General features: G+C 72.2%; 50 protein-coding genes, 1 pseudogene and 1 riboswitch (1 of these 52 only partly in view). Of the genes and pseudogenes, 18 read left to right on the top strand and 33 right to left on the bottom strand.

Going from position 1 to position 57,671, the window contains the following annotated elements:
* The 14 genes from RM446_RS11330 to RM446_RS11395 form a co-directional block, all read right to left on the bottom strand.
* Nucleotides 1-2,493, bottom strand: the 5' portion of a protein-coding gene (locus tag RM446_RS11330; protein WP_311545188.1) for a DEAD/DEAH box helicase. 360 nt of this gene lie to the left of the window's left edge; 2,493 of the gene's 2,853 nt are visible here — the first part of the coding sequence; the start codon lies at nt 2,491-2,493; the stop codon falls past the left edge of the window.
* 123 nt (nt 2,494-2,616) lie between these two features.
* Entirely contained in the window at nt 2,617-3,033 is a 417-nt protein-coding gene (locus tag RM446_RS11335) for a DUF397 domain-containing protein (RefSeq protein ID WP_311545189.1), read from the bottom strand.
* Nucleotides 3,034-3,093: 60 nt separating this feature from the next.
* Nucleotides 3,094-3,903 carry a twin-arginine translocase subunit TatC gene (gene tatC / locus RM446_RS11340; RefSeq protein WP_311545190.1) on the bottom strand — a complete coding sequence of 270 codons (810 nt, stop codon included), beginning with the start codon at nt 3,901-3,903 and terminating at the stop codon, nt 3,094-3,096.
* A 161-nt stretch (nt 3,904-4,064) separates the two neighbouring features.
* The gene (gene tatA, locus RM446_RS11345; RefSeq protein WP_311545191.1) at nt 4,065-4,397 is read right to left on the bottom strand and encodes a Sec-independent protein translocase subunit TatA; all 333 of its coding nucleotides are present in this window, start codon (nt 4,395-4,397) and stop codon (nt 4,065-4,067) included.
* A 62-nt stretch (nt 4,398-4,459) separates the two neighbouring features.
* Complete coding sequence (locus RM446_RS11350) at nt 4,460-4,648, bottom strand: hypothetical protein (RefSeq protein ID WP_311545192.1); 189 nt, start codon at nt 4,646-4,648, stop codon at nt 4,460-4,462.
* 229 nt (nt 4,649-4,877) lie between these two features.
* Nucleotides 4,878-6,959 carry a helix-turn-helix transcriptional regulator gene (locus tag RM446_RS11355; RefSeq protein ID WP_311545193.1) on the bottom strand — a complete coding sequence of 694 codons (2,082 nt, stop codon included), beginning with the start codon at nt 6,957-6,959 and terminating at the stop codon, nt 4,878-4,880.
* Nucleotides 6,960-7,169: 210 nt separating this feature from the next.
* Nucleotides 7,170-8,174, bottom strand: a complete 1,005-nt coding sequence (locus RM446_RS11360; protein WP_311545194.1) for an FKBP-type peptidyl-prolyl cis-trans isomerase — start codon at nt 8,172-8,174, stop codon at nt 7,170-7,172.
* A gap of 188 nt (nt 8,175-8,362) precedes the next feature.
* Nucleotides 8,363-9,721: a Pup--protein ligase gene (gene pafA / locus RM446_RS11365; RefSeq protein WP_311545195.1), complete on the bottom strand. Its 1,359-nt coding sequence runs from the start codon at nt 9,719-9,721 to the stop codon at nt 8,363-8,365.
* Nucleotides 9,722-9,903: 182 nt separating this feature from the next.
* Nucleotides 9,904-10,701 (bottom strand): proteasome subunit alpha, encoded by a 798-nt coding sequence (gene prcA / locus RM446_RS11370; RefSeq protein WP_311545196.1) that lies wholly within the window; start codon nt 10,699-10,701, stop codon nt 9,904-9,906.
* A gap of 38 nt (nt 10,702-10,739) precedes the next feature.
* Nucleotides 10,740-11,588 (bottom strand): proteasome subunit beta, encoded by an 849-nt coding sequence (gene prcB / locus RM446_RS11375; protein WP_311545197.1) that lies wholly within the window; start codon nt 11,586-11,588, stop codon nt 10,740-10,742.
* A 248-nt stretch (nt 11,589-11,836) separates the two neighbouring features.
* Complete coding sequence (locus tag RM446_RS11380) at nt 11,837-12,040, bottom strand: ubiquitin-like protein Pup (RefSeq protein ID WP_156004487.1); 204 nt, start codon at nt 12,038-12,040, stop codon at nt 11,837-11,839.
* A 197-nt stretch (nt 12,041-12,237) separates the two neighbouring features.
* Nucleotides 12,238-13,758, bottom strand: a complete 1,521-nt coding sequence (gene dop, locus RM446_RS11385; protein WP_398694969.1) for a depupylase/deamidase Dop — start codon at nt 13,756-13,758, stop codon at nt 12,238-12,240.
* 295 nt (nt 13,759-14,053) lie between these two features.
* Nucleotides 14,054-15,823: a proteasome ATPase gene (gene arc / locus RM446_RS11390; RefSeq protein WP_311545198.1), complete on the bottom strand. Its 1,770-nt coding sequence runs from the start codon at nt 15,821-15,823 to the stop codon at nt 14,054-14,056.
* Between the two features lie 155 nt (nt 15,824-15,978).
* Nucleotides 15,979-16,938, bottom strand: a complete 960-nt coding sequence (locus tag RM446_RS11395; protein ID WP_311545199.1) for a tRNA (adenine-N1)-methyltransferase — start codon at nt 16,936-16,938, stop codon at nt 15,979-15,981.
* 202 nt (nt 16,939-17,140) lie between these two features.
* Between RM446_RS11395 and ppgK the strand changes: the two genes are divergently transcribed.
* The gene (gene ppgK / locus RM446_RS11400) at nt 17,141-17,965 is read left to right on the top strand and encodes a polyphosphate--glucose phosphotransferase (RefSeq protein ID WP_311545200.1); all 825 of its coding nucleotides are present in this window, start codon (nt 17,141-17,143) and stop codon (nt 17,963-17,965) included.
* Nucleotides 17,966-18,030: 65 nt separating this feature from the next.
* Here ppgK and RM446_RS11405 read toward each other — a convergent pair whose 3' ends face one another.
* Entirely contained in the window at nt 18,031-18,417 is a 387-nt protein-coding gene (locus RM446_RS11405) for a hypothetical protein (RefSeq protein WP_311545201.1), read from the bottom strand.
* 163 nt (nt 18,418-18,580) lie between these two features.
* On the opposite strand from RM446_RS11405, the gene RM446_RS11410 reads away from it, so the two are divergent.
* Nucleotides 18,581-19,846, top strand: coding sequence for a helix-turn-helix transcriptional regulator (locus tag RM446_RS11410; protein WP_311545202.1), 1,266 nt, complete (start codon nt 18,581-18,583; stop codon nt 19,844-19,846).
* Nucleotides 19,847-19,912: 66 nt separating this feature from the next.
* Entirely contained in the window at nt 19,913-20,386 is a 474-nt protein-coding gene (locus RM446_RS11415; protein ID WP_311545203.1) for a hypothetical protein, read from the top strand.
* A 52-nt stretch (nt 20,387-20,438) separates the two neighbouring features.
* On the opposite strand, the gene RM446_RS11420 is transcribed toward RM446_RS11415, so the two are convergent.
* Nucleotides 20,439-21,602 carry a site-2 protease family protein gene (locus RM446_RS11420; protein WP_311545204.1) on the bottom strand — a complete coding sequence of 388 codons (1,164 nt, stop codon included), beginning with the start codon at nt 21,600-21,602 and terminating at the stop codon, nt 20,439-20,441.
* Nucleotides 21,603-21,743: 141 nt separating this feature from the next.
* Between RM446_RS11420 and RM446_RS11425 the strand changes: the two genes are divergently transcribed.
* The 6 genes from RM446_RS11425 to RM446_RS11450 all read left to right on the top strand — a co-directional run bounded on the left by RM446_RS11425 (nt 21,744) and on the right by RM446_RS11450 (nt 27,820).
* Nucleotides 21,744-22,568: a RecB family exonuclease gene (locus RM446_RS11425; RefSeq protein WP_311545205.1), complete on the top strand. Its 825-nt coding sequence runs from the start codon at nt 21,744-21,746 to the stop codon at nt 22,566-22,568.
* A 100-nt stretch (nt 22,569-22,668) separates the two neighbouring features.
* Entirely contained in the window at nt 22,669-23,946 is a 1,278-nt protein-coding gene (locus RM446_RS11430; RefSeq protein WP_311545206.1) for a sensor histidine kinase, read from the top strand.
* A gap of 118 nt (nt 23,947-24,064) precedes the next feature.
* Nucleotides 24,065-24,748, top strand: coding sequence for a response regulator transcription factor (locus tag RM446_RS11435; RefSeq protein ID WP_311545207.1), 684 nt, complete (start codon nt 24,065-24,067; stop codon nt 24,746-24,748).
* A gap of 417 nt (nt 24,749-25,165) precedes the next feature.
* On the top strand, nt 25,166-26,590 hold the full coding sequence (locus RM446_RS11440; protein ID WP_311545208.1) for a threonine/serine exporter family protein: 1,425 nt from the start codon (nt 25,166-25,168) through the stop codon (nt 26,588-26,590).
* 58 nt (nt 26,591-26,648) lie between these two features.
* Nucleotides 26,649-27,389: an endonuclease V gene (locus RM446_RS11445; RefSeq protein WP_311545209.1), complete on the top strand. Its 741-nt coding sequence runs from the start codon at nt 26,649-26,651 to the stop codon at nt 27,387-27,389.
* A gap of 233 nt (nt 27,390-27,622) precedes the next feature.
* Nucleotides 27,623-27,820, top strand: coding sequence for a DUF5999 family protein (locus RM446_RS11450; protein WP_311545210.1), 198 nt, complete (start codon nt 27,623-27,625; stop codon nt 27,818-27,820).
* 115 nt (nt 27,821-27,935) lie between these two features.
* Here RM446_RS11450 and RM446_RS11455 read toward each other — a convergent pair whose 3' ends face one another.
* The 4 genes from RM446_RS11455 to RM446_RS11470 form a co-directional block, all read right to left on the bottom strand.
* On the bottom strand, nt 27,936-28,541 hold the full coding sequence (locus RM446_RS11455; RefSeq protein ID WP_311545211.1) for an alpha/beta hydrolase family protein: 606 nt from the start codon (nt 28,539-28,541) through the stop codon (nt 27,936-27,938).
* An 88-nt stretch (nt 28,542-28,629) separates the two neighbouring features.
* Nucleotides 28,630-29,859 carry a hypothetical protein gene (locus RM446_RS11460; RefSeq protein ID WP_311545212.1) on the bottom strand — a complete coding sequence of 410 codons (1,230 nt, stop codon included), beginning with the start codon at nt 29,857-29,859 and terminating at the stop codon, nt 28,630-28,632.
* 334 nt (nt 29,860-30,193) lie between these two features.
* Nucleotides 30,194-33,103 (bottom strand): aminomethyl-transferring glycine dehydrogenase, encoded by a 2,910-nt coding sequence (gcvP, locus tag RM446_RS11465; RefSeq protein ID WP_311545213.1) that lies wholly within the window; start codon nt 33,101-33,103, stop codon nt 30,194-30,196.
* Between the two features lie 120 nt (nt 33,104-33,223).
* A riboswitch (glycine riboswitch) is annotated at nt 33,224-33,313 on the bottom strand.
* Nucleotides 33,314-33,582: 269 nt separating this feature from the next.
* Nucleotides 33,583-34,179: a MerR family transcriptional regulator gene (locus RM446_RS11470; RefSeq protein ID WP_398694978.1), complete on the bottom strand. Its 597-nt coding sequence runs from the start codon at nt 34,177-34,179 to the stop codon at nt 33,583-33,585.
* Between the two features lie 381 nt (nt 34,180-34,560).
* Between RM446_RS11470 and RM446_RS11475 the strand changes: the two genes are divergently transcribed.
* The gene (locus RM446_RS11475) at nt 34,561-34,764 is read left to right on the top strand and encodes a hypothetical protein (protein WP_311545215.1); all 204 of its coding nucleotides are present in this window, start codon (nt 34,561-34,563) and stop codon (nt 34,762-34,764) included.
* A 150-nt stretch (nt 34,765-34,914) separates the two neighbouring features.
* On the top strand, nt 34,915-36,186 hold the full coding sequence (locus RM446_RS11480) for an FAD-binding protein (RefSeq protein ID WP_311545216.1): 1,272 nt from the start codon (nt 34,915-34,917) through the stop codon (nt 36,184-36,186).
* A gap of 15 nt (nt 36,187-36,201) precedes the next feature.
* Here RM446_RS11480 and ligD read toward each other — a convergent pair whose 3' ends face one another.
* Nucleotides 36,202-37,107 carry a non-homologous end-joining DNA ligase gene (gene ligD, locus RM446_RS11485; RefSeq protein ID WP_311545217.1) on the bottom strand — a complete coding sequence of 302 codons (906 nt, stop codon included), beginning with the start codon at nt 37,105-37,107 and terminating at the stop codon, nt 36,202-36,204.
* A 116-nt stretch (nt 37,108-37,223) separates the two neighbouring features.
* On the opposite strand from ligD, the gene ku reads away from it, so the two are divergent.
* The gene (gene ku / locus RM446_RS11490; RefSeq protein ID WP_311545218.1) at nt 37,224-38,333 is read left to right on the top strand and encodes a non-homologous end joining protein Ku; all 1,110 of its coding nucleotides are present in this window, start codon (nt 37,224-37,226) and stop codon (nt 38,331-38,333) included.
* A gap of 118 nt (nt 38,334-38,451) precedes the next feature.
* Here ku and RM446_RS11495 read toward each other — a convergent pair whose 3' ends face one another.
* The 8 genes from RM446_RS11495 to RM446_RS11530 form a co-directional block, all read right to left on the bottom strand.
* On the bottom strand, nt 38,452-39,399 hold the full coding sequence (locus RM446_RS11495) for an ATP-dependent DNA ligase (RefSeq protein ID WP_311545303.1): 948 nt from the start codon (nt 39,397-39,399) through the stop codon (nt 38,452-38,454).
* Nucleotides 39,400-39,528: 129 nt separating this feature from the next.
* A complete protein-coding gene (locus RM446_RS11500; RefSeq protein ID WP_311545219.1) occupies nt 39,529-39,999 on the bottom strand; it encodes a bifunctional nuclease family protein in 471 nt (156 codons plus the stop codon).
* Between the two features lie 279 nt (nt 40,000-40,278).
* Nucleotides 40,279-40,821: an FHA domain-containing protein gene (locus RM446_RS11505; protein ID WP_311545220.1), complete on the bottom strand. Its 543-nt coding sequence runs from the start codon at nt 40,819-40,821 to the stop codon at nt 40,279-40,281.
* Nucleotides 40,822-41,129: 308 nt separating this feature from the next.
* Nucleotides 41,130-43,628, bottom strand: coding sequence for a mannose-1-phosphate guanyltransferase (locus RM446_RS11510; protein WP_311545221.1), 2,499 nt, complete (start codon nt 43,626-43,628; stop codon nt 41,130-41,132).
* Between the two features lie 55 nt (nt 43,629-43,683).
* Complete coding sequence (locus RM446_RS11515; RefSeq protein WP_398695008.1) at nt 43,684-44,391, bottom strand: CDP-alcohol phosphatidyltransferase family protein; 708 nt, start codon at nt 44,389-44,391, stop codon at nt 43,684-43,686.
* Nucleotides 44,392-44,551: 160 nt separating this feature from the next.
* Nucleotides 44,552-45,385 carry an ArsA family ATPase gene (locus RM446_RS11520; protein WP_398695010.1) on the bottom strand — a complete coding sequence of 278 codons (834 nt, stop codon included), beginning with the start codon at nt 45,383-45,385 and terminating at the stop codon, nt 44,552-44,554.
* A gap of 159 nt (nt 45,386-45,544) precedes the next feature.
* A complete protein-coding gene (locus RM446_RS11525) occupies nt 45,545-45,820 on the bottom strand; it encodes a cory-CC-star protein (RefSeq protein ID WP_311545223.1) in 276 nt (91 codons plus the stop codon).
* 1 nt (nt 45,821) lies between these two features.
* Complete coding sequence (locus tag RM446_RS11530) at nt 45,822-47,561, bottom strand: carbon starvation CstA family protein (RefSeq protein ID WP_311545224.1); 1,740 nt, start codon at nt 47,559-47,561, stop codon at nt 45,822-45,824.
* Nucleotides 47,562-47,751: 190 nt separating this feature from the next.
* Here RM446_RS11530 and RM446_RS11535 point away from each other — a divergent pair, with 190 nt between their 5' ends.
* A complete protein-coding gene (locus RM446_RS11535) occupies nt 47,752-48,564 on the top strand; it encodes a hypothetical protein (protein ID WP_398695012.1) in 813 nt (270 codons plus the stop codon).
* 82 nt (nt 48,565-48,646) lie between these two features.
* On the opposite strand, the gene RM446_RS11540 is transcribed toward RM446_RS11535, so the two are convergent.
* Nucleotides 48,647-49,699, bottom strand: a complete 1,053-nt coding sequence (locus tag RM446_RS11540; RefSeq protein WP_311545225.1) for a hypothetical protein — start codon at nt 49,697-49,699, stop codon at nt 48,647-48,649.
* A 175-nt stretch (nt 49,700-49,874) separates the two neighbouring features.
* Nucleotides 49,875-50,267: pseudogene (locus RM446_RS11545) on the bottom strand (DUF5753 domain-containing protein); the annotation flags it as partial.
* Nucleotides 50,268-50,377: 110 nt separating this feature from the next.
* On the opposite strand from RM446_RS11545, the gene RM446_RS11550 reads away from it, so the two are divergent.
* Nucleotides 50,378-51,166: a hypothetical protein gene (locus RM446_RS11550; RefSeq protein WP_311545226.1), complete on the top strand. Its 789-nt coding sequence runs from the start codon at nt 50,378-50,380 to the stop codon at nt 51,164-51,166.
* Here RM446_RS11550 and RM446_RS11555 read toward each other — a convergent pair.
* A complete protein-coding gene (locus tag RM446_RS11555; RefSeq protein WP_311545227.1) occupies nt 51,103-51,492 on the bottom strand; it encodes a hypothetical protein in 390 nt (129 codons plus the stop codon). The genes RM446_RS11550 and RM446_RS11555 overlap by 64 nt on opposite strands.
* A 134-nt stretch (nt 51,493-51,626) precedes the next feature.
* Between RM446_RS11555 and RM446_RS11560 the strand changes: the two genes are divergently transcribed.
* From RM446_RS11560 to RM446_RS11575, 4 genes are all read left to right on the top strand, one after another.
* Complete coding sequence (locus RM446_RS11560; protein WP_311545228.1) at nt 51,627-52,004, top strand: hypothetical protein; 378 nt, start codon at nt 51,627-51,629, stop codon at nt 52,002-52,004.
* A gap of 323 nt (nt 52,005-52,327) precedes the next feature.
* Nucleotides 52,328-54,949 (top strand): hypothetical protein, encoded by a 2,622-nt coding sequence (locus tag RM446_RS11565; RefSeq protein ID WP_311545229.1) that lies wholly within the window; start codon nt 52,328-52,330, stop codon nt 54,947-54,949.
* Nucleotides 54,950-54,954: 5 nt separating this feature from the next.
* Nucleotides 54,955-55,458, top strand: a complete 504-nt coding sequence (locus RM446_RS11570) for a hypothetical protein (RefSeq protein WP_311545230.1) — start codon at nt 54,955-54,957, stop codon at nt 55,456-55,458.
* A gap of 60 nt (nt 55,459-55,518) precedes the next feature.
* Nucleotides 55,519-56,469 (top strand): hypothetical protein, encoded by a 951-nt coding sequence (locus RM446_RS11575; protein WP_311545231.1) that lies wholly within the window; start codon nt 55,519-55,521, stop codon nt 56,467-56,469.
* Nucleotides 56,470-56,848: 379 nt separating this feature from the next.
* Here RM446_RS11575 and thyX read toward each other — a convergent pair whose 3' ends face one another.
* A complete protein-coding gene (thyX, locus tag RM446_RS11580) occupies nt 56,849-57,646 on the bottom strand; it encodes an FAD-dependent thymidylate synthase (RefSeq protein ID WP_311545232.1) in 798 nt (265 codons plus the stop codon).
* Nucleotides 57,647-57,671: the final 25 nt, after the last annotated feature.

A 57,671-nucleotide genomic window follows, 5' to 3' on the forward strand; every position in this document is an offset into this window, starting at 1 on the left:
GCGCCGCGACTCGTAGACCAGCGAGGCGACGCACGTGGCAAGGTCCTGGGGGTCGAGGTCCTCCCACAGCCCTCGGCGCAGGCACTCCGAGACGAGCAGGTCGAGCTCGGAGTAGACCTTGGCCAGGCGGGAGCCCTCGTCGGTGACCGTGTCGCCGTCGAGGTACTCCAGGGTGTCCAGCACGCCGCAGACCCGGTCGAAGGTCCGGGCGATGACGTGCGAGCGCCCCTCGACCCGGCGGCGCAGCGAATCGGTCTCCTTGCGCAGCCGGAAGTACCGCTCGGCCCAGCGGGCGTGGTCCTCGCGGTCGTCGCAGCCGTGGCACGGATGCTGCCGCAGCTCCCGGCGCAGGCGGGTGATCTCGGGGTCCTCGGTGTCGTCGCCGCGGCGCCCCTGCTTGCCGGGGTCGACGCCGCCGGTCTCGTCGAGCTTGTTGCGCAGCGAGGACGCCAGGTCGGTGCGCGACTGCGCCGAGCGGGCCGAGAAGTTCTTGGGGATGCGCAGCCGCCCGGCCGGCTCCACCGGAACCGGGAAGTCCGCGGCGTTGACCCGCTTGACCTGGCGCTTGGTCGTCAGCACCAGGGGCGCGGGCACGTCGCCGCGCAGGCCCGGGTCGAGCACGACCGCGAAGCCCGTGTGGCGCCCCGAGGGGACCCGGATGATGTCGCCGGCGCGCAGCCGCTCCAGACTGCGCACCGCCTCGTCGCGGCGGCGCGCGCTGCGGCTCTTGGCCGCCTGGTTCTCGCGGTCGCTGAGCTCGCGCCGCATCCCCGCGTACTCCATGAAGTCGCCCAGGTGGCACTGTGCCGCCTGCGCGTAGCCCTCAAGTGCCTCCTCCTGCTTGCGCAGCTGCCGGGTCAGGCCCACGACCGCCCGGTCGGCCTGGAACTGGGCGAAGGAGGCCTCCAGCATGGTGCGGCTGCGCTCGCGGCCCACCTGGCCCACGAGGTTGACCGCCATGTTGTAGGACGGCTGGAAGCTGGAGTTCAGCGGGTAGGTGCGGGTGCTGGCCAGGCCGGCGACGGACTCGGGGTCGGTGCCGGGCTGCCAGATGACCACGGCGTGGCCCTCGACGTCGATGCCGCGCCGCCCGGCCCGCCCGGTCAGCTGGGTGTACTCGCCCGCCGTCAGTGGAGCGTGGGTCTCGCCGTTCCACTTGTCCAGCTTCTCGATGACCACGGTGCGCGCCGGCATGTTGATACCCAGCGCCAGGGTCTCGGTCGCGAAGACCGCGCGGATGAGGCCGCGGGAGAACAGCGTCTCCACGACCTCCTTGAAGGTCGGCAGCATGCCCGCGTGGTGGGCGGCCACGCCGTGCTCCAGGGCGCGCAGCCATTCGTCGTATCCCAGCACCCGCAGGTCGGCGGCGGGGATGTCGGCGCACTGGCGCTCAGCGTAGGCGCGGATCTCCGCCGCCTCTTCCTCGGTGGTCAGGGCCAGGCCGGAGTACATGCACTGGCGCACGGCGTCGTCGCAGCCGGCGCGGCTGAAGACGAACACGATCGCGGGCAGCAGGCCCTCGCGGTCGAGCTCGTCGATGATCTGCACCCGGCTCGGCGGCGCGTACTTGGCGCGCGGCCGCGCGGAGGTGCGCGCCCGGGCCTGGGGATGGCGCCGGCGGTGCGCGAGCTGGGTGATGCGGTCCTCCTCCTGGGCGAGGCGGATCAGCCGCGGATTCACCGCCATCCGCTCGCCGTTGACCATGATCTCGGCGGGGCGGGAGTCGGCCTTGCGGTCGCGCTTGCGGGTGCGCTTGCCGCCCCGGCCCGGCCCCTGCCCGTCCTCGCCTCCCTGCCCGTCCGCGGCCTCGTCGACCGGCACGAACAGGTCGTGGATCCGCTTGCCGGCCATGACGTGCTGCCACAGCGGCACCGGGCGCTTCTCGTCGACGATGACGGTGGTCTCGCCGCGCACCTGCTGCATCCACTCGCCGAACTCCTCGGCGTTGCTGACGGTGGCCGACAGCGCCACCACCCGTACCGACTCGGGGAGGTGGATGATGACCTCCTCCCACACGGCGCCGCGGAACCGGTCGGCGAGGTAGTGCACCTCGTCCATGACCACATACGCCAGGCCCCCGAGGGTGTGCGAGCCGGCGTAGAGCATGTTGCGCAGCACCTCGGTGGTCATGACCACGATGGGCGCCTCGCCGTTGACCGTGTTGTCGCCGGTGAGCAGGCCCACGCGTTCCGCCCCGTAGCGGCGCACCAGGTCGGTGTACTTCTGGTTGGACAGCGCCTTGATGGGGGTGGTGTAGAAGCACTTGGCGCCGTCGCGCAGCGCCAGGTGCACGGCGTACTCGCCCACGACGGTCTTGCCCGATCCGGTGGGCGCTGCCACCAGCACCCCGTCCCCCGCCTCCAGCGCCTTGCAGGCGCGGAGCTGGAAGCGGTCGAACTCGAAGCCGTAGAGCCCCTGGAACTCCTCGATGGCGGCGCTGGATTCGGCTTGGCGCCGACGGAAGGCGGCGTACCGCGCGGCGTGGGTACTCATATCCACCAAGCCTATGGCGTTGCGGCGGGTGAGGCGCACGTGGCGCAGCGCGGCGCCGCCGCAGTGGCGAGCGGGATCGGGCGGGCTCGAGCGGACCGGATCCGGCGGCGGAGCGGGTGCGCGTCAGCCCGCCGCGGCACCGCCGTCGCGGTCCTCGCGGCCGCGGTCCTCGCCCTCCGGGGCCTGCTCGGCGCCGGGCGAGCCGGGCGCGACCACAGCGGTCACCGGGACCTCGCCGCGCTGGATGGCGGCCTCCTCAGCGGTGAGGTACTCCTCGGGGATGTCGAACTCGCCGTCCTTGGCGCCCAGCACGAACGCCTCCCACTCGGCGGGGGTGAAGAACAGGGTGCCCTTCTCGGGGTGCTTGCCGTCGCGCACCGCCCGGTAGCCGTCGTCGAACTCGGCGACCTCGACGACGGCCGAGGAGTCCTCGCGCGAGAGGGAGGAGCGTTTCCAGACGGCGTGGGTGGTGTCGTGCCACTTGGAGTTGCCCTTCGCCTCGGGCGGCAGGTCCCGGGGGGTGGGCGTGGCGTCGTCCATCAGACTGCTCCTCGGCCGCGTCGGATGCACCCCGCTGGTCGGGGATCGGCGTATCCGAGACTAGCGCTTCGGTTCGGCGTCGGCCGCGGACTCCGCGTCATCCAGCGGGGAGATCTCGTCGTCGTCGAGCCCCGCCAGGTCGTCGTTCGTACGCCGGCGCCGGTCGTTGACGAAGCAGAACAGCTCGGCGGCCTCGAAGAGCAGGATGAGGGGGATGGCCAGCGCCAGCATCGACAGCGGCTCGGCGGGGGTGACGACCGCGGAGAGCACGAAGATGCCGAAGAGGATCATCCGGCGGGAGCGCGCCAGCGCCTCGTGGGTGACGACGCCCATCAGGTTCAGCAGGGCCACCAGCAGCGGGGTCACGAACCCCAGCCCGAACACCACCATCATCAGGGTCATGTAACCCAGGTAGTTGGTGATGGTGATCATCGGCATCACGTCTTCGGGCGCGAAGCCGAACAGGACGGACATCGCGATGCCGGTGATGTAGTAGGCGAGGGTCGCGCCGGACACGAACAGCACCGCGGCCAGGGGCACGAACACGTAGGTGTAGCGCCTCTCCCGGCCGTTGAGCGCGGGGGCGACGAAGGCCCACAGCTGGTAGAGCCAGAACGGGCAGGAGACCGCCAACCCCACGATCAGCCAGACGCGGAACGCGACGAAGAACGGGTCGAACACGCCGGTGAAGACGAGGTCGCAACCCTGCTCGCCGCCGCGCACCTCGGCCGGCAGGGAGCAGTAGGGCTCGTTGAGCCAGGCCCAGACCGGATCGTGGACCACGTAGCCCACCACGGTGCCCGCGGCGATGAACAGCATCGCCTTGACCAGGCGGTTGCGCAGCTCGCGCAGGTGATCCATCAGCGGCATGCGGCCTTCGGGGTCTCTCTGCCGCCGCCCTGCTCGACCCACCTGCATTGCCCGCTACGCTCCTAGAACCCGACCTGACTCACACTCCGGTCGGCGCACCGTTGCGCCGACCGCGCGGCACCGCCTCCGCCGGCGGAGGCCCCTGGGCGCCGCCCCGAACTCTAGCCGCCGTGGCTGCGGCGGACGGGCTCGCCGTTCTCGTTGACGACCTGCTGGCCCGCCGGAAGCTCCGGGTATCCTGTGCGGCCGTCCTGCTGCGGCTGCTGGCCGTCGGTACCGGCCTGGGCGCGGGAGTCGTCACCCTGGCGGGCCTGGGCCTGCTCGTCCGGCTTCTCCTTGTCGTCGGTCTCCTCGTCGGTGAGGCCCTTGGTCTCGGATTTGAGGATCCGGGCACTGCGGCCGAGGGACCGCGCCAGGTCGGGAAGCCGCCGCGCGCCGAACAGCACCAGCGCGATAAGCAGCAGAATGAGCAAAGTGCGGGCATCGAAACCCATGTCTCAACCTCTTTTCCCGGCGCCGCCTGCGCCATCGATGGTACGCCCCGCCTGTGTCGGGGTCATGGGGCGTCCACCCGCCCGCGCCCGGTGAGGGCGCGCAGCCTCTCGTATGCCGGTTCGACATCGTCGCGGGTCCGCGCGAGCTGTGACCGGAGCCGACGCAGCTGGACGAGCATCCTCAGGGCGAGGACGCCCACCAGGATCAGCCCGACCAGGGTCAGCGCGGCCAGCACGGCGAACACGAACACGGCTCCAGCTTACTGCTTGTACGGCACGATGGGGATGGACGTGCGATGAACCGGACGGAGCGGCGCCCGACCCGCGGCCGGGGGCAGCTTACAGCGCCCGCGGGCCCGGCAGAACGCCGGGAATCCGACCGCTGTCATCCTAGGCTCCCGTCCCGCGGCCCGAAAGCATCCGGGCGCGCCGTCGGACGCGTCCCCCGGCCGGCGGGCCCGCGGGGAGGCCGGCGGCGTGTCACTCGCCCGGACCGTAGGCGGCGAGGGCCCGCCGCGCTTCTTCGCGCACCCGTTCGGCGAGCTCGACGGGGGCCACCACGCGCCCCCGGGGGCCCAGCCGCAGCGCCAGCCGGCACACCCACTCCGGCGCCGGGGTGCGCAGCACCGCCCGCACCCGGCCCCCGTGGAGTTCGTGCACCGACGAGCACAGGTACTCCTCGGTGACCCAGCGCTCCGAGGGCTCCAGCTCAAGCGTGACGCGGGCGTCGTCGGCGGACAGCTGGAGCACGCCCTCGCTGAGGTCGCGGCGCCGCGCCCGCGCAGGCACCCGCGCCCCCTCGGGCAGCACGGTCAGGTCCAGCACGCGGTCCAGGCGGAACAGGCGCACGTCGCCGCGCAGCCGGCACCAGCCCTCGAGGAACGCGTGACCGTCGTGCACCACCAGGCCCATAGGGTCGACGTCGCGCTCGGTCACCTCGTCGGCGTAGCCCGCCAGGTAGCGCAGGTGGACCAGCTGCCCGGCGCGCAGCGCCTCGTCGCAGCGGCGCTGGACCTCGCGCACCTCCTCGCTCAGCTCGATGCGCACGCCCACCGACCCGGCCAGGCGCTCCAGCGAGTCGTGACCGCGGTCGTCGGGAGCGGTACCGGCGGCCCCCGGCGCGTCCGCGGCCCCGCCCGCGCCGGGCGGGCCCGCAGCGGCGGCCCGCAGCTTCTCGCCGACGCGCTTGAGGGCCTCGCTGTCGGCGACGCCGGGCAGCTCGGCCAGCAGGTCGACGCCGATGACCAGGCTGGCGGCCTCGTCGGCGGTCAGCCGCAGCGGCTGGGCCAGGGTGTCGGCGTTGCCGATGATGATCTCGCCGGTGGCCTCGGCGGCCTCAAGGTCGACGTCGATCAGGTCGCCGGGGGTGTAGCCGGGCAGGCCGCACATCCACAGCAGGCTCAGATCCTTGAGCACCTGGCGCTGGCTCAGTCCGAAATGGGCGGCGACCTCGGGCACGCGCACGTCGTGGCTGAGGGCGTAGGGCACGAGCATCAGCAGGCGGCGCAGCTGCTCGGAGGAGGCCGACTGGCGGGGGCCGGCGGCCGCGGGGGCGGGCTCGGCCGCGGACTCGGCCGCCCGGGGGTCGGGGTCGCGGGCAGCGACCTCGGCCAGGTGGGCGGCCATGGCCTCGCGGGCCGCGGCGGGCGACTCGATGACCGCGCGGTCGCCGAACCGGGCCACCGCACCCACGAGGTCGGCGACGTCGGTGTAGGGCAGGTCCAGCAGGTCCCAGCGCCGCTCCCCCGCGGTGTGCTCGCCGGCGACGATGCGCTGGGCGCCGCGCCGCAGCTCGTGGCCGGAGTCGGCGCGCACCCGCACCCGCGCCGCGCCCAGGGCCTCGCCGGGGCGGCCGCGCCGCACCACCGAGCGGACGTCGACGTCGTCGGGCACCTCGACGGGCGGACCGGACGAGGCGATCTCGACGTCGCCGGAGATCCGGCCCAGCCGGAACACCCGGCGGTCGCCGCGGTCGCGGTCGAAGCCGGCGACGTACCAGTGGCCCTGGACGTTGACCACGCCCCAGGGCTCTACCCGGCGCCGCCGGGCGTCTTGATCGCCGGGCTTGCGGTAGTCGAAGGAGACCGGGCGGCGGTCGCGCACCGCCTGCCAGATCGGCAGGAACGCGGGCTCGTCGGTGCCCAGCACCGGCGTCAGGGCGGGCGCGGCGTCGGTGTCGACGGGTACCCCGGCCGCGCGCAGCTTGAGGATCGCGTTGGCGGCGGCATCGCCGAGTGCGGCGTGGCGCCAGGCGCGCGCGGCCAGGCCCAGCACGGCCGCCTCGTCGGCCAGCAGCTCGATCTCGGGGAGCTCGTAGTGGGACCGGAGGATGCGGTAGCCCTCGTCGTCGCTCCACAGGTCGCCGCCACCGGTCTCGACGGGGATGCCGGAGTCGCGCAGCTCGCGCTTGTCGCGCTCGAACATCCGCTTGAAGGCGGCGTCGCTCTCGGCGTCCTCGTAGCCGGCCACCGTGGAGCGGATCTCGCGCGCAGTCAGGAAGCGCCGGGTGGCCAGCAGGCAGATCACCAGGTTGAGCTGCCGTTCGGTCTTCTTCCGCGACATGGACCTCCCCCTACCTTCCGCGCGCCGCAGCCGCGGTCCTGTCAGCCACGACGGTACCGCGCCCGCGGGGTCCGCGGAGCGCCGTGCACAACCCGCCTCACGCCTGCGCTCGGCCGGATGCGCGCCGGGCCGGGCGCAGGCGCGGGGGCGCCCGGCCGATACGGGCCGGGCGCCCCCGAACGCGGTGCTCTGCGGCGTGCGCCGCTCGTGCTAAGAGGACCCGCCGCCGGAGCCGCCGCCCCCGGAACCGCCGCCCGACTGCTGCTCGGGCGGGGCGCTGTTGACCGCGTCGAGGATGTCGACGACGAACACCAGCGTGCCCTCGGGCGCGCCCTGCTGCGCGGCGCTGTCGCCGTAGGCCAGATCCGGCGGTATGACCAGCAGGACGCGGCTGCCGACCTTCCGGCCGACCAGGCCCTTGTCCCAGCCCTTGATGACCTGGCCGTCGCCGATGATGAACGTGGCGGGCACGCCCTCGGCTCCCTGCCGGGTCCAGGTGGCGTCGAAGGTCTCGCCGTTCTTCCATTGCACGCCGGTGTACTGCACGACCAGCTGCTGGCCGGACTCGACCTTCGGGCCCTGGCCCTCGATCAGCTGCTCGGTCTGCAGCTTCCCGGGAGGATCGGTGTCCTCGGGGATCGTGATCTCGGGCTCGTCGTGGCCCGGCTGCTTGACCGTGGGCAGGCCGTCGCCGCCGTCGCTCTTCTGCTCGCCGGAGACCACTTCGGACTCGCCGTAGCGGTCGTGGATGTCCAGGACCGACACCGAGCTGCCGGGCTCGGGGGAAGGCTGCCCCTGCTGCTGGGCCTGGGCCGGGTCCTGGGGCGGGAAGGCGTAGACGACCCGGCTGCCCACCGGCTGGTTGACGAGGCTGCCGGTAAGGTCATCGTTCAGCTGGCCCAGGTTGAGCAGGATCGGGGCGTCGGCCTTGTACGTGGACTGGGTCCGCTTGGCCTTGCCTTCGGCGGTCCACTGGTACTCCACGACGTCGGCCTGGATGATGTCGTTGTCGCGGATCAGCTCGTTCTCGCCGCTGCCCTTCTCGACCACGCCGGAGACCTGCTCCTGCGGCGGGGCCTTGCCGCTGAAGTCGACCTTGGGCTGCTTGCCGAATTCGCCGCTCACCTCGGGCAGCCGGTCGTCGAGCTCCTCCTCGCCCGACTTCAGGAAGGCGGGAGTGCGCCAGTCCTCTGGAATGGCACTGCAGCTCGTCACCGCGAGCAGCACAGCAAAGCAAGGCGCCGCGATGGCGGCGGCACGCAGTCGCATAGGTCACTACCTCAAATATCCGGCTCGGGTCCCCGTCACACTATCGGAACGCCAATAATGCCCCGGCGGGGTGAGAACAGCGTAAGAGCCGGAGTCGCGCGATCGCATACCGATTCCATACCGGCACGGCCCGTCTACATTCCGGCGATGAGCTTCTCGACGCGCTCGTCGACCGCCTTGAACGGGTCCTTGCACAGCACCGTCCGCTGCGCCTGGTCGTTGAGCTTGAGGTGCACCCAGTCGACGGTGAAGTCGCGCCGCTTCTCCTGGGCCCTGCGAATGAACTCGCCGCGCAGCCGAGCCCGCGTGGTCTGCGGCGGCACCGACTTGGCCTCGAAGGTCTGCAGATCGCCGATCACCCGGTCCATCTGGCCCTTGCGCTGCATGAGGTAGAACAGGCCGCGGTCGCGGTAGATGTCGTGGTAGGTGAGGTCGAGCTGGGCCACCCGCGGCGAGGACAGCGACAGGCCGTGCTTGGTGCGGTAGCGCTCCAGCAGCAGGTACTTGGCCACCCAGTCGATCTCGCGCGCGACCAGGTCGAGGTTCTGAGTCTCGACGGCCTCCAAGGTGCGCGCCCACAGCTCCAGTACCCGCTTGCCCGTGGCGTCGGTGCCGTTGCGGTCGACGAAGTTCTGCACCTTCTCCAGGTACTCGCGCTGGATCTCCAGCGCGCTGGCCTCGCGCCCGTTGGCCAGGCGCACCTTGCGCCGCCCGGTCATGTCGTGGCTGACCTCGCGGATGGCGCGGATCGGGTTCTCCAGCGTGAAGTCGCGCATTACCACGCCGTTCTCGACCATGCGCAGCACCAGGTCGGTGGAGGCCAGCTTGAGCAGGGTCGTGACCTCGCTCATGTTGGAGTCGCCCACGATGACGTGCAGGCGGCGGAAGCGCTCGGCGTCGGCGTGCGGCTCGTCGCGGGTGTTGATGATCGGCCGCGATCGGGTGGTGGCCGAGGAGACGCCCTCCCAGATGTGCTCGGCGCGCTGGCTGACGCAGTAGAGCGCGCCCCTGGGAGTCTGCAGCACCTTGCCCGCCCCGCAGATGATCTGGCGGGTGACCAGGAACGGGATCAGGATGTCGGCGAGCCTCCCGAACTCGCCGTGCCGGCCCACCAGATAGTTCTCGTGGCACCCGTAGGAGTTGCCGGCGGAGTCGGTGTTGTTCTTGAACAGGTAGATCTCGCCGGCGATGCCCTCTTCGTGCAGCCGCTGCTCGGCGTCGACCTGCAGCCCCTCCAGGATGCGCTCGCCCGCCTTGTCGTGGGCGACGAGGTCGGCGAGGCTGTCGCACTCGGGGGTGGCGTACTCGGGATGGCTGCCCACGTCGAGGTAGAGCCGGGCGCCGTTGCGCAGGAACACGTTGCTGCTGCGGCCCCAGGAAACCACCCGGCGGAACAGGTAGCGCGCCACCTCGTCTGGGGAGAGCCGCCGCTGACCCCGGAACGTGCAGGTGACGCCGTATTCGTTCTCCAGGCCGAAGATCCGACGTTCCATGTGGTCTCACCAATCCCGTCCTGTCACCGCCCCCGGCCGGCGCCGGAGCGCTGCAACGACTCCCAGAGTATTTATCGGCAGCGGGGTCCGCCCGGAAACCCTGGAGCCCCGGCGGGCGCGGCCCCGCGGCCCGCGCCCCTACCGAGGGCCGCGGCAGCCGGACCGCGCCCGCCGATTGCGGGTCAGGAGCCGTTCTGCTCCGCAGAGCCGCTGCCCGACTCCTTCTCGGACGAATCGCCGTCGCCGCCGGAACCGCCGGAACCGCCGGAACCGCCCGCGGCCGACGATCCCCGCTCCATGAGCCCGGTGAGCCGGTCACCGGTGACGCGGCGGAACTTGCGGTGCTCGCGCCGCTCGCGCTCCAGCACGGCCACCTCCAGGCCGCCGGCGTCCAGGTCGCGCTCTTCGCCGTTCTCGTGGCGCAGGGCGTGCACGGCCGCGTTGAGCGCGTCGCCCAGCGAGGCGTCCTTGTCGAAGCGCTCCTTGAGAGCGGTGGTGACCTGCTCGGCCGACCCGCCCATCGCGAGGAAGCCGCGCTCGTCGACGACCGAGCCGTCGAAGGTGATGCGGTAGATCTGGTCGGCGGCGGCGTCCTCGCCCACCTCGGCGACGACGATCTCCACCTCCCAGGGCTTGTTGCTCTCACTGAAGACGGTGCCCAGCGTCTGGGCGTAGATGTTGGCCAGCACCCGCCCGCTGACGTCGCTGCGGTCGTAGGCGTAGCCGCGCACGTCGGCCATGCGCACGCCCATCTGCCGCAGGTTCTCGAACTCGTTGTAGCGGCCCACCGCGGCGAAGGCGATGCGGTCGTAGAGCTCGCTGATCTTGTGCAGCGTACGGGAGATGTTGTCGGCCACGAACAGGATGCCGCCGTCGTATTGCAGGACGACGGCGCTTCGGCCGCGCGCGATGCCCTTGCGGGCATAGTCGGCCTTGTCCTTCATGCTCTGTTCGGGCGAGACGTAGAACGGCATCGACACCGCGAATCGTTCCTTTGCTACAGATCGTCGGGCGGGGGTCAGCGCAGCGGAGCCCGGGGGCCGTCGGGGCGCGCGGAGCGCTCCTCGACCACCGTGGCCGACAGGCGCGCGACGTCTTCCTCGGGCATGCGCCGGTGGCCCTCCTCGCCGATCACGTCGACCAGCGGGTAGATGCCGCGGTGCAGGTCGGGCCCGCCGGTGGCGGAGTCGTCGTCTGCGGCGTCGTAGAGAGCCTGGATCGCGACGGTGGCGGCGTCCTCCTCGACGAGGTCGCCGGCGAAGAGCTTCTTCAGCGCCCCGCGCGCGTAGACCGATCCGGAGCCGATCGAGTGGTAGTCGTGCTCCTCGTAGCGTCCGCCGACGGGGTCGTAGCTGAAGATGCGGCCCTGCTGGCGGTCGGTGTCGTAGCCGACCAGCAGCGGCACCACCACGAAGCCCTGCAGTGCCATGGGCAGGTTGCCGCGGATCATCGTGGCCAGCCGGTTGGCCTTGCCCTCGAGGGACAGCGAGCGCCCCTCCATCTTCTCGTAGTGCTCCAGCTCCACCTGGAACAGCTTGGCCAGCTCGATGCCGATGCCGGCGGCCCCGGCGATCGCCATCGCCGAGAACTCGTCGGTGCGGTAGAGCTTGTCCATGTCGCGGTTGGCGATGACGTTTCCGGAGGTCGCCCGGCGGTCGCCCGCCAAGACCACGCCGCCGGGATAGGTCAGGGCGACGATCGTCGTGGCTTCAGGGGTCAGGTGCGATGCGGAGACGCCCTGCGGTAGCTCCCGGCCGGCCGGCAGTAGGTCGGGAGCGACCACGCCGAGCAGCTCGGTGAACGAGGAGGTTCCCGGATTCATGAACGCGGCTGGCAGCTGACCACCGCCGTCGAACGCTTCGGACACTCGACTCCCTTCAGATGGCGTCCCGCCCGGTGGGGGCGGGCGGGACGCGTGAGGTTGTTCGGTTGGCAGGTACCGACGACCCTAGTGACCGCCGTGGAGGACGGTGCACCAGCGTGGCGGGGCTCCGCTGAGAGCGAACCGGCCGGGCCCGCTGACCGGGCCCGGCCGGACGGCTCGGGCGGTGTCGGGCCGGGAGGGGCTCCCGGCCGGCAACGGCCGCACCCGGGCGGCGCGGCCCGGGCACCGGATCACTGACCACCCTTCTGCACGAACTGGCGGACGAAGTCCTCGCTGTTGCTCTCCAGGACCTCGTCGATCTCGTCGAGGATGTCGTCGACGTCCTCGTCCAACTTCTCGTTGCGCTCCTGCGCCTCGGTGCCGGCCTCGGTCTCTTCGACGTCCTCGTCGCGACGGCTGCCGTGCTTCTGGCCGCCCGTGTCCTTCGTCGCCATGGAATGCAACCTCCTCAATGGAGCTTTCGCCCTTATCTTGGCCCAAGCGCGAGCGCCTCAACCTCGATAACGGCGCCCGTTGTGCGCGTGTTACCCCACGGACCGGGCGTCGGCCCTCACCGCAGCGAACGCGGGCGCGACGGCGGGGATTCCCCGCCGCGGGCGCGCCGCCCCGGTCCGGGAGGGCTGCGGGGCGCTCAGCGGCGGTCTCCGGTCAGCACCGAGACCAGGTCGGCGGCGGTGGCCGAGCGGTCCAGCAGGTCGCCCACGTGCTCGCGGGTGCCGCGCAGCGGCTCCAGCGTGGGTACACGCTGCAGCGAGTCGCGGCCGGGCAGGTCGAAGATGACCGAGTCCCAGGAGGCCGCTGCCACCGAGTCGGCGTATTTGGCCAGGCAGCGCCCGCGGAAGTAGGCGCGGGTGTCCTCCGGCGGCTCGGTGACGGCGCGCTCGACCGCGTCCTCCGGCAGCAGCCGCCGCATGCGGCCGCGAGCCGCCAGACGGTTGTAGAGGCCCTTGTCGGAGCGGACGTCGGAGTACTGCAGGTCGACGAGCTGGAGGCGGTGGTGGCCCCAGTCGATCCCGTCGCGGGTGCGGTAGCTCTCCAGCAGCTTGAGCTTGGCCACCCAGTCCAGCTCCTCGGACAGCTGCATGGGGTCGCTCGCCAGGCGGTCCAGGGTGGACTCCCAGCGGTCGAGGATGTCGGAGGTGTCGGCGTCGACGTCGGTGCCGAACCGGTCCTGGACGTACTTGCGCGCCAATTCCAGGTACTCGCGCTGCAGCTCGACGGCGGTCATGCGGCGGCCGTCGCGCAGCCGCGCGGCGTGGGTGAGCCCCGGGTCGTGGGAGAACGCCCGCAGGTCGGCCACGGGGGTCTCCAGCGACAGGTCCACGTTGAGGAAGCCGTCCTCGACCATGGAGAGCACGAGCGCGGTGGTGCCGAGCTTGAGGTAGGTCGAGATCTCGCTCATGTTGGCGTCGCCCACGATGACGTGCAGGCGCCGGTACTTGTCGGGATCGGCGTGCGGCTCGTCGCGGGTGTTGATGATGGGCCGCTTCAGAGTGGTCTCCAGGCCCACCTCCACCTCGAAGAAGTCGGCCCGCTGGCTGATCTGGAACCCGCTGTCGCGGCCGTCGGCCCCGATGCCCACGCGGCCGGCGCCGCAGACCACCTGGCGCGAGACGAAGAACGGGATGAGGTGGCGGACGATGTCGCCGAACGGTGTGGAGCGGCGCATCAGGTAGTTCTCGTGGCAGCCGTAGGAGGCGCCCTTGTTGTCGGTGTTGTTCTTGTAGAGCTGGATGGGCTCGACACCGGGGATGGTGCTCGCGCGGTGGCAGGCGTCGGCCATCACGCGCTCTCCGGCCTTGTCCCACAGCACGGCGTCGCGGGGGTTGGTGACCTCCGGCGCGGAGTACTCGGGATGGGCGTGGTCGACGTAGAGGCGGGCGCCGTTGGTCAGGATGACGTTGGCCAGCCCGAGGTCCTCGTCGGTGAGCTGGGTGGGGTCGGCGACCTCGCGGGCGAGGTCGAAACCGCGCGCATCGCGGAGCGGGTTCTCCTCCTCGAAATCCCAGCGGGCCTTGCGCGCCCGCGCTGCCGAGGCCGCCAGGTAGGCGTTGACCACCTGCGTGGAGGTCACCATCGCGTTGGCACCGGGGTTTCCGGGCACGGAGATGCCGTACTCGGTCTCGATGCCCATAATCCGCTGCACACTCATGGTGGAAGGTTATCCATCGTGGGCGGGTCTTGAACTCGCCCCGGCGAATTGTGGCGCAACAGCCACTGATTTCCGCCCTTTCCGTGCATGCCGCAGCATCGGGGAAACGGGGCTGTGCCCGGGATCCGCCCTCACCGGGGCCCGGTAGGGAATTTCCCGGTCCGGCGGCGGCGCGCCGGGGGTGCGAACGCGCACCGGCCGGCCCCCGCGGGCGGGGGCCGGCCGGTGCGGGCCGCCCCGTGCGGGGCGGCCCGAGGTGCCGATGCGGACGCTGCGGCCCGGTCCTGCAGGGGCCCTACAGGTACTGGCCGGTGTTGGCCACGGTGTCGATCGAGCGCCCGGAGTCGGCGCCCTTCTTGCCGGAGACCAGGGTGCGGATGTAGACGATCCGCTCGCCCTTCTTGCCCGAGATCCGGGCCCAGTCGTCGGGGTTGGTCGTGTTGGGCAGGTCCTCGTTCTCGCTGAACTCGTCGACGCAGGCCTGCATCAGGTGCGACACGCGGATACCGCGCGACGTGTTGTCGATGAAGTCCTTGATGGCCATCTTCTTGGCGCGGTCGACGATGTTCTGGATCATCGCCCCGGAGTTGAAGTCCTTGAAGTACAGGACGTCCTTGTCGCCGTTGGCGTAGGTGACCTCCAGGAAGCGGTTCTCCTCGCTCTCGGAGTACATCCGCTCGACGACCCGCTGGATCATGGCGTCGACGGTTGCGCGCGCGGAGCTGCCGTGCTCGGCGAGGTCCTCTTCGTGCAGGGGCAGGTCCTCGGTGATGTACTTCGAGAAGATGTCGCGGGCGGCCTCGGCGTCGGGGCGCTCGATCTTGATCTTCACGTCGAGGCGCCCGGGCCGCAGGATCGCCGGGTCGATCATGTCCTCGCGGTTGGAGGCGCCGATCACGATCACGTTCTCCAAGCCCTCGACGCCGTCGATCTCGCTGAGGAGCTGGGGAACGATGGTGTTCTCGACGTCGCTGGAGACTCCGGACCCGCGGGTGCGGAAGATGGAGTCCATCTCGTCGAAGAACACGATGACCGGCGAGCCCTCGCTGGCCTTCTCGCGGGCGCGCTGGAAGACCAGGCGGATGTGCCGCTCGGTCTCGCCCACGTACTTGTTCAGCAGCTCGGGGCCCTTGATGTTGAGGAAGAAGCTCTTTCCGACGTCGCGGCCGGTCTTCTCGGTGACCTGCTGGGCCAGGGAGTTGGCCACCGCCTTGGCGATGAGCGTCTTTCCGCAGCCGGGCGGGCCGTAGAGCAGCACGCCCTTGGGCGGGCGCAGCTGGTGCTCGTAGAAGAGGTTCTTGTGCAGGTAGGGGAGCTCGACCGCGTCGCGGATCATCTCGATCTGCCCGCCGAGGCCGCCGATGTCGGTGTAGGCGATGTCGGGGACCTCTTCGAGGATGAGCTCCTCGACCTCGGACTTGGGGATGCGCTCGTAGACGTAGCCCGAGCGCGGCTCCAGCAGCAGGGAGTCGCCCGGCCGCACCGGCTGGTCGCGCAGCGGCTCGGCGAGGCGGACGATCTTCTCCTCGTCGTGGTTGCTGATCACCAGCGCGCGGTCGTTGCCCTCGAGGAACTCCTTGAGCAGCACGACCTCGCCGATGGTTTCGAAGGACTGGACCTCGACGACGTTGAACGCCTCGTTGAGCATCACCTCCTGGCCGGGCCGGAGCTCGCCGACCTCGACCGAGGGACTCACGTTGACCCGCATCTTGCGGCCGTTGGTGAAGATCTCCACGGTCTCGTCTTCGCGCGCCTCCAGGAAGACGCCGAAACCCGACGGGGGCTGCGACAGCCGGTCGACCTCTTCCTTCAAGGCCGTGATCTGGTCGCGCGCCTCTTTGAGGGTCGCCACGAGGCGCTCGTTCTTGCCGTTCGCGGCGGCCAGGTTGGCCTGCGCCTCGCGCAACCGGTCTTCGAGCAGCCGCACGTGGCGGGGGGAATCGGCGAGCTTGCGCCGGACTACGCTGAGCTCCTTCTCCAGATAGGAGACCTGAGCGGTGAGTTCCGCGACTTCACGGTCGCGTTCGGTCTGACGCTCGTCGTCGCGATCGGCCACGTCCGCCACCTCCCTATAAGAAGGACGACTACTCGAAACCCTACCTACCCATGGACTATTCCTAACCTCCCGCTCGCCGCGAGTGTCGAAGCGCTCACTTTTCCATGTTGTGAAGGCCTAGGTCACCCTGATAGAGGACTGCGCGACGTAATGGGAACGTAATGTCAGGATTCCTGCGTTTCGGTCTCCGGAGCGGATTCGGACGCGGAGTCGCCGCCGTCGCCGCCGCTCCGCTCGCCGGAGCCGCGGGACCCCTGCTCGCGCTGCCAGTCCTGACCGTAGGCCCCCTTGGCTGGCCGCCGGCGGCGCTGGGGCGGCTCGGCGCCGTCGGCCAGGCGCCGCGCGGTCACCAGGAACCCCGTGTGCCCGATCATCCGATGGTCGGGACGGACGGCCAGGCCTTCGACGTGCCACTCGCGCACCAGCGTCTCGAAGGCGCGCGGCTCGTAGAAGGAGCCGTTGTCGCGCAGCCCCTCGACCACCCGCGAGATCTGGGTCGTGGTGGCGACGTAGGCGCACACCAGCCCGCCGGGCACGAGCGCCTCGGCGGCGGCGTCCAGGCACTCCCAGGGGGCCAGCATGTCCAGCACGACCCGGTCGACCTCGGTCTCCGACAGCTCCTCGGCCAGGTCGCCCACAGTCAGCCGCCAGGCCGGGTGCCCGCCGCCGAAGAAGCGCTCCACGTTGGTGCGGGCGATGTCGGCGAAGTCGGCCCGCCGCTCGTAGGAGGAGACCAGCCCCTCCCCGCCCACGGCGCGCAGCAGCCAGCACGTGAGCGCTCCGGAACCGCCGCCGGCCTCGACCACCCGGGCACCGGGGAAGATGTCGGCCTGGGCGACGATCTGGGCGGCGTCCTTGGGGTAGACGATCGTGGCGCCGCGCTTCATGGACAGGGTGAAGTCGGCCAGCAGCGGGCGCAGGGCCACGTAGGCGATGTTGGAGGTCGAGCGCACGACGCTGCCCTCGGGGCTGCCGATGAGCTCGTCGTGGTCCAGCCGGCCGCGGTGGGTGTGGAAGGCGGCTCCCTCCCGCAGGGTGATGGTGTGCATCTTGCCCTTGGGGTCGGTGAGCTGCACGATGTCGCCCTCGCTGAAAGGGCCGCGGCGGCCGTCGATGCCGGTCACAGGTACTCGTCTCTTCACGGTGTCGGTGGACAGGGCGGGCAGTCGCCCACGTTAGCCTCAGGCGCCCCGCGCGGCGTAATCGCGCGCACCGCCCCACCTGGCGCACAGCGCACCCGGAGGTGCCGCACAGGGGCCACAATGAGACTGCGGGCACACCCGGGCCGTGCCCGCTTCGCGGAGCGGTCGGGAAGGACGGATCAGGATGGCGCCCAGCACTCCCGAGGTGGGCCTCGGCATCGACATCGGCGGCAGCGGGATCAAGGGGGCCCCGGTCGACCTGGCGCGGGGCACGTTCCTGGTCGACCGGCTCAAGAGGGCCACGCCCCGGCCCGCGACGCCCGCCGCCGTGGCCGAGGTCGTCGCCCAGATCGCCGACGCGTTCCCCCAGCACGTCGCGGGGTCCGCGCCGCTCGGAGTGACGTTCCCCGCCGTCATCCAGCACGGGGTGGCCCGCAGCGCCGCCAACGTCGACGCCTCCTGGGTGGGCACCGACGCCGAGAAGCTGCTCGCCGACGCCACCGGGCGCCAGGTCTATGTGGTCAACGACGCCGATGCCGCTGCGGTGGGCGAGCACCGCTACGGCGCGGCGCGCGACGTCCGGGGCGTGGTGCTGCTGACCACCCTGGGCACCGGGATCGGCACGGCACTGCTGGTGGACGGGCATCTGGTGCCCAACACCGAGTTCGGGCACCTGGAGATCGACGGCCACGACGCCGAGACCCGGGCCGCCTCCAGCGTCCAGGACCGCGAGGGACTGTCCTACGAGCGGTGGGCGCGCGAGCGGCTGCAGCGCTACTACGACGAGGTCGAGCGGCTGCTGTGGCCCGACCTGATCGTGGTGGGCGGCGGGGTGAGCCGCATCGCCGACAAGTTCCTGCCCTACCTGCGGCTCAACGCCCCGATCGTGCCCGCAGAGCTGCGCAACACCGCCGGGATCGTGGGCGCGGCCTGCCTGGCGGTCGAGCGGTTCGGGCCGGCGGTGCCCGACCTCGGCGCGGAGGGCGCCGGCACGAGGAAACCACGTTGATCGTGTAGCCATCGCAAATGGAAATCGCATTCCTTCACGAGGGCCACAAGATCGGCGGCGCTCCGTCAGCGGCCTCCGTCGCCGGGCGCGGCCAGGACCCCCGCGATGCGACGCGCGGCGTCGGCGGGCCGGACCGCCGGGGTGAGCGGAGTGCGGTGCGGCGGCGGTACGGCGGGCTGTGCTCCCCAGCACAGCCACCACCACAGGCGCCCGCGGTGCGGCCGCAGCAGCGCCCTCTGGACGCGCGGCGCCGAACCGTCCGGCGGCCGCGCACACACGGCTTCGACCGCTCCGACGGCCTCGTCCATACGGGCCTGCAGTCCGCGCGAGCGCAGCTCGACGGAGAGGCCGCACAGCGCGCGCAGCCACAGGGGATCCTCGGCACAGCAGTCAAGTCGGTGGCCACCTGCGGCCAGCACGGGCATCCCCGACGGCGGGGGCTCGACGGTCATCGGCACTCCTGACTGCGACGCGAATCCCCTGTGTCACAGGGACTTTGGCCTCTTGACTCTGCCTTGGCACGAGGGTCTGCGAAACCCGGAATGCGGTTTACGCATAGCAGCACTCTTTTCACTCATAGCCACCGATGCCAGGTCGACCCCTTAATCTAGGCTCATGCCCCGACGAGAAAGCGCTCTGCCGACGGAGTTCTGGGTACGCGACGGCGTCGCCGAGGCGCTGGCGACCTGCGATCTCGCCCGTGTCCTGGCGCAGGTGCGGCACGCCCGCGGATGGTCTCAGGGCGAGCTCGCCCGCGCGGTCGGCTACTCGCAGAGCTGGGTGTCGCGGGTCGTCAACCGCCAGCAGTCGCTCACCGTCGACCAGGTCCGCGAGATCGCCGGGCGGCTGGGCATCCCCGTCCACCTCCTCCGGTTCGCGGACTCCGCAGAGCTGGAGAGGGGGGCAGGTCCGACGAGACGACGGGAATTCGGCAAGGCCGTCGCCGCGGCCGCGCTCGCGCCCCGCTCGGCGCCGCAGAGCGCCGAGGCCGACGAGGGAACCGCGCCCACGCTGCGCGCGATCACCGGCGGGCAGCGGCGGCTCGACGCCGCCGCGCCCTCACGCGAGCTCGCCCGCGGCGCCGTGGCCCACGTCGAGCTGACCGGGCGCACCCTGGCGCGCTCGCGCAGCACGCCGTTCGCACCGGGTATCGCCGCGGCGGCGAGCGAGGCCGCCGGCTTCGCCGCCTGGCTGCACGCCGATATGGACGACGCCGGCTCGGCGCGCGGCTACTACCGCACCGCCGTGCGCAACGCCCGCCTGGCCGGCGACCCGCTCCTCGGCGCCTACATGACGGGCAGCCTGGCGGCCTTCGAGACCGACACCGAGGACGCCGCCGCGGGTCTGGATCTGGCGGGCGAGGCCGCACGGCTGCTGGGGCCCGACGCCCACCCCACGGCGACCGCGTGGCTGGCCTGCACCCGCGCGATGGCCCATGCCACGCTCGGCGACGCCGAGGCCGCCGACGCCCAGATCGCGACCGCCGAGCACGCCGTCGAGCGCAGCGACAACACCGGTCCGCCCTGGCCCTGGGTGTTCCCCTTCACCTCCGCCAAGGTCGCCGGATACCGGGCGCTGACCGGAGTGCGGCTGCACCGCCCGCACGAGGCCCGCGCGGCCTTCGTCGAGGCCTTCGGCGGCGTGCGCCCCTCGCCCAAGCAGGGCGCAGGGCTGATGGTGGAGCTGGCGAGCGCCCACGCCGACGCCGGCGACGTCGACGAGGCGTTCTCGCTCGCCGCCGAGTCGCTGCGCATCGGCGCGCACTTCCGCTCCGACCGGCTGATCTCGCGCGTGCGGCGCTTCCGCCGCGCCTACAAGGGCCCCGGGGCCCGGTGCGTCAAGGACCTGGACGCGCACCTGGCGGCGGCGCTGGCCGGGTAGCGCCACTGCGCCCGGCCGCGGGCACCCCGTAGTCGACGGGGTGCACCCGGCACGAGAGGAAGGACGATGCGGCGTCTTGCGATCACCGGCCACCGCGGGCTGTCCGAGGCTCTGGAGCGCGAGGTCGACTCGTGCCTGCGCCAGCACCTGGGCGGCCTCGCCCCGCGCCTGACCGGGCTGTCCTGCCTGGCCGACGGCGCCGACACGCTGTTCGCGCGCGCCGTCGTGGACGCGGGCGGAGTGCTGGAGGCGGTGGTGCCCGCCGAGGGCTACCGCGAAGGCCTGCCCGACCGGCACCGGTCCGCCTACGACGCGCTGCTTTCGGAGGCGGCCCTGGTGCACCGGCTGCCGCACGTGGAGTCCACCTCCCGGGCGCACATGGACGCGGGCCGGTACCTGGTGGAGCACTGCGACGAGCTCGTAGCCGTGTGGGACGGCCGCCCGCCGCGCGGACCCGGCGGCACGGCCGACATCGTCGACTACGCCCGGAGCCTGGGCCGCCCCGTCACCGTCGTCTGGCCCGAGGGCGCCACCCGCTGACGCCCGCACGTCCGGCGGAGGCAGGCGTTCCCGCAGGCGGGACGAGTCGGCCTCAGCGGCGGGTGAAGGCCTCCTGCACATCGGCGGTGCGCAGCACACCGTAGGCGGTGCCGTCGGGCTCGACCAGCAGGTAGTCCGGCGCCGAGTGGGCGCGCAGCGCCTCCAGCAGGTCGTCGCCCTCCAGGTCGGCGCTGATCACGGCGCCGCGGGTGATGCCGCCGGCCACGCTGGAGACCGGCACCCAGGGCAGCCGTGCGTCGGGGACGGCGGCCGCGGCCGCCTCATTGACGATCGACGTGGGCGTGCCGCCGGCGTCGGCGACCAGCACCGCCCGCGCGCCCTCTTCGCGCATGCGCCGCTGCGCCTCGGCCAGCGGGGTCTCGGCGCCGACGACGGTCGCCCGCCTGCCGAGCTCGCGGGCCCGCAGGGTGGGCACCCGCTCGCGCAGGCGGGCTGTGCGCAGCGCCGAGGCCGCGCCCATCCAGATGAACGAGCCCAGCAGCAGCGCCCACAGCAGCCCGAACAGGTTGGGCGCCGATCCGGTGCGCAGCCCGTACAGCACCGGCGCGGCGACGATGAGCACCGCGAGAACCCGCCCGCCCCAGGCCGCGACCACGGTACCGGCGCGGGGCCTCCGGGTGATCGCCCAGACCGCGGCGCGCACCAGGCGGCCCCCGTCCAGCGGCAGCCCGGGCAGCAGGTTGAACACGCCCACCAGCAGGTTGGCGACCCACAGCTGCCAGATCAGCACGCCCAGGACGGTGCGCGGGTCGACGAGCCAGTAGGCCGCGAACCCGCCTCCTGCCAGCACCAGCGACAGCACCGGCCCTGACAGCGCCACCAGGAACTCGCGTCCGGGGGTGGGGGCCTCGCGCTCGATCTCGGAGACGCCGCCGAGCATGTAGAGCGTGATGCGGCCGACGGGCAGGCCGAACATGCGGGCCGTGACCGAGTGGGCGAGCTCGTGGACGAGCACCGACAGGTACAGCAGCACCGCGAAGACGAACGCGACCAGGTAGGACACCGCGCCCAGCTGGAGGGTGCGCTCGACCACCGGCTGGTAGATGACGGTGATGATGGCCGCGATGATCAGCCATGACGGGGTGACGTAGACGGGGATGCCGAACGGCCGGGCCATGAGCCATCCCGACCCTCGGCGCGCGGGGCGCGGGGTGCTCGGGCTCTCGGGAGGGGTACTGCTGCCGTGGTCGGTCACACCCACCACCCTATGCAATCGGCTGCCGCGCAACCGGCCGTCCGGGCGAGGCGGCGGGCGTCCGCGCCCGGCGGCGCGGGCCGCCGGGCGCACCTCGCGCGGGCCGCGCGCCGCCCCGGGGAGCCGTCGTACTGTTGGGGCATGGACTCCCCCGACGCCGCGCCCCTGGTCCCTGCGTTGTCGCCGTCGCGGGCCGCCGACTTCCTGCAGTGCCCCCTGCTGTTCCGCTTCCGCACCATCGACCGCCTTCCCGAGCGCCCCAGCGCAGCCGCCCTCAAGGGAACGCTGGTGCACGCGGTGCTGGAGCGCCTGTTCGAGCTGCCTGCCGAGACCCGCACCCGCCGCACGGCGCTTTCGCTGCTGGAACCGCAGTGGGAGCGCCTGCGCGAGTCCCGGGCCGAGACCGCCGCCGAGCTGTTCCCCACCGAGGATGACGCCGCGGCGTGGCTGGCCGAGGCCCGCCGGCTGCTGGAGCGCTACTTCGAGATGGAGCGCCCCGAGCGGCTCGAACCCCGCGACCGCGAGCTCCGCCTGGACGTCACGCTGGAGTCCGGGCTGCGGCTGCGCGGCTACCTGGACCGCCTCGACGTCGCGCCGACCGGCCAGATCCGCATCGTCGACTACAAGACGGGCAAGTCCCCGCACCCTCGCTTCGAGGACAAGGCGCGCTTCCAGATCTTCTTCTACGCCGTGATGCTCTGGCGTGAACTGGGCGAGGTCCCCGCCCGGCTGCAGCTGATGTACCTGGGCGACGGCGGGGTGCGCTGGTACGAGCCCACCGAACAGGAGCTGCGGGCGGCGGAGTCGGAGATCCTGGCCATCTGGCACGACATCGAGCGCACCGCGCGCTCGGGTGCCTGGCATCCCCGGCCCAGCAAGCTGTGCGGCTGGTGCGACCACCAGGCGGTGTGCCCGGAGTTCGGCGGCACCCCTCCCCCGCTGCCCGAACCGGCGCGGGCGGACTGATCCGCGCCGCGTGTTCGGGTCCGCGTTCCTACCGGCGGAGGAGACGAGATCGGCCGCGGGGAGGTCCGCGGAGCGGGCGCGCGCTTCTAGCGTGGAGCAGGTGACCGCCGCACCGCCCGGGCCCGCGCCCGACACCTCCTCCGGCGCCGACGACGCCCGCGGCGGCGGGCCCGCGCCCCTGCCCGCCAGGCGGTGGGCGTGGCTGACCGACGCCGCGATGGTGGTGGCGCTGGCGGCGACGAACTCGGCGCTGGTCACTCTCAGCCGCGACATCCCCGAGATGGCGGCCGTGTGGAGCCACGGCGCCGCCGGCCACGCCGCCGGCGCCGCGCTGGCGCTGACCGTGCTCGCGCGCCGCTACCTGCCGTTCACCGTGCTGATCGTGCTCACGGTCAGCGGACTGGCCGGCGACGTCGCCGGGGTGCTGGTGTGGGGTGCGGCGAGCCCGGGCATCGCGGCGGCGGCCTACTCGGTGGGCCGCTACCTGACGCTGGTGCGCTCACTGGCCGGAGTGGGCGCGGGGGTGATGGTCAACCTCGCGACGACCGCGCTGAGCCCGGCCACCGGCGCGGCCGACAGCGGCGAGCCCTGGTGGATCAACCAGGCGTTCTATCTGGGCTGGATCCTGGCGTCGTGGTGGGTGGGCCGGCTGGTGCGCATGCGCTCCTTCCACATGGTGGAGCTGGCCACGCGCGCCGAGCGGCTGGAGCGCGCCCGTGACGCCCACACCCGCGCGGTGCTGGCCGAGGAGCGCACGCGCATCGCCCGCGAGCTGCACGACGTGGTGGCCCACCACGTCAGCGTGATGACGGTGCAGGCCACGGCCGGGCGAAGGGTGATCGAGCGCTCGCCGGACCGGGCGCGCCAGACCCTGGTGGAGATCGAGGAGACCGGGCGCCAGGCGATGTCGGAGATGCGGCGCATCGTCGACGTGCTGCGCGAGCCCGACGGCGGCGCCGAGCGCGGCCCGCAGCCCGGACTGGCCGGGATCGGTGATCTGGTTCGCCAGATCAGCGACACCGGGACGCCGGTGGAGCTGGTGGCCGAAGGCGTCCCGGTGGAGCTCGCGCCCGGGCTGGACCTGACCCTGTACCGCGTCGTGCAGGAATCGCTGACCAACGTGCTCAAACACGCGGGCCGCGACGCGCCCACGACCGTGTCGGTGCGCTACGGCGCGCGGGCGGTCGACGTGTCCGTGGTCGACGAGGGCGGGAGCGCACCCGGTACCGGTTCGCGGCCGCAGGCCTCCGACGAGCCCGGTCACGGCTTGGTGGGGATGCGCGAGCGGGTGGTCCTCTACGGCGGAGAGCTGGAGGCGCGACCGCGCGGCGGCGGGTTCGAGGTCCGTGCCCGCATCCCGCTGGCGCACCGCGGCTGACGGCCCGCTCACGCGAGGCCCCGTCGCCGCGCCGGGCGGCCCTCGGGCGGCGACCGCCGGGCGGCCGCATCCGGCCGCGGTGGTCGGAGCGGGCCCGGTGATCACCGAGAATCGGCACATGGCCATCCGCGTCCTGCTCGTCGACGACCAACCGCTGCTGCGCACCGGGTTCCGGCTGATCCTGGAGTCCGAGCCGGAGATCTCGGTGGTGGGTGAGGCGGCCGACGGCCACGCCGCACTCGCCGACACCCGCCGGCTGCTGCCCGACGTGGTGCTGATGGACATCCGGATGCCCGGCAAGGACGGCATCGACGCCACCCGCGAGATCCTCCGGTGGGCCAACGGCAGCGGCCAGCAGGTGCGCGTACTGGTGCTGACGACCTTCGACCTGGACGAGTACGTCGTCGAGGCGCTGCGCGCGGGGGCCAGCGGGTTCCTGCTCAAGGACGTGCCGCCGGACGAGCTCGCGGGCGCGATCCGGGTGGTGGCCGACGGCGCGGCGATCGTGGCGCCCACCGTCACCCGCCGGCTGCTCGACCGCTTCGCCGACAAGCTCCCCGCCTCGCGCGAGCGCCCGGCGCCGCAGCTGGACCACCTCACCGAGCGCGAGCGGGAGGTGCTGCGGCTGCTGGCACGCGGGCTGTCCAACGCCGAGATCGCGCGCCGACTGGTGGTCAGCGACACCACGGTCAAGACCCACGTCGGCAACGTGCTGACCAAGCTGGGGCTGCGCGACCGGGTACAGGCGGTGGTGCACGCCTACGAGACCGGCATCGTGCGCCCCGGCGAGGACGAGGACTGACGCTCCTCGCGCTCGGGGCTCGCACGGACCCTCCCGGGAACACGCGGCCCCCGTGCGGGCGAAGCGCGGCGCCCACAGCGGATGCCGACCGGACGGCGCGCCGTGCCGAAGGCGCGCGGCCGAGTCGCCCGGTCCTCCGGGTATGGCTGCGGTGATCGGGGTAGTGGTGGCGAGCCGGCGCCGCGGCGGTCGGCGCGGCCGGTGGTGCTGCTCGCGGCCGCCGCCCGGCAGCGCCGCGCCGCACGGGCGACCGTCCTCCAGATCGGGCCGGTGACCTGGGATCATGGGCAGTGACCGACCTCACCGCCCCGCCGGGGGCCGCGCCGCCAACCGGCGCCCGAAACGCGGCGTCCCACCCCGTGGCCGCCCCACTGCGGCCGCCGCTTTCGCGCACAGAGGAGGTATCGAGAACCGGTCATGGCCGAAGACCCCCAGCTCCCCGCGCTGCCGAACGAGGACAACCTGCTCAGCCGGCTGCGGGATTGGCGCGCCGCCCGGGAGGCGGAGATGCACTCCGACCTCTTCGAGGATGCAGTGGAGCTTCCCGACCCGCGTGCCCTCGACCTCGTGCTGCGGGTGGGCGAGCTGCTGCTGGCCAGCGGCGAGAGCACCGAGGTCGTCAGCGAGTCGATGCTGAGCCTGTCGGTCGCGTTCGAGCTGCCGCGCTCGGAGGTATCGGTCACCTTCACCGCGATCACGCTGTCGACGCATCCGGGTGGCGACCAACCGCCGATCACCGGGGAGCGGGTTGTACGCCGGCGCACTCTGGACTACTTCCGCGTCAACGAGCTGCACGCCCTGGTCCAGGACGCGGCGCTGGGCGCGGTCGAACTGGAGGGCGCGGTCGCGCGGCTGCGGGCGATCAAGCGCGCGCGCCCGCCGTACCCGAACTGGCTCATCGTGACCGGGTTCGGCCTGATCGCCTCCAGCGCCAGCCTCATGGTCGGCGGCCAGCTGATCGTGGCGGCCGCGGCGTTCCTGGCGACAGTGCTGGGCGACCGCGCCTCGGCTTTCCTGGCGCGGCGCGGGGTGGCCGAGTTCTACCAGATGACCGGAGCCACGGTGGTGGCCTCCTCCATCGGCGTGGGGCTGCTGTGGGCCAGCGACAGCATGGATCTCGAACTGCAGGCGGGCGCGGTCATCACCGGCAACATCATGGCCCTGCTGCCGGGGCGGCCGCTGGTGGCCAGCCTGCAGGAGGGCATCAGCGGCAGCTACGTCTCGGCGTCGGCGCGGCTGCTGGAGGTCTTCCTCACCCTGGGCGCGATCATCACCGGGGTCGGTGCGGTGGCCTATACCGCCGTGCGCCTGGGCGTCGACGTGAGCCTGGACGACCTGCCGACCCTCGGCACCGACCTGGGCCTGCCGGTGCTGATCGGCGCGGCGGGGATCGCCATGGCCTTCGCGGTCTCGCTGACCGTGCCGCCGCCGATGCTGCCGTGGATCGGCCTCATGGGTGTGATGGTCTGGGTGATCTACGCGGGGGTGCGCGGGCTGCTCGACGCGCCGCCGATCATGGGCACCGCGGCCGGCGCCGTCGTCATCGGCGTGGTGGGCCACGCCCTGGCGCGCCGCACGCGGCGGCCGGTCCTGCCCTATGTCATCCCGGCGATCGCGCCGCTGCTTCCCGGGAGCATCCTCTACCGGGGCCTGCTGGAGATCACGCTCAGCCAGCCCGTGCAGGGCCTGCTGAGCCTGTCGGAGGCGGTGGCCATCGGCCTGGGCCTGGGCGCCGGCGTCAGCTTCGGCGGCGAGCTGGTCCGGGCTTTCCAGCGCGGCGGCCTCGCCGGCGCCGGCCGCCGCAGCCGCCCCGCCGCCCGCCGCAGCCGCGGCGCGGTGTAGCGCCCGCGGCGCTGCCTCCGCGACCGGCGGGCGTGCTCCGGGCGCCTAGAGTCGGGGCATGGACGAGGGAACGTGCGGCGGCGGGACCGGCGGGCAGGCGGCAGCGGCCGGAGTCGACGGGCCGGGGCCGCCCGGTCTGCGGGAGCGGCCCCGTGACGCCGACGAGGCGCGGGCGCTGCAGGAGCGTTCGGCCCCGCTGGTGCGCCACGACGCGATCGACGCCGGCGCGGTCTCGCTGGTCGCGGGGCTCGATGTGGCCTACTCGGCCGACGACGACCGGCTGGCCGCGGCCGCTGTCGTCCTGGCCGCTCCGGAGTGGGAGGTGGTCGACAGCGCCACCGCCGTCTCGCGACCGCGATTTCCCTACGTGCCCGGGTTGTTCGCGTTCCGTGAGGCGCCAGCCCTGCTGGAGGCGGTCGCGCAGCTGGGCACCCGGCCCGACGTGCTCGTCTGCGACGGCTTCGGGCTGGCGCACCCGCGCCGGTTCGGGCTCGCCTGCCACGTGGGCGTCGCGCTGGACCGCCCGGTGCTGGGCGTGGGCAAGACCCCGTTCGTGGGCCGCGCCGAGGAGCCCGGCCGCGAGCGCGGAGCATGGTCGCCGCTGGTCGACGACGGCGAGGTCGTCGGCCGCTGCCTGCGTACCCGGACCGGGGTGAAACCGGTCTACGTCTCGGTCGGCCACCGCGTCGACCTCGCCTCGGCCGCCGCGCTGACCCTGCGCATGGCGCCCCGCTACCGGCTTCCGGAGCCCGTCCGGCAGGCGGACCGGCTGTGCCGCGAACGCCTGGCCGCGGCCTGATTCGCCGGGGCACCCCACGCGCAAAGCTGCCTGCGGCGTCCTCGACAGCCGAAGCGCGCCAGATCGCCCGTCTCCGACATGCCCGGATCAATGCGTGGCCGGATCCGGCCAATACCCTGCGGCACCAGATCGAACGGTCGACTCGCGGCGTCGTATATCCACAAAACCAGTTGCACTGTGACTCGCGCCACTAGGCTTCTGGTGCCAGTAGTTGAGAAGACCGGAGGCGCAGAATGTGCCCGCACCGACCCGCATGCCCGTCCTTCGACGACGTCGCCCGCGAAGCGGCCCGCGTCGTCGCCAGCCACCCCGAGCAGGGCTGGAGCCTGCTCTGCAACGGTGTCGTGATCTTCGAGGACACCGGAGAACTGCTGCCCAACGGGGGTGTCGTCGCTCCGCACCGCCCGACCGACATCCGGGCCGTCGCCTGAGGCCTACGGCCGAACCGGACACCCACCGAGCCGGCCGAAACGGCCGCGAGCGGGGACCACCGTCCGTCCCCGCCCACCGCAGTCCGAGCCGGCGCAGACCGCCGGCCGCGGATGCTCAGCCCAGCCGCTCGGCGAGCCAGTCCACGACGGCGGCAGCCACCGCACCGGTGTCCTTGGACAGATCGTGGCGCTCGCCGGCACGCACCACCACCGACGCGGCGTCGGCCGCGTCGGGCACGCCGAAGGGGTCGCGTTCCCCGTTGACCACCAGGGTCGGCACACCGGCCCCGCGCAGCTCCGAGGCACGCGAGCGCTCCGGCTTGCCCGGCGGGTGCAGGGGGAACGCCAGCGCGACCACCGCCGCCGCCCCCAGCTCCGCGGCGGTGCGGCACGCGACCCGGGCGCCGTTGCTGCGTCCGGCCGGCACGAGCGGGACCCCGGCCAGCCGCTCGTCCGCGCACACCGCACGAACCGCGCAGGTCCACGCCTCGTCCTGGGGGCCGGTGGCCGAGCCGGGCATCGTGCGACCGGCCACCCGATAGGCCTGGGTGATGCGCGCCACGGCTCCGCCCGCCTTCAGCACGGCGTCGCACACCGCGGTGATGTCGGGCGCGTCGACGCCGCCGCCCGCGCCGTGCGTGATGGCCAGCAGATAGCGCGGCTCGCCGGACGGCACGGCGACGTCGGCGAGCGCAGGCCCGCGAGGCGTGTCGAGCTCCATGGCTCCAACCTAAGGCGTGTCCGGCCGATCCCCGTCCCGCCGCGCCCCCGCCGCACCGCGGCCCCCGAGCAACAGCGGGGGCCGGGTGTCACTCCGCCGGGTCGGGCCAGCCCGCGGGCAGCACGGGATCGCGGGAGCCTGCTGCGACCCGGAGGCGCTCGCGGAAGTCGTCGTGCAGGGCCCTGCCCCAGACGTACTGGCCGGGTGTGCGCACCGCCTCCTCCAGTGCGCGGCGCAGCGCGGCGGCGTTGTTCTCGCCCTGGGCCAGCGGCAGGGCGAGGTGGGTGTACATCCGGTTGAGCGCGACGAACAGCTCCCCCGTCAGCATGGGCGCGCTGTGCTGGGCCGCGGCCGCCTCGACGTAGGGGTCCCACCAGGCCTCGTCCTCGCCGTCCTGCCCTCCCTCCGGCTCGGCCGCCTCGGGGTCGGGCGCCAGGAAGCCGCGGCGCAGGCGGGCGCGGACCTCGTCGGCGGTCGCGGGGTCGCGGTGGGCGAGTCCATCCGCCCACACGCGCTCGGCGGCCTCGCCGTCGCCGCGCACCGCGAGCAGCCGAGCCAGCAGTTCGACGGCGCCGCCCGCGACCTCGGGAGCCACCGCCCGGCCGGGTGCCGCCCCCGAGTCCTCCGGAGCCGCTCCTCCCCCGTCACCCGCGCCGGCCTCGGCCACGACGGCCGCGAACGCGCCGATCGCGTGCTCCACGTGCACGGCGCCCAGGAGCAGCCGCAGCCCCGCGTGCTCGCCCAGCTCCAGGCCCCGGTGGACGACGTCGGCGGCGGCGTCGGCACGGCCCCGGGCCAGCAGCCGCGCCGCGTAGTCGTGCGCCGCCTCGGGCACGACCTCGGCCGAGTCGCTGCTCAGCACCTGTTCCCAGTGCTCCCCGGCGGTACCGGTGTCGCCGCGCTCCTCGGCCAGCCGCGCGAGGCCGTAGTGGGCGGCCGGACGGTAGCGGTTGTTGCCCGAGTCGAGGACGTCGCACCAGGCGGCGCGCGCCTGCTCGGCGTCGCCGTCGGCCTCGAAGGACAGGGCCAGGTGGTAGGCGGCGCGCGGGGCGAACTCGGGATGGCCGGTGCCGACGGCGGTACGCGCGGCCGACCGCGCCGCCGCCACCTCGCCCATGTCGTGGCGGACGACGGCCAGCCCGAGGGCGGCCAGCGGCAGGTACCGCCGCGCACCGCTCTCGACCACGCGCTCGTAGACCTGGGCGGCGCGGTTGAGGTGACCGTTCTCGGCGAGGTCGCGCGCCTGGTCGCACAGGCTCTTGAACTCGGGCTCGTCTCCGGCGGCGTCGTGAGTGGAGGATCCGGCGGACGCTGTCATCTGGCGCTGCTTTCCACACGGGGGGCGGTCCGGGGCGGCGGGGGCCGACCCGGAGGTTCCACTGGGAGGCTAGCCCTTCGGCGCGGAGGCGACGGCGAGGCGTGGCCGGGCCCGGCCGGAATCGGCGGATCGGCGGTCGGCGCCGCGGCAGCAGGCGTCCGGTGGCGGTTCAAGGATCGCCAGCCGTGCCTTTACATCGTAGATTCACTTGTGGCCGCGATGGCCGGTCTCCTGGCCCTCGCGCTGGCGGCGGCCGCCGTCAGCGCGCTGTGCTGCGCTGGCGGCGGCCGCCGTCGCTCGTCGTCGTACCGCCCCGATGGGCGGGACCGGTCGGCTAGACCTCGAACGCCTCCGGCGGCGGGCAGGCGCAGACGAGGTTGCGGTCCCCGTAGGCCTGGTCGATGCGCCCCACGGGGGACCAGTACTTGTCGAACCGCAACCGCTGCACCGGGAAGGCGCCCTCGTGCCGCGAGTAGGGGTGCCGCCACTCGTCGGCCGTGAGCGCTTCAGCCGTGTGCGGGGCGTTGCGCAGCGGGTTGTCGTCAGCGGGGTAGGCGCCCTCGGCGACCCGGTCGATCTCGCCGCGGATGGCGATCATCGCGTCGACGAAGCGGTCCAGCTCCTCCAGGTCCTCGCTCTCGGTCGGCTCGACCATCAGCGTCCCCGCCACGGGGAAGGACATCGTCGGCGCGTGGAACCCGTAGTCGATCAGCCGCTTGGCGACGTCCTCGTTGCTGATGCCGGTCCGCTTCTGCAGGCCGCGGATGTCGATGATGCACTCGTGCGCGACCAGGCCGCCCCGGCCGGTGTAGAGCACCGGGTAGTAGGGCTCCAGCCGCTTGGCGACGTAGTTGGCGCCGAGCACCGCGGCCTCGGTGGCCGCGCGCAGCCCTTCCTCGCCCATCATCCGCATGTAGGCCCAGGAGATCTGCAGGATGCCGGCCGACCCGAAGGGCGCCGCCGACACCGGACCCACCCCCGTGTAGGGCCCGGCCTCGGGCTGGCTGGGGTGGTTGGGAAGGTAGCCGGCCAGGTGGGAGCGCGCCGCCACCGGGCCCACGCCGGGACCGCCGCCGCCGTGCGGGATGCAGAATGTCTTGTGCAGGTTCAGGTGGCTGACGTCGGCGCCGAACCGCCCGGGCTTGGCCCAGCCCAGAAGCGCGTTCAGGTTGGCGCCGTCGACGTAGACCTGCCCGCCCGCCTCGTGCACCAGGTCGCACACCTCGGTGATGGTGTCCTCGTAGACGCCGTGCGTGGAGGGGTAGGTGACCATGATCGCGGCCAGGTCGCCCGCGTGCTGGGCGGTCTTGGCGCGCAGGTCATCCATGTCGATGTTACCGCCGTCGTCGCAGGCCACGACCTTGACCCGCATCCCGGCCATGGTCGCGCTGGCGGCGTTGGTCCCGTGCGCGGAGCTGGGGATCAGACACACGTCGCGCCCCCGCTCGCCGCGCCCGCGATGGTAGCCGCGGATGGCCAGCAGCCCGGCCAGCTCGCCCTGGGATCCGGCGTTGGGCTGCAGCGAAACCGCGTCGTAGCCGGTGACCTCGGCCAGCCACCGCTCCAGGTCGCGCACGATGCGCACCGTGCCGGCGGCCTGGTCCAGCGGTGCGAAGGGGTGCAGCGACGCAAACTCCGGCCAGGTCACCGACTCCATCTCGGCGGTGGCGTTGAGCTTCATCGTGCACGACCCCAGCGGGATCATGCTGCGGTCCAGCGCCAGGTCCTTGTCGGCGAGGCGGCGCATGTAGCGCAGCAGCGAGGTCTCGCTGCGGTGGGCGGAGAAGACCGGGTGGGTCAGGTAGTCCACCCCTCGGCGCAGCTCCTCCGGCAGCGCCGCGCGCCGCCGGTCGCCGGCGGTCTGACCGGAGACGCCCTTGCCGGGACCGGAGAACGCCGCCACGACGGCCTCGATGTGGGCGGACGTGGTGTTCTCGTCGCAGCTGACGCCCACGGTGTCGGAGCCGGCGGCCAGCAGGTTGACGCCGCGCTCGGCGGCCGCCTCGACGACCGACCCCGCCGCCCCGGGCACGCGCACCCGCAGCGTGTCGAAGAACCGGTCGCCGACGACCTGGTGCCCGGCCGCGCGCAACCGCTCGGCGAGGTCGGCGGTGTGGCCGTGTACCCGCTCGGCGATCGCACGCAGGCCGTGGGGCCCGTGGTAGACCGCGTACATGCCGGCCATCACCGCCAGCAGGACCTGGGCGGTGCAGATGTTGCTGGTGGCCTTCTCGCGGCGGATGTGCTGCTCGCGGGTCTGCAGCGCCAGCCGGTAGGCGGGCTTGCCGGCGTTGTCGACCGAGACGCCCACCAGGCGCCCGGGCAGCTGGCGCTGGAGCCCTTCGCGCAGCGACATGTAGCCGGCGTGCGGGCCGCCGAAGCCCATCGGGACTCCGAAGCGCTGGGTGGAGCCCACCGCGATGTCGGCTCCCATCTCCCCCGGGCTGCGCAGCATCGTCAGCGCGAGGATGTCGGCGGCCACCACCGCCAGCGCGCCCCGCTCGTGCGCCTCGGCGATGACCGGGCGCGGGTCGCGCACCGCGCCGCTGCCGGCCGGGTACTGCACGAGTACGCCGAAGGCGCCGGTGTCGGGCAGGCCCTGCGAGAGGTCGGCCACCACCACGTCGATACCCAGCGGCTCGGCGCGGGTGCGCAGCACCGACAGGGTCTGCGGGAACACGTCGGAGTCGACGACGAAGACGTCGCCCTTGCCGCGCGTGGCGCGGCGGGCCAGGGTCATCGACTCCGCCGCGGCCGTGGCCTCGTCCAGCAGCGAGGCGCCCGAGACGGCCAGCCCGGTCAGGTCCGAGACCATCGTCTGGAAGTTCAGCAGCGCCTCCAGGCGCCCCTGGGAGATCTCCGGCTGGTAGGGGGTGTAGGCCGTGTACCAGGCCGGGTTCTCCATGATGTTGCGCAGGATGACGGGCGGGGTGGTGGTGTCGTAGTAGCCCTGCCCGATCATCGAGGTCAGCACCCGATTGCGGTCGGCCAGGCCGCGCAGCTCGGCCAGCGCCTCGGACTCGCCGGCCGCCGCGGGAAGCTCCAGGGGTGCGGGCTGTCCGGGGCGGGCGAGGATGCGCTCGGGCAGTGCCGCGGTCATCAGCTCGGCGGTGCTGCCGTAGCCGACCGCCTTGAGCATCTGCGCGAGGTCGGCCGAATCGGGGCCGATGTGCCGGTCGGCGAAGTAGCGGGCCGCCGCGGCGCCGGCGTCCGGCCCTCGTTCACGGGTTGGCTGCTCCGTCATGGAGACCTCCTGGTCGCTGTGCCGCTTGCGCGGCTGCTCCTGTCTGGTCTCCCCCTCTGTCGCTCACGGCCCCGCGGGGGCCGAAGCGCAGGCACGTCTCGCCTACCGCTCCAGAGTGGCCTCCTCCACGCGGTCCTTGGTGCCTGAGAGGTTACTGGGGAGTTTTGCCCCGTCGGCGCCCCGCTGTGGGGTCTCTCCCGCGTGGTATCGACGGCCGGATCGTGGTGTCGACTGTTGTTCGGTTGTGGGTCGTCCATTATGTACGGCCCTGATGGACCACAGGGCGGCGGGGCGTACTGTTCCGCCTCGCGGTCGCGCGTGTCGTGCCCGCCGCACTGCCGACGTTACTGGATTCGGGCGCATTCGTGGAGTGCACGCAACCGGGCGCGCGTCACACCCCGCGGCCGCCCGCGGATCGGGACATCACACCTGGAGCGCGGCCAGGGGGCAGCCGGCGCGGTCGGCGGAGTCCGCGGGGCTCAGCCGGTCTTGCGCTCGCGGCGGCGCCGCGCCAGCTCGTCGGCGGGGCGCGTACGCGGGCTCAGCGATCCGCCGAGCTCCTCGCCGGGGACCTCGTCGAGAGCGCCCTCGAGCTCGCGCCACACGCGCCCCAGGGCGATCCCGAACACACCCTGCCCGCCCTGCATCAGGTCGACGACCTCGTCGGGCGACGTGCACTCGTAGACGCTGACGCCGTCGCTCATCAGGGTGACCTGGGCGAGGTCGGCGGTGCCGCGGTAGCGCAGGTGGTCCACCGCGGGGCGGATCTGCTGCAGCGAGATACCGGTGTCGAGCAGCCGCTTGACGACCTTGAGCAGCAGGACGTCACGGGAGTCGTACAGCGGGGGATTGCCGCCCTCCTGCTGCACGCTGGGGCCGACCAGGCCGGTACGGGCCCAGTAGTCGAGTTGCCGATAGGTGATTCCGGCGGCCGCACATGCCGTGGGGCCGCGATAACCGACGTCCATAGGCAGCGCCACCACGTCCTCTTCGCACAGCAGGCCCTGCTCCCCAGCTCGCCGTATCGCTGTATGCATGAGAGCGGAGGTTTGCTGCTCACCGCTAGTAACCGCCACGCCGAACCTCCGGCTCCTCGGCCCACGGCGGTTTGACAGGGGGCATGAAGGGTGCGCCGCGGGTTCCTTCGACATTGAAGGTAAGCCGGTCGCACGGACAGCGTCAACGACACCCATCGGCGCGTCGCGGAACCTGTTTCGTCGCCTCCGGGCGCTGCCGCCGTCCATCCGCAAGCATAGCCGCGCAGCGGCACGCGGCACGCTGTTGCGCCCCCGTGACCTGCACCGGAACCGGAACACCGACCCGGGCGGCGGACCGGGTGCGGCGCCGGAGCCTGCCGGGAGCGCCGACGCGCCCGTGACACGCCGCGGCGGAAGCCGTCGCACCGCGGAAGCCGGCCGCCGCCGAGGCACCGCGACCGGGCCACCCGGTCGGCCCGGGTGCCCTCCCGCGCCCGGCGCCCGGTGGGCGACCGCGCCTACACCCCCTCCGCGCTGCTCGACCTTCTGGGGCCCCTGCCCAGCCTCGCGTCGCCCGCGGCGGCCGAGGTCGTCCTGGCCTCGGCGGCCGACGCGGTCGGGCTGCTGCTGCCCTCGGCCGAATCGGCCTTCCCGCCCGGGCGCCGCACGCGGTCGAGCGCCTGAGCGGGCGCGCGCACCGGGCGCCCCGTCCCGACCACCGCGGCACGTGCCCGCGCGCGGGCCGCGGCCACCGCGTCTGGTATCTCTGGTGGCTGCCACAACGGGCGGCCGCCGGCCGCCGCGTTCCATCCGTCTCCCCGGAAGGGGCAGCAGGTGAACCGGCCTACCACGAACTGGGCGGGCAACGTCGGCTTCGCCGCCGAACGCCTCCACCACCCCTCCACCGTCGCCGAGGTTCAGGCCGTCGCCGCCCGCGCCGAACGGGCCCGCGCCCTGGGCAGCGGCCACTCCTTCAACGCCGTCGCCGACACCTCCGGCGACCTCGTCTCGCTCGCCCGCCTGCCGCGCACCATGGAGCTGGACACCGCGGCCGGAACCGTCCAGGTGGGCGCGGGCGTGCGCTACGCCGAGCTGGCGCAGTGGCTCCAGGAGCGCGGCCGCGCCCTGCACAACCTGGGGTCGCTCCCCCACATCTCGGTGGCCGGATCGGTCGCCACCGCAACCCACGGCTCCGGCGACGCCAACGGCAACCTCGCCACCGCCGTGGAGGCGCTGGAGCTGGTCACCGCCGAGGGCGACCTGGTCAGCCTGAGCCGGGCCGAAAGCGGTCCCGATTTCGACGGCGCGGTCGTGGCGCTGGGAGCGCTCGGGATCGTGACCTCGATGACGCTGCGTACCGAACCGGACTTCGACGTCGCCCAGAGCGTCTACGAAGGGCTACCGCTGGAGTCGCTGGAGGAGAACTTCGACGCGATCACCGGGGCCGCCTACAGCGTCAGCCTGTTCACCCGCTGGCGCGGCCCGGTGGTCGACCAGGTGTGGCTCAAGCACCGCGTGGGCGGCGCTCCGCCCGCCGGCGGCGCCGGCGGCTTGTTCGGTGCACGGCCGGCAAACGGGCCGCGCCACCCCGTTCCGGAGATGTCGACCGAGCACTCCACCGAGCAGATGGGCGTGGCGGGCCCCTGGTCGGAGCGGCTGCCGCACTTCCGCCCCGGCTCGCCGCCCAGTAGCGCCGGCGAAGAGCTCCAGGCGGAGTACCTGCTGCCGCGCGGCGCGGCCGTCGCGGCGCTGCGGGCCCTGGAGCCGCTGCGGGAGCGGATCGCACCCGTTGTGCAGGTCCACGAGATCCGCACCGTCGCCGCCGACGGGCTGTGGCTGAGTCCGAGCTACCGCCGGGACACCGTCGGCTTCCACTTCACCCTGGTCCCCGACGCGGCCGCGGTGCTGCCGGTGCTGGAGCTCATCGAGGGGCGGCTGGCCCCCTTCGGCGCCCTGCCGCACTGGGGCAAGCTGTTCACCGCACCGATCGGGCGGCTGCGCGAGCGCTACAGCAGGATGGACGACTTCGCGGCGCTGGCCCGCCGGTTCGACCCGCGCGGCAAGTTCGCCAACGCGTTCCTGCGCGAGCACGTCCTCGGCGGCTGACCCCCGCCCGCTGCCCTACAGCCGCTCGATGGCCCGGCGGGGCGAGCGGGCATGGCGGGCCATGTCCCGCCAGGGCTCGGTCCCGGCGCGCTCGGGCAGGGTGCGCACCGTCCAGTACCGGGCCGTGTCCACGCGCTCCAGCTCGTCCCAGGCCAGCGGCGCCGCCACCGGCGCGCCGGGCAGCGCGCGCACCGAGTAGGGCGCGACCGCCAGCTGGGCGTAGCCGTTGCGCAGGTAGTCCAGGAACAGGCGGTCGCCGCGGCGCCGCTTGCGGAACTGCGTGGTCAGCTCATCGGGGCGGCGGCGCGCGACGAGCTCGGCGATGACGTGCGCGAAGTCGCGGGCCTGGCCCGCGTCGATCTCCGGGCGGATGGGCGCGACCACGTGCATACCGCGCGAGCCGGTGGTCATCGCGAACGCGGCCAGGCCCAGGCCCTCCAGCACCTCGCGGACGTCGTGGGCCGCGCGGCGCACCTGCGCGAAGTCCTCGCCGGGCGGGTCGAGGTCGATGACGAGCCGGTCGGGGCTGCGCAGGGCGCCGGTCCTGCTCAGCCACGGGTGCAGGGTTATGGCGGCCTGGTCGGCCAGCCACACCAGGGTGGCGGCGTCGTCGCAGACCAGCATCTCGGTCCCGGCGCGGCCGTCGTGCTTGGGCACGTGCACCGAGCCGGCCCACGCGGGCGCGAAGGAGGGGCGGTTCTTGACATAGAACCCGCCCTCGGGGTCGGTGATGCCGTGCGGGTAGCGCTGTACCGCCAGCGGGCGCCCGCGCACGTGGCGCAGCATCGGGCCGGCGACCGCGCGGTAGTACTCGGCCAGCTCGCGCTTGGTGACACCGCCCGGCTCGAACAGCTCCTTGCCGGGCCGGCTGATGCGGACCCGATGCGCGCCCACCCGCCACGTCAGCGCTTCCGCGTTCACCCGTGCCCTCCTCCGCCCGCACCGGCGTGTTCGGGTGCGTCTTTACCCGCGGTCTGCGGGGTTTTACCTGGTAACGGGCAGTATGAGGGGTAGGTCTGAGCAGAAGGAGGCGCCCGATGGCCTCTCCCGTGTGGAAGGGAACCCTGTCCTTCGGCCTGGTGAGCCTGCCCGTGCGGCTGTTCAGCGCGCGTGAGCGCCACGGCACCCGGTTCCACCAGTTCCAGCGCGGCACCTCCGACCGCATCCGGTACCGCCGAGTCAACGAGCGCACCGGCACGGAGGTGGACTCCGCCGAGATCGTCCGCGGCACCAAGGCCGACGCCGCCTCGGGCACCGACGAGTACGTCATTGTCGAGCCCCAGGAGATGGAGGAGATCGCGCCGGGCCGGTCCAGCTCGCTGGAGATCACCGCGTTCGTGCCGGCGGACGACGTCGAGGCGCTGTGGTACGACGCCGCCTACTACGTCGCGCCGGAGTCCAAGGGGTCGGCCAAGCCCTACCGGCTGCTGTGCCAGGCTCTGGAGCACTCGGGCCGACTCGGGCTGACCACTCTGGTGATGCGCGAGCGCCAGCACCTGGCGGTGGTGGGGCCCCAGCAGGGCGTTCTCACCCTGAGCACGCTGTGGTGGGCCGACGAGGTCCGCGACCCGGAGGAGACCCTGCCCAACATCCCCGCCGTCGACCTGGGCGAGCGCGACCTGAAGCTGGCCGAGCAGCTGATCGGCGCCATGGCCGAGGAGTGGCGGCCCGCGGCGTACACCGACGACTACCAGGAGCGCATCGACGAGCTGGTCCGCGCCAAGAGTGCGGGCGAGCGGGTGCGCTACGCCGAGGAGGGCCCGCCTCCCGAGACCAACGTCGTGGAACTGACGGAGGCGCTGCGCGCCAGCCTGCGCGGCAGCGAGGAGGACTCCGGCGCCTCCCGCTCCGGAAAGGGCGGCGCCCGGCGCGGCGGCTCCGGCGAGAGCGGCGGCGACGAAAAGCGCGGCGCCGGGAAGCGCGGCGCCGGGACCGGTGGCCGCGGCACGGGCGGGTCCCGTCCGCGCGGAGGCGGCGGCACGGCGCCCGAGCCGCGCGAGGCGCCGGTGTCCGAGCTGTCCAAGCGCGATCTGTCGCGGCTGGCCTCCGAGCTGGACGTCCCCGGCCGGTCGAAGATGGACCGCGCCGAGCTGGAGCAGGCCGTCGAGAGCGCCCGCTCGGGAGGCCCTGCGCGCTCGGCCTCCTGACCCCGGCCCACTCCCCGGCAGGGCGCACGGCACCGCCGGTGCGGACACCCGGCGGAGCCGGGGAGCTCCGTGAGCTCCCCGGCCGGATCCGGCACTGCGGCCTGCGGGGACGCCCATCTCAGCCCTCGATGGACAGGTCGGTGGGCACGTCGGCCGGTTCCAGGTCGGTGCGGGGGCGCACGTAGCCCACCGCGTGGCGCCAGCGCCCGGCGGCCTGGGCCGAGTCCGGGCAGATCTCCACCACCACCTCGGGCACCACCCGCGCGTAGTCCTGGGAGGAGCCCCACCGGGAAGGCAGTGTCGGCGGCCAGGGGTGCTCGCCGCCGCAGGGGCGCAGCAGCCGCGCCATCTCCCGGCGATGCGCGGGGTCGAGTCCGCCGGTGCGCCCTACCACCCGCAGGGCGCCGGTCTGGGAGTCGCGGCGGCCCACGATCAGCTCCCGCGGGTCGCCGGCGCCGCCGATCACGCCGCCCACGATCGCCTCGGTTGTCACGCGCCGCTTGTACTTCAGCCAATCGCGGCGACCCGGCCGGTAGCGGCCGCGCCCGTCCTTGGCGACCAGGCCCTCCACGCCCACCCGCCACATCTGGTCGAACCACTGCCGGGCGACGTCGACGGCCCCGGTCTGCCAGCCGAGCATGAGCGCCGGCTCGCCGACGCTGTGCATCAGCTCCTCCAGGCGGGCGCGCCGCTCGTCCAGCGGGCGCGCCGCAAACTCCGCAGCGCCGTCGCGCAGCAGGTCGAAGACGATGAGGTGGCAGGGCTCGGTGCGGGCCAACCGCTGCGCCGCCTGAGGGCCGGAGTGGCCGCGGCGCTGCAGGCCGGAGAAGTCGAGCCGGCCCTCCGCCGACCAGCGCACGATCTCTCCGTCGACCGCGGTGCCCGGGGGCAGCGCGGCCCCGACCGCCGCGGCGATGTCAGGGAACGCGGCCTCCAGCCGCCTGCCGGAGCGCGAGAGGATGCGCACCTCGCCCTCGCGCCGGACGATGGCGCGGTAACCGTCCCACTTGGGCTCATAGCGCCAGTGCGGGCCTTCGGGAAGGACGTTCGCGGTGCGGGCGAGCATGGGTTCCACGCACCGAGACTGCCCCGGACCAGCGCCCCGCAGGCCCGCGCAGGTCCGATCATGGACCGATGTTGACCGCGCCTTGGCGCGATGCCGCGGGTCGGGCCCGCCCCGGCGAAGGGCGGCCGGTCAGGTGGTGCGGCCGAAGTCCTCCGGCGAGATCTGGTCGAGGAACTCGCGGAACTTCTCGACCTCGTCCTCCTGCTCGTCGGGGATGGGCACCCCCGCCTCCTCGATCACGTCCTCGTGGGCGTAGATGGGAGCGCCGGTGCGCAGCGCCAGCGCGATGGAGTCGGAGGGGCGGGCGCTGACCTCGACCCCGTTGGAGAAGACCAGCTCGGCGTAGAAGATCCCGTCGCTGAGCGCGGTGACGTTGACCGTGGTCAGGTCGGCGTCCAGCGCGTCGAGGACGTCGCGGAAGAGGTCATGGGTGAGCGGGCGCGCAGGCATGACTCCCTGCTGGGCGAGCGCGATCGCGGTGGCCTCGACGGCGCCGATCCAGATCGGCAGGTAGCGTTCGCCGTCGGTCTCCTTGAGCAGGACGATCGGCTGGTTCGAGGGCATCTCGACTCGGACGCCGACAACCTCCATGTGCTTCACTGCGGCTCCGTCCCACGACTCGTCGTGCCGGAGGGGGCACCCGCCAGGGTGTGCTCTGCTCCGTCTTCTTCACGGTACACCGCCACACCGACAGGCGTCCGGGACGGGTCCGGGGCCGCGGGGCGCCCGGACCGGGCTCCGACAACCTTCCCCGATGCGCAATAAGGGAACATGACCGCGATGCCCCCGATCACGCCATCGGTGGCGGTCTTCCCTACAAAGGCTCTCCGGTGGAGGGGACGCGCAAACCTGCTCGGCACGGCCGGAGGCGCCGGAGCCTCAGCGCCGCGGCTTGGTCAGCAGGACCAGGCGGAACTTGCCGATCTGGACTTCGTCGCCGCCGCCGAGCTCGGCCTCGTCGATGCGCTCGCGGTTGACGTAGGTGCCGTTCAGGCTGCCGACGTCGCGGACGCCGAACCCGTTGCCGCGCCTGAAGAACTCCACGTGGCGCCGGGAGACCGTGACGTCGTCGAGGAAGATGTCGCTGTTGGGGTGGCGCCCCACGGTGGTGACGTCGCTATCCAGCAGGAAGCGGCTTCCGGCGTTGGGGCCGCGCTTGACCACGAGCAGCGCCGTGCCGGGAGGCAGAGCGTCGACGTTGGTGGGCTCGCCGGGAAGGTCCTCGCCCTCGGCCTCGGCCTCCAGCGCCTGGATACCGGCGATGGAGATGGTGGAGGTGGTCTCGCCGACGGAGTCGCGGTTGCCGCCGGATCCGGGGGCGGAGCCCTGCCCCGCCGCACGGATGGGGGAACCGCAGTTGGAGCAGAAACGGGCATCATCCGCAACGGCGTGACCGCACTGCGTGCAGTAAACGCTCGACATAGGTCGGCTCGGCCTCCTACCGCACGGGGCGGTGCTTGATTCGGCTGGTGGTCCTTCGCCCGGGTGGCGGCGTGCCGCGCACCCACTTGGGAGAACGGGGCGGGCCGGTGCTGTGTTCCCCCGGCTCACCTCGGATTCTTACATGGTGTCATCCCCTGCCGCGCTCGGATGTGCACACGTTCACGTCCCGCTCCCGGACCCGACAGCGCGCCGGAAAGCCGCCAGTGGGGAACACTCGACTCTAAACCATATCCACGGCGCGCAGGGGGCTGTGCCGACCCGTCGGGGCCCTCCGGCGGTTCCCCGACTCAGCCTTCGGCCTGTTCGACCACCTGGGCCCACTCCTCCAGCAGCCGCTGGGCGGTGTCGGAGTCGGGGCCTTCGGCCCACAGATGGGTGACCGCCTCGGAGGTGTCGGGCAGGATCAGCGCCCAGGAGCCGTCGGGCTCGACCACCCGCACACCGTCGGTCGTGTCGACCTCGCGTCCTTCCGACGCCTCGACCACGGCACGCATCACGCTGCCCTTGACCGCCCACGGTGTGGGCACCGAGCGGCGCAGCAGGTGGGCCTGCGGGATGCGCCGGTCGATCTCGCTGAACGACAGCCGCGTGCGCGCCACCAGCCCCAGCAGCCGCACGAACGCGGCGATGCCGTCACTGGTGCGGGAGAACTCGGGCACCACGTACCCGCCGCGGCCGTCGGCGGCGAACACGATGTCGTCGGCCTGGGCCGCCTTGGCCAACTCGTCGACGGCGGTCGGGGTCCACTGCACGTCGACGCCGTGGTACCCGGCGACCTGGCCGGCCACGCGGGTGGTGGTCACCGGAAGCGCGACCCGGCCGCCCCCGCGCTCGGCGGCGATCAGGTCGAGGATCACCAGCAGGGCGCGCTCGTTGTCGACGACCCGGCCGTTCTCGTCGACCACCGACAGCCGCTCGGCCACGGGGTCGAAGCGGACACCGAAGTCGGCCCGGGAGGAGGACACCAGCTCGCCCAGGTACTGCAGGTCGCGCATCTGCTTGGCCAGTGTGTCGGTGGGCGAGTCCTCGTCCAGCCGGTTGTTGACGGTGAGCACGTCGGCACCGAGCCGGCCCAGCAGCGCGGGCAGGATCAGCGACCCCGTACCCCCGGCGCAGTCGACGACCACCTTGAGGCCCGCTTCGCCGATGCCCGTGGTGTCGACGGTGCGCAGCAGGTCGTGGGCGTAGTTCTCCACACCCCGCGAGGGGAACGACAGCTCCGCGATCTCGCCGGGGAAGGCGCGGCGGTACTCGGCGCGCGAGAACACCCGCTCCAGCTTGCGCTGTGCCGCCGGCGAGAGGTCGGCGCCGCGCTCGTCGAAGAACATGATGTCCACCGACTGCGGGTCGCCGGGCGAGGTGCGCAGGCTGATTCCGCCGGCCACCCCGCTCTGGGAGGTGTGGAAGCGCGCCACCGGCAGCGGCACGACCTCCAGGTCGCGCACGTCGATGGCGGACGCGGTCAGCGCGCTGATGACCGCGCGCTTGAGCGCGCGCGCCGCCCGGGAGACGTCGCGCGAGGTGGTGACCACCGACCCCTTCTTCAGCGTGGTGGCGAACGCACTCGCCAGGCGCACGGCGAGCTCGGGGGTGATCTCGACGTTGATCAGGCCCGAGACCCCGCGCTGGCCGAACAGCGAGCGCTGGCCGCGCGACTCCCAGATGACGTTGGTGTTGACGACCGCTCCGGCCTCGATCGTCTTGAACGGGTAGACCTTGACGTCGTTGGAGAGGTAGGCCTCGGACTCGACGACGCACTCCTCGCCGACGATCGCCCCCTCCTCCACGCGCGCGCTGGACATGACGTCGGTGTTCTTGCCGATGACGCAGCCGCGCAGGTTGGTGCTCGCACCGATGTAGACGTTGTCGTGCACCACGGTGCGGTGCAGGAACGCCTCGGAGCGGACCACCACGTTGCTGCCGAGCACGCTGAACTCGCGCAGTTCGGCGCCGGCCTCGACCTTCGCGTAGTCGCCGATGTAGAGCGGGCCCTTGAGCACGGCCTCGGAATCGACCTCGGCGCCCTCGGCCATCCACACGCCCGGCGACACCTCGAAGCCGTCGATCTCGACGTCGACCTTTCCGGAGAGGACATCGGCCTGGGCGCGCAGGTAGCTCTCGTGGGTGCCGACGTCCTCCCAGTAGCCGTCGGCGATGTAGCCGTAGAGCGGCTCGCCCTCCTTGAGCAGCTTGGGGAACACGTCGCCCGACCAGTCGACGACCTCGCCCTCGGCGACCTCGTCGAGGACCTCGGGCTCCATGATGTAGATGCCGGTGTTGACGGTGTCGGAGAAGACCTGCCCCCAGGTCGGCTTCTCCAGGAACCGCTGCACCCGCCCCTGCTCGTCGACGATGATGATCCCGAACTCCAGCGGGTTCTCGACCCGCTTGAGTCCGATGGTGACCTTCGCTCCGTTCTCGCGGTGGAACCGCACCATGTCGCTCAGGTCGATGTCGGTCAGCGCGTCGCCGGAGATGACGATGAACGGCTCGCCGCGCAGGTACTCCTCGGCGTTCTTGACGCTGCCGGCGGTCCCCAGCGGCACCTCCTCGGCGACATAGTGCAGGTTCATGCCGAGTTCCTCGCCGTCGCCGAAGTAGTTGCGGATCAGCGTGGCCAGGAACTGGACGGTCACGACGGTGTCGTCGAAGCCGTGCCGCTTGAGCAGTCGCAGGACGTGCTCCATGATCGGCCGGTTGACGACGGGCAGGAGTGGCTTGGGCTGGTTGGCGGTCATCGGGCGGAGGCGGGTGCCCTCTCCTCCGGCCATGACTACGGCCTTCATCGGGGCCACCCCCAGACCCCGCGATGTGGACGGCCGGACGCCCTCGGGCGCGTTCTCATGGTGGGGATGTCGCTCCCTTCCTGTTGTTCGTGCCGCTGGGTGGTGGTCCGGGGCTCTGGGAACCGCGGCCGGGAGCCGTCTGGTCCGACTGCGCCGGGTCCGGGGCCCCGCGGCTGACGTGGCCGGAAGTGGCCGCTACCCCGGGCAGGGCGTTTTCACCCGTGCCCGATGGATGGTCGGCCCGCCGGGCGTGCGCGATCAATCGCCGCCCCTGCACCGCGTACAGCAGCCCGGCCCACCAGTAGATAGCCGTTCCCCAGATTGCGAACGCCCAACCCGCGACGCGCGCCACATCACCGACGATTCCGGCGTATTCGGCTACGAAGAGCAACGGGAAGGAGTAGAGCAGGCAGAGGGTGGCGGCCTTGCCCGCGAAGTTCACCGGCAGCGTGCCGTAGCCGTAATACCGCAGGACCGGCAGCGCCAGCACCATCAGCACATCGCGCAGCACCAGCACCGCCATCAGCCACCACGGCACGATGCCGCGCATCACCAGCCCCAGCAGCGCGGCGAAGATGTAGAGGCGGTCGGCCATCGGGTCCAGCAGCGTGCCCAGCCGGCTCATCTGGTTCCAGGCCCGCGCGATCTTGCCGTCGAGCCAGTCGGAGATCCCGGCGAAGGCCAGCACGCCCAGCGCCCACCAGTCCGCCTGGGGCACCAGGACCAGCCACAGGAACACGGGCACGCCCACCAGGCGCAGCATGCTCAGCAGGTTCGGCACGGTCCATACGCGGTCGCCTGCGGAGCGCGCTTGCGCGCGCGGGCTCACTCGGCTCGCCACCCCACCTCCCAAGTGTCCGAATAGCGAGCTTACCCGGCACAGGCTCGGGTTATAGCGGGGAGGTTACAGCGGAAACGCGCGGTTACAACGGTGACAGGTCCAGCGCACGCAGACGGTCGGCGCCGGTGGGCTCCTCGTCGCGGAGCCGGCAGCAGTGGATTCCGTAGCGCCCGAAACGCGCTCGAACCGCCTCGACGACCGCGGTGTCAGGAATTCGGGGCACCTGGTTGAGCACCACCGGGCCAAGGCGAAACCCCGCCGCCGACAGCTCGTCCGCGGCGCGCTCGGTCTCGGCCAGCACCATCCGGCGCGGCAGCAGCACCAAGTGCACCGCTGCGTCGGCGCGCAGCCGCTCGGCTGCGCGCTCCAGCCGCAGGCGGCGCGCATGCAGCTTGTCCAGCAGCGGGTCGCGCTCGGGCTCGGCCGAGCCCCCGACCACGCCCGCGGCGAAGCGGTCGGCGTCGACGGCGCGCTCCCGCTGACGCGCCAAGCCCTCCAGCCAGGGGGTGAGCAGCGTGGGCATGTGCAGCATGCGCAGCAGGTGCCCGGTCGGGGCGCTGTCGACGACCAACCGGTCCCACTCCCCCGGCACCCGGTCCATCGCGTCTATGAGCAGGTCGTTCAGCGCGGACTCGGTCATGCCCGGGCCGGCGGCGGCGTGATCCAGGTGGCGCTGGACCGCAGGCATGATCTCCCGCGGCAGCGCCGCGTAGGCGTCGTCGGTGACCTGCTTGACCCGGCGGCGCACCGCGGCCTCGGCGTCGGGTTCGGCGGCCCACAGGTTGTCGGCGACCCGGCGCGGGTTCTCGCCGAGGCGGATCTCCAGCGCGTCGCCGAGCGAGTGGGCGGGGTCGGTGGAGATCAGCAGGGTGCGCAGGCCCCGGTCGGCGAGGGCGAGAGCGGCGGAGGCCGCCATGGTCGTCTTGCCCACGCCGCCCTTGCCTCCGAAGAAGGCGAGGGTCTCGGCGCCGACCACGCCGTTCTCCCCGTCCGCGGCCTCGGCACGGTCGGCGGGCCCCGCTTGCTCGTGGGCGGCCACGGCCGCACCCCCTGCCTCTCGCGGCCCGCCGGGGACTCAGCAGCACACCCCGGAGTCGCCGAAGGTCTCCCGACCCATCCTCTGATGCCATTCGTGCAGGTCGGCGACCATGTACGGAATCAGGTCCAGCGTCTCATAGCCGGCGGGGTCCTCCACGCCGAGCGTCTGCAGCAGCAGCATGGCCCGCAGTGTGTCCTGCTGGGTGCGGGCCTCGCGGCGCAGTGCGTAGCGCCAGCGGGCGTCGAACCACTCCTGGTGGAACGCCTCGATGCGGCGCCACGCACTGCGCAGCCGCTCCCACCTCCCGGTCACGTCACTGACTCTCGTCGGTGCCCGCGGTCTCGTCGGCCGACGCGGCCTCCGGCGCCGGAGCGCCGCGCTCGGCGAAGGCCCGGCGCAGGGCGATCGCCGCCTCGACGATCAGCCAGACGGCCAGCACGAAGATGGCCACGTCCAGCGGCGCCAGCAGGAACATCTGCATCGGGTCGCCGGAGGAGAGGAAGCCCATCAGATTGATCACCAGCGCCCAGGTGGTCATGATCACCAGGAACACCAGCGGCACGAGCACAGCGATCGGGTTGCGGCTCTTCTTGGTCACCCACACCGCGATCACCGAGAGCGCCAGTCCGGCGGTGAGCTGGTTGGTGGTGCCGAACAGCTGCCACAGTGTGCCGAAGGCGAAGTTGCCCGGGATCAGCGCCAGGCCCAGCGGGATCAGCACCGCCACCAGGGTGGCCGCCGTCAGGTTGCGGGCCAGCGGCCGGAACCCGCTGATCTCGGCGATCTCCTGGATGATGTAGCGCTGCAAACGCACGCCGGTGTCCATGGAGGTCGCGGCGAAGCTGATCACGACGATCGCGGCGAAGACCGCGCCCACGGACAGGGGGACGCCGAGGTTGCCGGCGAACCCGGCCACACCGTTGACGAAGTTGCCCACAGCGCCGTCGGAGGCGGTCGCGAAGTCGACGTAGAGGTTGTCCCACTCGCCGGCGGTGGCGACCACGCCGGCCGTGCAGGCCAGGATCGAGCACAGCGCCAGCGCGCCTTCACCGGACGAGGCCAGGTAGCCGACGTAGCGGGCGTCGGTCTCCTTGTCCAGCTGCTTGGAGGTGGTGCCCGAGGAGACCAGGCTGTGGAAGCCCGAGACGGCGCCGCAGGCGATGGTCACGAACAGCAGCGGGAACCACGGCGGCGAGCCGGCGGGCACGTCGTTGACGACCGGGGCGACGATGGTGTCCCAGCCGACCACGACGCCCAGGAAGATGACCGCCAGCGCCAGCACCATCTGCAGCTGGTTCACGTAGTCGCGCGGCTGCAGCAGCATCCACACCGGCAGGCGCGAGGCGAAGAACGCGTAGACGAAGATCAGCAGCACCCACAGGGTCTGGGCCGACATGCCCAGTGCGCCGGCGAGCGGGCCCAGGGAGACCGGCACCGCCACGCCCAGCGGGATGAACGCGTAGACCACGACCAGGCAGATGATCGACGGGACCAGCGCGGCGGTCCGGCGGCGGTAGACGATCTGGCCCAGGCCGATGGCCAGCGGGATGGTGACCAGCACCGGCAGCACCGCGGCCGGGTTGCCGTCCAGCAGGATGCCGATGACCACCGCGAAGACCGCGTTGACCATGGTGAGCAGGAAGAACAGGATCAGCAGGAACAGCACCCGCGAGCGCGCGCTGATCACCTCGCCCGCCAGCGTTCCGATGCTCTTGGCCTTGTGGCGGACCGAGACTGCCAGCGCGCCGAAGTCGTGCACGCCGGCGGCGAAGACCGTGCCCGCCACCACCCAGAGCAGGGCCGGCCCCCAGCCCCAGAAGACCGCGACGGCCGGCCCCACGATCGGGGCGGCGCCGGCCACGGAGATGAAGTGGTGGCTGAAGACGATGTGCTTGTTCGTGGGAACGAAGTCGATACCGTCGCGGTAGGTGTGGGCCGGTGTCACGAACGCCGGGTCGAGCGCGTAAACGCGCTTGGCCAAGTACGCCGAGTAGTACCGGTAGCCCAGTGCGAATATCGCGAGGACCACGACCATGACTACGGCTGCTGGCATTGGCTGTCCTTAGGTCACACGTCTGCACACGGGGCCTGCACCCCCTCCGAGCCGCGCATCGGCTCGGCATCGGAGGAAGCGGCCGATCGCCGAGGCGCCGCTGACCGGGACACAAACCATCGAAGATCGAATAAAGTCACCAGAAATTAACATGTGCTTCCTCGTGGACAAAGGGCGGGCCTTGCTGAACATGGTCACGGTTTGGCGGCGATCGACGACCGCCGAGATGTGCTGGTCCGGGTCCGACGGCCCCGTCGGCATCCCGGTGGTGCCGCTCGTCTGGGACGACCTCCCGTGCGTGGCGCTGCCCCTGGCGCACTTGGACGCGGTCGACACCATGACTTCGGGGCGGGCCGCCTTCGCCGTCACAGAGCCGGCGTCCGAGGACGCGCCGGGCGGGACCGTGGCCGCCGGACCGGTCGACATCCGCTTCGACCTCGAAGGCAAGCGGTTCGCCGACCACCTGCTGGAGCAGGAGATCGTCAAGCACCCCCCGACCCGGTTGCGCGCCGACGGGCTAATGGCGCGGCGCGAGAACTGGTGGTGGATGCCGCGGGTGCTGATCACCCTGACCGCGCTGGAGGAGGAGCACGAGATCCCCGCCCGCAGGCGCGGCGAGGACGCGCTGCTGGTGCGCCCGGGCGCCGAGGGCGCGGCACCGCGCGTGGACACCGTCACCGCCCGCGCCTGGCCCGAGGAGCCGGGCGGCTCGGTGGAGCTGTGGCGCCGCGACGGCGCGGCGCTGGAGGGCGCCGGGGAGCCGGCCTTCGCCTTCGCCCACCGCCACAGCCCCGACTTCGAACGCTGGGAGCGCTGGTGGCGCACCGGCCGCACCGAGGGCGAGCACCTCGCGGTCACCGCCGCCACCGGAACCCCCGAAGAGGCCCCCCTTCGCCCCTACAACCTGCTCTCGCGCTACCGCAACCACCGCGACGTGGTCCGCGCCTGCCGCGAGGGGATCGCCCGGGCCGAGTCCCGGGCGGGGCTATCGGGTTCGGGCTGAGGGAGGAGGCTCGCCCGGGCGGCGCCGAAGCCCGCCAATCCGCCGCGCCCGTGCCGCCGCCCGGGCCGGCGCGTGCAGTCGCTCAGGCGCGCGGCTCGGCGGGAAAGTCGGGTGAAGAGCAGCCGTGCCGCTCGGCGGACGCTTTGGCGAAGTGCCGCAGGTCCCCGTACTCGCTTCCGGTCGGCGGTTCGGACGTGAAGCTGCGCGGGCCGTCGTCGGCGGAAAGGGGCCTCAGCGTGTAGACCGCCGTGTCCAGGGCTCCACCGCATTCCGCGGAGCCCCACACCGCGTAGGCCAGGGCGCCGGTGGGCGTCTCGTACCCGAATCGCTCGTCCCCGGTCACGTAGGGCCCGTAATAGGAACGCAGCACGAGTTCCCCGGTGAGCAGGCAGGATTCGACCGGCGCCGTCCGTGCCGCGGTCTCGCGTACCCGCGGGTGCGAGGTCACGCCCGCGCAGGTGCCGTCGGCGCGGTCTGCGGGGACGGGCGCGGGCGTGGCGGCCGCGGTGTCGAGCGTGTCGATCCGGCCGCCGAGGTCGCTGGCGCAGCCGGTCCGTTCCGCCGCCCGCTCCGCGGCACCGGTGGCAACACGGGCGACCGCGAGAGCCGCGGCGGGGGAACCGCTGTCGATCGCGTCCAGGACGGCGGTCACCTTGAGGCCGCTGCCGTCCCGGCGATGCCAGTCGGCGCAGTCGACCAGCACGGAGACGGCGCGTTCACCGGAGTCACCGTCGCCGGGCAGGAGAAAGCCCGACCAGCCGGCGTTCAACGGGACCGGGAGCGGGGAGTCCGGGACGCCTTGGAAGGCCCATGGCGCGGTGGTGGAGGTCGCCAGATCGATCCACACTTCGAGGTCGTTCACCCGACAGGTCGTCGCGAGTCCGTCCGGCTCCCATCCGCCCGCGGCGTCGAATTCGTGACCCGCGAGATCGAGGGCGGGCCCGCCGAGGCCGGTGGCCGTGATGCCCGTCGCCGCGAGCACGTCCGCCACCGGCAGCATCCCGTTGCACGCTTCGGCTAGCCGGTCGCCGGGCGCCAGCTCCTTGAGCCCGAGTCCGCCGCCCGCGAGCAGCACCCCCACCGCTGCGCTCACCACCGCGCGCTTGACCCGCACGTCGGTCTCGTCCCAGCCCACACCGCTCCCGACTCGTCGTTCCTACCGCACCGGGGCGACAGCCTAGTAGTGCCCCGCCGAGCGGGCGCCGCATCCGGGCGTCGCCGGCGGGCGGAATTGCCGCGCGCAGGCGCCGGTCAGAAGGGGCGGATGCCGCCGTTGCCGGAATGCGCTTCCTCGTACCGGGACATGAACGTCATGGATTCGTGCGGGGAGAACGCCGCGGCGCTGAGGGATTCGAATCGTTGAACGCAATTCTCCACTTCCGCGGAGTCCGCGACGACCCGGCTGCTTCCGGGGCCTCGGTGTAGGCGAGATGCCCGCCGTCGCTCATCTCCAATGTGGTGAAAGAGCCCTCCATCGCCGCGTGGACGCCTTCGGCGAAAGTGAGGACCTGGAGCTGGATGAACGGCTTGCATGCCATTGTGAGAAGCCGGTCGATCTGAGCGGCCATCACCTCCGCCGAGCCTATGGGGCGGCGCAGGACTCCTTCGTCGACGACCACCCATATCAGCGGCGGCTGTTCTCGCTCCAGCAGTTCCCGGCGCCCCATGCGGGCCGCTAGAAGGCGGTCGGTCGCCGCGTCGTCACCGGGCGGGCGGCCGGCCCGACTTCGACCTCAAGCTCGACGGCGCTGGTCCGCGCAACGGGGTCCCCACCGCCCGGGAGATCCAGGACCAGCTCGCCGACTGGGAGGACATGGCGTCCGTACTCGGCTGGGAGGAGACCATGCGGCGGGCGGGCGACCTCGCCGAGACGGTCGAGCAGCGCGAACCGGCCCCGGTCGGCGCCCCGAACGACACCTCGGCATCCAGGCGAACGCCGAAGGCCCAAACGATCCGCCTTCGACCAAGCCCAAACCCGCCCCGCCGACGGCCGAGTCGCCCTCGTCCGGGCCGCCCCGCCGACGGGCTCATGGCGCGGCGCGAGAACTGGTGGTGGATGCCGCGGGTGCTGATCACCCTGACCGCGCTGGAGGAGGAGCACGAGATCCCCGCCCGCAGGCGCGGCGAGGACGCGCTGCTGGTGCGCCCGGGCGCCGAGGGCGCGGCGCCGCGGGTGGACACCGTCACCGCCCGCGCCTGGCCCGAGGAGCCCGGCGGCGCGGTCGAGCTGTGGCGCCGCGACGGCGCGGCGCTGGAGGGCACCGGGGAGCCGGCCTTCGCCTTCGCCCACCGCCACAGCCCCGACTCCTGCTCTCGCGCTACCGCAACCACCGCGACGTGGTCCGCGCCTGCCGCGAGGGGATCGCCAGGGCGGAATCGCGCAGCGCGGGCCACCCGGGCTCGGGCGTGTGAGCGCCCTGCGGGGCGCGCCTTCGTTTCCCTGGTCTCCCGGAGGCGCGGCAAGAAGGCCCGGTCATGGCGCTCGCCGCATCGGCCGCCGGGCGGGCTGCCATCGCGCCGGATTCGGCACGCACGGGTCTACGGTGCGGCCACCCGGGTGAGCACCGAGGTCGGCGGCCCGTCCGGATCGTGGCGGAAGTAGACCTCCTCCTGGCCGCTCGCGTAGAGCTGGACACCGGAGGTCCTGCCGAGCCCGCCGTCGTCGATCGACAGGTAGATGCAGTCGCTGGACTCCTGCCTGTCGAGGAACTCCCAACGGCCGCTGAAGTCGTGGGGGCCGGAGGACCCGTCCGTCCTGACGTCCGTGGCGGAGAACGTCCCGTCGGACTCGAGTACGATCTCACCGCCGGTCGCGTCGTTGCGGTACACGCCGGGCAGCTGGTCGGGATCGATAGCGCACCCTGAGGCGAGTACCGCGGAAGCGATCAGTACGGCGCCGAGCCGCCGTCCACCTGCCTTTGTGCTCATCACGGCGCGAGCGTATCGCACTGGCCGGCGACCGGGGACTCGGGGCGCCCCGGGCCCGGACGCGCGGCATCAGCGCAGTTCGGAGGCAGGAACGCCGGGCGGCGGGGCGGCAGAGCGGCAGGTAGCCTGCCGCAGTGACCACCCGCCATTCAGCGGCCCCCGGCTCAGGCCGGGCAGGAGGCGCTCTCCCGCTCTCGGCCGTCGTCCTCCTGATCGCGGCCACTCTTCTGGGGGCCGCGACCACCGTCTATACGCTGGCGCTCTCCTGGGTCCACAGCGTGCCCGGCATCTGCGTCCTGATCCTGGAGCACGAGCAGAAGGCCGCGTGCGCAGCCGCGCGCGCCACGCACGACATGACGCCCACCTACGCCACCGGGGGACTCGCTCTCTGCCAGGTCGCGGTGCTCGTCGGCCTCTGGGCCCTGCGCCGCACCCCCTGGGTCCGGTGGGCGGCGATCCCCGCTCTTGCGGCACTCGCCGGCGCCGCACACCTCGTCCCGCCCTCCGAATGACCCGTCCTCCGCGCGAGGGACCCCTGTCACTCGCAACCCATGCGGCAGCCTCCGCCGAGCACCGTGGGCCACTGCGGGACGCAGGGCCCCATAACTGCGCGTGATGCTACTTCGACCAGCTGTGTCCGGTTTCGGCCAGCTTTCCTCCGTCGTCCGCACGGCGCCCGGCGCTGCGCTGGGACGGCTCCGACACCCTCCCCGCTCTCGGCGCCGGCCGCGACTTGCATTTCCGCAAAGCGGGGCGAACCGCCCATTTCATCCGCGATGCGCGCCCTAAGGTAATGCCCGGACCACACGGGAAAGGCATGGCGAGAGGGCGGCGCATGAACACGGAGATCCCCCCAGGTCTCACGGACGGCATCGACCCCAGCGCGATCACGATCCCCCCGGTCAAGGTCGAGGACCTGGAAGAAGCCGCTCGCGCCATCAAGGGCGACGGCGAGGACGTCCGCGACCTCGGCAACGACATCACGTCAGCCTGGGGCGGTCTGCAGGGCGTCTACAGCGCGCCCGAGGATGAGGCCCTCTTCTCCGCGATCGACCCCGTAGCCGCCAAGGGCGACGAGGTCGGCGACGCGGCCCGAACCGCCGGTGACGCCCTGCTGGACTTCGCAGCCGACGCGCGCCCCATTCTGGAGCGCTGGCGCGCCCTCAAGCAGGACGCCCAGGACATGCAGGACCACATCGAGGCCGACGACGACTGGCGCTCCGACGAGGACAAGGTCGAGGAGTTCAATCAGCTCAACAACGACCTCATCAAGGTCCAGAACGACTTCATGGCCGCCGAACGCGAATGCGCCAACAAGATCACCGCCCTGTTCGGCGGCACGACGTTCGTGGCCGCCGACCCGGGAGCCCAGCCGGACCCGGGAAAGGGCGAGCAGTCCTACGGCTACACCGAGGCGCCCGAGGATGTCGCCACCCCGTGGGCTGTCCCCCAGGAGCACGACGCGCCGTGGTACGCCGACGTCGGCGCGGCCGTCGTCGACCTCACGTGGGGATCGGTCAAGGACACCCTGGGCTTGGTCGGCCTGCACGACGGCCAGGGCGACTGGACCCTCGATCCCGCGGCCATGTGGGACAACGCCACCCAGACCTGGAGCGACACCATCGCGGGCGTCGGCATGCTCGCCGGCTACGGCCCCGGCGGATTCAGCTGGTCGACTGCGGACACCGCCTGGAAGGCTGTCGCCCACTCCATGGTGCCCTGGAACGAGTGGGGGGACCGCCCCGGCTATGTGATCACCCAGAGTGTGGTGAACATCGGCAGCATCGTCGCCGGAGTGGCGCTGACCGCCTCGGGCGTGGGGGCCGTGGCCGGCGTCCCGCTGCTGGCCTGGCGGGGCACCCGCGTCATGCGCACCTTGGGCAAGCTCGGCGATCTCGGCCCGGGCTCGGGGCACGGCGGCGACAGCGGCGGCAGCGGTTCGGCGTCCGGTTCCCCGGCTTCGGGAAACCGGACCGACGTCGACCTCGGAATCGACGGCGCGGGGCCGCGCAGCGGGATCCCCACCACCCGGGAGATCCAGAACCAGCTCGCCGACTGGGAGGACATGGCGGCCGAACTCGGCTGGGAGGACACCATGCGCCGGGCGGGCGACCTCGCCGAGACTGTCGAGCAGCGCGAACCGGCCCTGGTCGGCGCCCCGAACGACACCCCCGGCATCCAGGCCAACGCCGAAGGTCCGAGCGATCCGCCTTCGACCAGCCCCAGACCCGCCCAGTCGCCGACCGAGTCGCCCTCTCCGAGCTTGACGCCGAGCCCCTCCGGCGAGGGCGGACCACCGCCAGGGGAACCGCCCAACGGAGGCGGCGGGGGCGGCCGCCCGCCGGGCTCCGGCGGCCCGCCGGACTCGCCGTCGCAGACGCCGGCCCCATCAGATCCGCGGTCGAACCCGCCCTCGACACACCCGGACGACGAAACGCCTGGGCCTCACGACAGGCCGGACCACGATGACCCGGGAACGGGATCAGACCGGCCTGAAGGCTCCAACGCCGACGACCCCGACAGACAGGAGCCCTCCACACCCGAAACCGAAAAGGGTTCAGGTGACGAACACGAGGGCCGCCCTCCAGCGGGCGGGAACGACCCCACGCAATCGAGCAGGAGCGGGAAGGACGATGAGGCGTCCGGGGCATCCAATGAGTTCAACGATGCCGAGCGCGAGCAGCGCTTAAGGAATGCCGACAACGTCGAGCAGGCGCTCCGCAATGGAGGACTCACAGACGAGCAGATCACCCGACTCTTCGGAGACCACCCCCGGGACGGAGACCAGTGGAACAGGGTGCACGGCGCCCTTAATCAGCAGTTTCCGGGAAAAATTCGCACAACCATTCAGCCGAAGGCGATCGAGTTTGCTTTCGATGGCGCCTCCGACCCCCGAGAATTCGCCTACCGCTACGAGTACTACCATGCGATATTCAGAGAGCAGGTACACGAGCTCAAGGTATCGGGACCGTCGGCCCATGAGGGAATGTCTAGAAATTCTGCTGCCCTTGAACGCATGCCGGATATGGCGGAGATGACGCAGAAGCTGGAGTCCGACCACGAGGACGTACTCAGCTCATGGGGAGACTCCCCACTCGAGATCGATGCCTCTGACATTCCGCAACGCCTCGACCAAGCCGTAGACGAGGGTGCCGATAGGATCACAATGGGACACCCGACATCGGCGTCCTATCACTCTCACAAGCACTTCAATGAACTCCCCGCAGCTGAACAGGGATCGAACAAGGTAGACTCGTATCACCAAAGTGCGGTCACGACCATCAGAGACGGAGACCTTGCCGAATCCACGACCAACACGGACGGAAGCATAGACCTCAAGTACCGGCGCGAGTACGTCGACGAGGAAACCGGGGAGACAAAGACACTGCAGGCATTGCTGGTGATACGTCCTGACGGCTTGGTCATCATGAAGACGTACGGCGCGGCGATGGGGTGATAGGAATGACCAGTGGGGAATCCCCCAGCGACTCCCCGGAAGAGATCAAGGGGAATATACTCGAGTTCCTGAGGCGAGGAATCGAGGGCAAAGGCGGGAGAATCGGAGGAGAGACGGCACTGGAGTGGATACCCAAACTCTACGTGGCCCTGGGGAACCGCTTCCCGGACACACCGGAGACGCGACAGTTCAAGGACGAAGTCGTGGAGCAAATAACATCCGGCGAGAATCCGCACCGAATTGCAATATATATTGCCGAGTGCTACAATTATGCAACGGACTGGGAACCGAATTCTTACTCGATTGCCCGGTTCATGAGGTCGGCCGTCCAACTGTTCTCCGACGAGTTCATGGACATCGAGGAAGTGATCCCGGAGCCTGACCGCGGCGAGATCGAGGAGATCGATGAGATCCTGGACAGCCCTCGTCCGAACGTCGAACCTCTCGGCGACGTGCGGATCCCCGGCTGGGTTCCCGATTCACACTGGTGGTGGACGAAGGGCAGGTGAACGGCGGTCCCCGTCCGCTGTTCCGATCCTTGGCCCAACACATGATCCTGGAGCGTCGCGATGACCGAGATCCCGTCCCCCGGAGAGTTCGCAGCTGCCCGCATTTCCGCCGGCGGTGTCCAACAGCGCTTGGACGCCGACATTAGCGTCGTCCGAGACCAGGAGCGCCGCGGGGCGCGCGTCGATACCGAAATGGATTCGGTATCGCTCGTTGATCAACTCCGGGAGCAGGCCGCCTCGATCGACTTCGATTCACCCATCGAGGCCGCCGCGATGTCGCTGCAACGCTCCGGCGAGATCCCGTTGTCCGTTCGGCGCGGAGAGTCTCGGATCGCCGACCTCTACACCGCCGTTTCCCTGGTGGTCGCCGAAGGCGTTGCTGTCGCCGACCGCCCCGCGTACGACGGCGGGCGCACGGTCGTCCTCCATCACATGATCGGGGAGCCGGCAGGTGTCCGCTCCACCCTGGAGGCCGTCGTGCGCGTACGCGGAGGCAGCGCCTGGCTGCAGTCCTTCGGCTGGCCGAGAAACACCGTGCACGGCCCCATCCACGCATTCAGCGGTAGCACCGCCGACCACCTGGGCCAAGCTGAGGCCGACCTCCGCAGCGGCGCCCTGTCCTTCGACCGCGCGATGCTCATGCTTGTCGGCGCGGCCGCCTCGGCCGACTCCGAACAGCTCAGCGACACAAGCAGAGCCGTGGGGATAGCCGAACACCTCGCGGCCAATCGAGGGCTGCTCGACGCCTACGTCACCGATGCCTGCGATTACTCGCTCAATCGCGAGAGTGGTTGGTACGGCGCCTGCCTCTACCGCTCGGCGCTGGAGACCGCCTTCGAGCACTTTCTCGGCTCTTCGGCGTTCTCGCTGATCGACATCGAAGAGATCTCCGATATCGATGGGCAGCTGGACGACACGCTCGCCGAGGACCGGGAGCGCATCCCATTCGCCGCCGCACCCACCGGCATTCCGCGACACCACTGGTGGTGGAATCCAGAGGGCCGACGCTGACGTCCGCAGACGGCGACGCGCTCCCTCATCGACCACCCCCGGTCAGCCGAAGCGGCCGCTCTGCGACCGCGACGGTGTTCTCGACACCGACCTCTACCGCTCGACACCGGGGACGGACTTCGGCCATTCCCGGTCTCCGCACCATCGCATGTCGCCGACCAACCCGGTTCACGGTCGGTCAGGTCGGGAAGCGCTCTCGCAGTCGAAGCAATCCAAACGAGCATCCCTGCCGCAAGGGCTGGAAGACGGACCGAGAGATCCTGCCGGACAGATGGCGCGAGGCCGTCGCCCACCTACGCCGTGAGGCCCGCGCGCGGCATCCGGCACGGGCTGGTGCCGCGGACCTCGACCGGGACGGACTCGTCGCCGCTCTTGCGACTCAGACCTTGCGCCACTTGGGGATCCAGGCCCCGTCCTCCACCTCGTAGTCGCTGAACAGGGCCGGGGCCTCCTCGCGCATGGCCTCGCCGATCTTGCCGAAGAGCAGGCGGATCTCCTCCTCGGCGCCGGGAGCCGTGCGGGCCTCCAGGGTGTGGCGCAGGGTGCGGACGTTGGCGGTCCACACCAGGCCGGTGGCCACACCCTCGGGGGCGAAGCGGCGCATGAACGACGTGCGGTGCTTCTTCTCCGCGAACTTGACGCCCTCCTCGTCGAGCCCGAAGTGCTCGGCCATCCACAGCTGGAAGCGCTCCATCTGGTCGAGCATCTCGGTGGCGCGCTTCATCAGCTCGGGATCGTCCTTGGCCCAGTCGGGGAACCAGAACGGCAGGTCCTCCAGCCGCACGAACCGCATCGACTCCTGGGAGATCGCGGTGCCGGGGCGATGCCGAATCAGCTCATGGGTGAGGACTCTGCTCACGTTGTGCAGCACGAAGCTGAAGCTGATGTGCTCCAGGACGGAGCCGTGCATGCTGGCCAGGAGGTTGCCGAGGTACTGGTCCTGGTCGGTGCGCACCCGGGTGACGTTGGGGTTGAGGCCCGGCTCCCAGGAGCGGTAGCAAAGGCGTCCGGCGAACTCTGCGAGGTTCTGGGGGTCGTTCAGTGAGGAGTCGAGCTCGCCGCGGTCGAGCCGCTCCAGCCAGCTCCGCCCGCCGACCTCGGCCAGATAGCCGGCGACCTCGTCGTAGTCCAACTGCGGGCGGGCGATCAGTCGGACCTCGGGCTCGACGCTCTTCACCGTGTTGACTCCCCCATCGGCGGGC

This window comes from Streptomonospora wellingtoniae, from assembly GCF_031845375.1.
GTDB lineage: Bacteria > Actinomycetota > Actinomycetes > Streptosporangiales > Streptosporangiaceae > Streptomonospora > Streptomonospora wellingtoniae.

Coding starts and splice junctions, on each gene's coding strand:
- RM446_RS11410 (WP_311545202.1), top strand. CDS start 18,581: ATGCCCCGACGAGAAAGCGCTCTGCCGACGGAGTTCTGGGTACGCGAC.
- tatC (WP_311545190.1), bottom strand. CDS start 3,903: ATGCCGCTGATGGATCACCTGCGCGAGCTGCGCAACCGCCTGGTCAAG.
- RM446_RS11435 (WP_311545207.1), top strand. CDS start 24,065: ATGGCCATCCGCGTCCTGCTCGTCGACGACCAACCGCTGCTGCGCACC.
- RM446_RS11355 (WP_311545193.1), bottom strand. CDS start 6,959: ATGTCGCGGAAGAAGACCGAACGGCAGCTCAACCTGGTGATCTGCCTG.
- RM446_RS11460 (WP_311545212.1), bottom strand. CDS start 29,859: ATGACAGCGTCCGCCGGATCCTCCACTCACGACGCCGCCGGAGACGAG.
- RM446_RS11535 (WP_398695012.1), top strand. CDS start 47,752: ATGGTCACGGTTTGGCGGCGATCGACGACCGCCGAGATGTGCTGGTCC.
- RM446_RS11520 (WP_398695010.1), bottom strand. CDS start 45,385: ATGGCGGCCTCCGCCGCTCTCGCCCTCGCCGACCGGGGCCTGCGCACC.
- RM446_RS11505 (WP_311545220.1), bottom strand. CDS start 40,821: ATGTCGAGCGTTTACTGCACGCAGTGCGGTCACGCCGTTGCGGATGAT.
- RM446_RS11555 (WP_311545227.1), bottom strand. CDS start 51,492: ATGAGCACAAAGGCAGGTGGACGGCGGCTCGGCGCCGTACTGATCGCT.
- RM446_RS11445 (WP_311545209.1), top strand. CDS start 26,649: ATGGACGAGGGAACGTGCGGCGGCGGGACCGGCGGGCAGGCGGCAGCG.
- RM446_RS11495 (WP_311545303.1), bottom strand. CDS start 39,399: ATGCTCGCCCGCACCGCGAACGTCCTTCCCGAAGGCCCGCACTGGCGC.
- RM446_RS11415 (WP_311545203.1), top strand. CDS start 19,913: ATGCGGCGTCTTGCGATCACCGGCCACCGCGGGCTGTCCGAGGCTCTG.
- RM446_RS11380 (WP_156004487.1), bottom strand. CDS start 12,040: ATGGCGACGAAGGACACGGGCGGCCAGAAGCACGGCAGCCGTCGCGAC.
- tatA (WP_311545191.1), bottom strand. CDS start 4,397: ATGGGTTTCGATGCCCGCACTTTGCTCATTCTGCTGCTTATCGCGCTG.
- RM446_RS11565 (WP_311545229.1), top strand. CDS start 52,328: ATGAACACGGAGATCCCCCCAGGTCTCACGGACGGCATCGACCCCAGC.
- RM446_RS11570 (WP_311545230.1), top strand. CDS start 54,955: ATGACCAGTGGGGAATCCCCCAGCGACTCCCCGGAAGAGATCAAGGGG.
- RM446_RS11575 (WP_311545231.1), top strand. CDS start 55,519: ATGACCGAGATCCCGTCCCCCGGAGAGTTCGCAGCTGCCCGCATTTCC.
- pafA (WP_311545195.1), bottom strand. CDS start 9,721: ATGGAACGTCGGATCTTCGGCCTGGAGAACGAATACGGCGTCACCTGC.
- RM446_RS11510 (WP_311545221.1), bottom strand. CDS start 43,628: ATGAAGGCCGTAGTCATGGCCGGAGGAGAGGGCACCCGCCTCCGCCCG.
- RM446_RS11550 (WP_311545226.1), top strand. CDS start 50,378: ATGGCGTCCGTACTCGGCTGGGAGGAGACCATGCGGCGGGCGGGCGAC.
- RM446_RS11405 (WP_311545201.1), bottom strand. CDS start 18,417: ATGACCGTCGAGCCCCCGCCGTCGGGGATGCCCGTGCTGGCCGCAGGT.
- ppgK (WP_311545200.1), top strand. CDS start 17,141: ATGGCGCCCAGCACTCCCGAGGTGGGCCTCGGCATCGACATCGGCGGC.
- RM446_RS11335 (WP_311545189.1), bottom strand. CDS start 3,033: ATGGACGACGCCACGCCCACCCCCCGGGACCTGCCGCCCGAGGCGAAG.
- dop (WP_398694969.1), bottom strand. CDS start 13,758: ATGAGTGTGCAGCGGATTATGGGCATCGAGACCGAGTACGGCATCTCC.
- ku (WP_311545218.1), top strand. CDS start 37,224: ATGGCCTCTCCCGTGTGGAAGGGAACCCTGTCCTTCGGCCTGGTGAGC.
- gcvP (WP_311545213.1), bottom strand. CDS start 33,103: ATGACGGAGCAGCCAACCCGTGAACGAGGGCCGGACGCCGGCGCCGCG.
- RM446_RS11450 (WP_311545210.1), top strand. CDS start 27,623: ATGTGCCCGCACCGACCCGCATGCCCGTCCTTCGACGACGTCGCCCGC.
- RM446_RS11530 (WP_311545224.1), bottom strand. CDS start 47,561: ATGCCAGCAGCCGTAGTCATGGTCGTGGTCCTCGCGATATTCGCACTG.
- RM446_RS11440 (WP_311545208.1), top strand. CDS start 25,166: ATGGCCGAAGACCCCCAGCTCCCCGCGCTGCCGAACGAGGACAACCTG.
- RM446_RS11515 (WP_398695008.1), bottom strand. CDS start 44,391: ATGCTGCGCCTGGTGGGCGTGCCCGTGTTCCTGTGGCTGGTCCTGGTG.
- RM446_RS11455 (WP_311545211.1), bottom strand. CDS start 28,541: ATGGAGCTCGACACGCCTCGCGGGCCTGCGCTCGCCGACGTCGCCGTG.
- RM446_RS11425 (WP_311545205.1), top strand. CDS start 21,744: ATGGACTCCCCCGACGCCGCGCCCCTGGTCCCTGCGTTGTCGCCGTCG.